Source organism: Streptomyces sp. NPDC107517, from assembly GCF_055582645.1.
In genome coordinates this window covers 1-41778 of sequence record NZ_JBVJPM010000041.1, presented here as the reverse complement: position 1 = coordinate 41778, position 41778 = coordinate 1, and the positions used below count along the sequence as shown (strand labels likewise).

Sequence of the window (41778 nt, the reverse complement as noted above, 5' to 3'; positions counted from 1 at the left end):
TGAGACCGCCCCCGCACGATCGAAGTCCCGCTACACTCCCGCCACCCGGCGAAAAGACCAGGTCAGACAGCGAAATCCTGCTGGAGTACTAGGACTTGTCGTCAAATGATGATCTTGAGTGGTGGATCATGGTCGGTTGATACGTCGTCATGAACTATCCGATGCCGAGTGGGAGTTCGTCCGTCCGTTGCTGCCAGCGTCCTTGCGGGGCCGCAAGCGGTTGGACGACCGAAGGGGCCTCAACCCGATCATGTGGAAGTTCCGCAGCGGCACGGCCTGGCGGCGGGATGTGCCGCTGCGGTACGGATCGGTCGAACAGGACGCCCCTGTGACTGCCCCGGCCTTCGAAGAGGTCACGTACAAGCCGCCCACGTGCCGGGCCTCCTTCACCGGTCCCTGCGCGGGCCCGCGGTGCGAGAACACGACCCAGACATACGGGCCGGCCGCGTACGGCCGCCCGGCCAGCCCGCTGTGCAACGTCTGCCTGGCGAAGGTCGAGGCCGGGCGCATCAAGCCCGCGGGCTGAGTCTCGGAGCCGGACGGCCCCGTCCCAGGAGTTAGAGGTCGAGGACAGCGCGCAGCGCGGCGTCCACGCGGGTCATCACGGCGGGGGCGACGGCACCCTGGAGGGTGGCCTCGGTGAAGCGCGTCGAGCGGAGTTGCTGAAGGTTGACGGCGACGGCGGTGGACGGGACCGGGTCGTCGATGACGACCGACATCGCGGTATCGGGGTAGCGGCCCGGGGGGTGCAGCACGATCGCGAGGACGGCGCCGTACGCCTCGTCGAGGCCGGTCAGGGAGACGACCAGGACGTCGCGGCCGTCCGGCGCGGGCAGGGTCCAGATCTCGCCGCGCTTGAGCTCTGACGTCACAGAGCGTCGCCCTCGCCGGCCAGGTCCTGGCCGAGGCCGAGCGCGGCGAGCTGGTGACCGGCGTCGAGGGTCGCGGCGCGACGGGCGGCACGGACGATGTACGCGTTGGTGGACAGCCCGGCCGCCTTCGCCGCCTGCCTGATCGCGGGCGCGATCTCGTCGGGGACGCGGAGCGTCATCGAGGTAATCGACATGACACCAGACTAGACACCGAAAAGCGGTGGCGTCATGTGATGCTCAAGGCGCGCGTGCGGGCCAGGGGCAAAGCCGTAAGGGGTGGGTTGTAGGGTCTCGCCGCTCGTTGCCAAACGCACGTGCCCGTGACCTGCTGGTCTTGAAGCCGTATCCCGCTGTGGCCAAGCTGATCGGTCTCAGAACGGCGGCAGATCTCCGCTTCGGATGGCCCCGGACTCCTACCTCGGACACCAGGCGCAATGTAGGTGCGTCTTCGCTGGTCAGCGGTTCGGCCGACTGTGAGGGAGGAACACTGCCACCAGCTTCGTCGAGCCGGTGCACCGCCTCGACGGCGGCCCGCTCGCCCGAGTCAAGATCGGCGAGCGTCTTCTCGGCCGCGTCGCTGCACAAGGCGTGGGTGCGTACTCATGACTTCGTTGCATGCCGGCCGGGCCGGCCGAAGCCCGTGTGCGTCTGACTAGACGGGCGGTGAGGGCGGAGGATTGCCCGGAAGGGCCGGATTCTCCGGGTGGCGTACGTCGCCGCTGCCGAGCAGGACGCGGGCCCGGACCCGCATCGGCTCGTCGCCGCGCCGGGAGAGCACGACCAGCTCGTCGACCCGGGCCGTCATGGGGCCGAGGAGGGCCTCCACCTTGCGTGCCAGGAGGTGCGGGTCCGGGGTACGGCCGAGGGACAGGTGCGGGGTGAAGCCGTGCGAGCGCGATCCGCACAGAGGGAAGCGGAGCTCCAGAGACTCCCGCAGCCGCGCCCAGGGCTCGCGGTCGGCGGCTGCCGGGTCGAGCCAGACGGTGGCGTCCTCGCGGTGTCCGAACCAGTGGACGCCCGCCAGGCGGGCCAAGAACGGCGGCGTCTCGGCGAGCGCCGCGGCGACCAGCGGCAAGGCCCGGGCGAACTCGGCCTCAGGGACGAAACCGAAGAGCACATTGACGTGCGGCGGCCAGCGGCGGATCTGCCGGTCGTGTGCGCGGCGAATGTGCTGGATCGGTGGCCACAACTTTGCCGGCGGCAGCCAGGCGACGGCGGTGCGGTTCGTCGACGGGACGGCGAGGACGTCGCCGGGTGCCAGGTCCGGCACCGGACCGACCTGCCCGACGAGGGTCTCGTCAAGCCGGTCAATGCCGGAGGCGCGGTCCCAGACGACCTGGCCGTCCGCCTCGAAGAACACCACCCGGTGCCACGGGATCTCCCCGCCCGGCACGAAGTCGCCGAGCAGGACCCGCTTCGGAGGTGCGCCGCGCTCGGCGACCCCCATCACGAACCGCTCGGGGTCGAAGCGCGGGTCCCAGAGCACTCGGTGGTAGATCTCGTCGCTGGTATGCACGTCAGCACCTGCCCTCGACTCTCAGGGTGACGCGCGCCCGGTCGCCCCTGCAAATCAACGCCCGGCCCGCCCACCTCACTGCGGTTACGGCAAGAGAGCGAGAGACACCGGCGGTTTTCACCCCGGACTGAAGGAGACCGAGGCCGTGACGGCTTTCAGTGGGTCGGATCCGGGGATGGGGCGGGCTCATTTCCCGGCGCCGTATGCGGTGGGGGTCGGCCAGGCGTGGGGCGCGGCGATGCGGCCTCCGTCTTCCCGGCTGACCAGGTGTGTGCTCTACCAGATTCCGTCGATGACCTCTTCGAATACGAGGCTCCACTGAGAGTCCTGGACTGCGAACGGGAGCGGGTCGAACTCGGAGATCTGGGCCCGCAGTCCGTCGACGCGGTCTTCCACGTCGACGCCGTCGGCGGTCTCCAGCTCCTGGCGGAGTCCCGCGAACTTTGTCAGAGAGTAAACGAGGGATTCGACGTCGCGGTGGATCGGTGTGTAGACCAGCTCATCTTCTCCGTCGCCCAGCGCGTAGATCATCCCGGTGTCCGGGGCGAGCACAAGCGTGGTGTCGGCGAAGAGGCCTAGTACGAGCCAGTCGTGGCACTCCTTGGGGACCGTTCCCCGATTGCTGTACCACTGGGCAACGTTGATGGAGTCGGTGGCGGTAAGGCTGGCCTTGGACATGAACCACTCGGTGTCAGGAAGCCCGACGCTGCTGAGCAGGAGCGCAGTTCGGCTGTTCATCCGGTTGTGCGCCGCGTTGTAGCGAGGGAAGAAGACGACACCTGACAAGCCGAACACGGATCCTACCTCGTCCGGCGTCACGGCAAAGTTCATACTGGGACCTTTGTGTCGCTGGGTGATGGCGTCTGGTGGACGCTATCGTCCGTGGTGGCCCTGAGCTCGGACCGGGCAATGCTGGTCACGGCGTACTGGCGCACAAACTGACGTTGCGGCAGCTCGTCCTGCTGTTCGAGGTGTCCAAGTCCGCGGCGGACCTCGTGATTCACCATCTCGGGCCGATACTCGCGCTCCAGCCACGCAAGCCGTTCGCCCTCGGTGACCACACCGGGAGAGCTTCCGCCTGCCAGGCCGATTGCCAACTCCACGGCTCTCCTGTGCTCCCAGTGGCGGGACGGGTCACGGTCGATGGCCGAGGGATACGGTGTCCAGCGTCTCCATGACGATGCGGCTCCCGTTGAACTTATAGACGACGAGCTCGACATGACGGCATTCGACCTGCCCAAGGGCGAGGTCCCGGCGCTCGCCCACCCAATCCACGACGGCCTGCGGATTGGTCAATGGACGCGTGAAGTGCACCAGCGTTGAGTACCAGATGTTGCGGTCGAAGTCAGCCTCCAGCCAGCCGTCTTCGCCCAACGCGTCTTCGTAGGCGTCATACAGGCGCTCAATAGCGTTGCCCGACGGTTCAGCGCACAGCAAGATGCAGCCTGGTGTCAGGGTCAGCCCTTACAGAGTCAGCTGAACGGGGCCGACTGCCGTCGCCGCTGTCCGCAGCGCAGCCATTTGACGTGCATCCTCTCCCTGAAGGGAGGGGATTCTGGTCTTGCGGTCCGGTGCTGCCGTCCGGCCGCGTCCTTGATCACGGTGACGCTGGAGGGGGCGGAGGGCAGCGTGCGGGACCAGCGCACCGGGACCTTGCCGATGCCGGGCAGGACGAGGCGCCCCTTGTCGTCGATCTTGAATCGGGCATTCTTGGTGAAGCGGATGGACTGCCGGGCATCCTTGCGGGACTTGAACACCGGCGGGCCGGTCTTCGGGCCTTTGCGCTCGCCTTTCAGGCTCGCGAAAAACGCAGTGTAGGCCGCCGCCAGGTCCCGCAGGAACTGTTGCAGCACTACTGCCGAGACCTCGGCCAGCCAGGCCCGCTCCGGCGTCAGTTTGGCCTGGGTGATCCATGTGGCCGACAGCTCGGCCATCGACGGGACCTTGAGGCCTTGGGTCCGGGCGGCCTCGCGGGCCGCGAGTGCATCGTTGTACACCACCCGGCAGCACCCGAACGCGCGGGCCAGCGCGCCACGTTGGCCCGGCATGGGGGTGAGCCGGAAGGAGTACCGGAGCTGCATGAGCACCAACCTACACATTTGGGTTATGGCCGAAATGCAGAAGATCAGAACTGGTCGGCACTGCGCGTTCATGATGCACGTCCACTTGGTCTTCGTGACCAAGTTCCGGCACACGGTGTTCACGGATGCTCACCTGGTGCGGATGGAGGAGATCATGCGGTCGGTGTGCGCGGACTTCGAGTGCGAGCTGGTGGAGTTCAACGGCGAGGACAACCACGTGCACCTGCCGGTGAACTTCCCGCCCAAGGTCGCCGTCACCAAGCTGGTCAACTCCCTCAAGGGGGTCTCCTCGCGCCGGCTGCGCCAGGAGATTCCCGACCTGGTACGGCACTACTGGCGGGCCAACAAGCTGTGGTCGGGGTCGTACTTCGCCGGGAGCGTGGGCGGCGCACCACTGAGTGTGGTCAGGCAATACATCGAACAGCAGAACCGGCCGGCCTGAGCACTGCCCGGCTCCGCCGGGGCCGAGCTGTCACGGCGCTCGGCGCCGTGCGCGGTCATCTGATTCCCTTCACCCTCGGGCTGAAGCCCGGCTGAAGCCCGAGGCACTACGAATGAAGCCGGTAGCCGAAGAAGTGACACGCCGGGTCTCCGACCTGCAGTCACGTAATCGATCAACGCTGTGACCTGCTGCTGAACTGTCGGCAGTGGTCAGCGTTGGTCACCGTTGAGCGCCCTTCCACCACCCCGAGACGGCCCGGAGAGGGTGCTCCGTGGTGCGATGACTGCGCCTTGTCGCCTCAGTCTGACTCACGTGCCCACGCATAGGGCATCTGGTCGGTGGTGTCGATGACCCACGGGTCCGGGTAGCGGGCAGTGCATCCGGTGCAGCGTGCGACGAACGTCCCGACCTCCGGGTTCGTCAGAATGCTGTAGTGCGACGACGGTAGCGCGCGGACCATGTAGCCGTTGGCGGTCGTCTCGAGCGACGGCCAACGGGGCGAGCACGTACAGGGCGTTGCCCTGGCGAACGTCTCGTCCTTGGGCGCATGATGGGTGTTCTTGAACGTTCTGTAGAGCTTCTTCAATCCCCGCACAGTGCCCTCGCATTCTGTGATCGTCTGCCGTGGACGATCACTTAGCCCCTCCCTGGAGCGGATACCGTACATCGGGTCAACTCCACCGGGCCGGGCGTTTCCCTGTCCCCTCGGCCCACCACTCACCCCGGCTCCCATCCCGTCCGCCGTCAACCCACACACCGTAGTGCGGGCGTGGTTCGTGCAAGATCGGAATCCGCGACGCAAGCGCCCGTTGCGGTCGCATGATGCGCCGGACAGAACCTAGCTAAGGCTTGTCCCGCAATGATCTTCGGGTGAGTGTCGGCCGGTCACGGCGCGATGGCCGCCCTATCCGGAGAGGTTGAGGTTGTACAGGCGGGCGACGCCGAGCATGGCGTGGTGGACGCCGTCCCCTTTGAGGCGGCAGTCGCGGAGGATCTTCCAGGTCTTCATTCGGGCGAAGGTGTGCTCGACGCGGGCGCGGACCTGCTTGTGGGAGCGGTTGTGGTCCTGTTTCCAGTTGGACAGTTCCTCGCCGGCCCGGCGGCGGTGCGGCATCACGAGTCCGGTGCCTGGATAGCCGCCGTCGGCGATCGTCACGGTCTTGCCGACGGTGGCCTTCGCTCCCGATTCCTCCCAGGCTCTGCAGTCGTTGCGGTTGCCCGGCAGCGGCTGGCCGACCACGACGACGCGACGGGTGTCGGCGTCGATGACAACTTGGTGGTGGGTGGAGTACCGGTAATTCTTGGACTGCTCGGCGACTGCGTGGTCGCGGGTGGGCACCAGGGTGCCGTCCACGATAAGGACAGTGTTCTTCGCGAACCGCTGTCTGGGCTGAAGCGCGAGAAGCGGGCCGAGATGGCTGATGATCCGATCGGCCGCCGACTTCGAGACGCCGAACAGCGGGGCGAGTTGGCGCATCGTCAAGTTCGTGCGCCAATACGCCGTCACGAGCAGCACCCGGTTCTCCAGTGTCAGGCCCCACGGCCGGCCGCGCCGTACCGTTTCCGCGCCCTCGCGCCGCAGTGCGGTCGCCAACCTGTCGAAGCAGCGCGGGCTCAGCCCGGTGAAGGGGGTTATCCAGGACGGCTCGGACGCCGTGATCACACCAGCCACACCAAGATCATCACATCGTGGCCAGGTGAGACTGAACGCGAGACCTCACGTGGAAAGGCGGAGGTCTCCAGCCCAACTGTCGCAACGAACCCGGCCGGAGGCGAAGGTTACCTCGATGGCGATGCGGCCGGTCTTGGGCTCGAATTCTTCCCTCACCGCCAGGACGTCTTCTCCAAGGTGGGCGGCGAACGGCGTCCGATCACCAACCGGAGCCACCTCGACGCGCCCCCAGCTGCCCATGTCGTACCCCTCGTGCGGGCTCGAAGGCTCAACGATCAGGCACCAGTCCGAGCCGGTCGTGACGTGTACGGAACTGCCTTGGCTGTCGACCAACCACACATCCAGAGGGTCTTCGACTTCCTCGCCTTCGCTCCGATGCCACGCGGCGAAGACTTCCTCAAGCCGATACCCGACCAGGGCCTCAGGCCGTGCGCCGGACCCGTGCAAGGGACACTGATTCACCTTCTCGGACTCCACTCGGCGACCGTATCGTCAGTCAACGTCCCAGGTCACACGCTTATACGGGACAGCCCTTAGTAGGGGTTCCGCTGGCCGAAGGCCCCCGTGCCCCACGCCACAGCGATCACGCACACCAAGAGCCCGGCGAGAAGGATCCAACCCAAGAAGACCCCGTTTAGCTTCCCGCGTTCGAAGGGATCGTCATCGTCGCGGCGACTCCTGTCGACTCCACTTTGATCCGTCATGACCCCCCTGCCACGGCCCCTACTCGGGCCCGACCGCACTACAACCGCGCGGCTGATGTCTGCCGTAGATGTCGAAGCCCTCCAGAACCTGTGGCCTGATCCTAATCACGTCGATCACCCCCTGAAAGCTGGAGTGATCCAACCCTGGCGACGGAATTCCGACCGCTGGGGAGCCGCGCTCGTCCGATCTTGTCCGCGGCGGTTGATGTCAGCCGTTGGTGTCAGGAGGAACGACGTGCTTGACACGCAGCTGCTCATAGGCGCGTAGCAATCGACTGCACGGGACCTTCCTGCTACAGGCTGGGCGGCTTGGTAGTCGCTGGCGAAGATGTGGCATTCCCACGGCGCGGTCGCCCTCTCAGCGATCCGACTGTGGCTGCGAGGGTGACCCATCGGACAGTACGTAGTAGGTTTCCTGCCCCGCCCGACTCCCGGGGGCCGGGCAGGACTGTCCGAGTGGACACGACGAAAGAACCGGCTCGGTGGCGAGGATCAGAAGAATCCCCAAGGTGGTGCTGGCCGTCGCAGGACAGGCAGGGCTGGTGGCTATGCAGGTGGTGTTGCTCCAAAATCACGCGGCCATGACTGGCCCGTGGCTGACACTCCTGATCCCGCTGGCTCCCACGCTGTTCGCCCAGTACATGATTTGGCGGCTGTACCTGAACCCTTACGTATCGTTCGGGCAGGACCGCTTCCGCGTGAACAACGTGTTCACGCACTACCTTGTCCCCTACCACTTGATCACGACGCTGGAGGGGCGGACTGCCCTCACCCTCGTCGTATCTGGGTACGGCCGCCTGCCGGTGGCCGCACTCGATGCCGCTCTGACGAAGGCCAAACGGGACGCCGTCGCGAAGGAGCTGCTGCGCCGCCGCGACGCCGCCGTGCCAAGGGCCGGACATGGCTTCGAGAAGCGCAGCACGATCGGGCTCCCGGAGTGGCTGGGACCCGTCACTTGCCTCGCGTTCTTCCTTGCGGGCGGCTTCGCGTCGGTCTTCGGATAGCGCGGTCCGCGTTCCAGGGGCACTACAGGCACCCCTAGGCGTGTTTTAGAAGGAACTCGCTCGTATCCCGGCCGAGTTGGCCATCGGCCGGGTGCACGCCCGCCGACGACCGCGGTGCCTGACCGAGACGCTCCAGACGATCAGACCACCAGTGATGCGTGCAGCGCACTGAATGCCTCATGTAGTGCGAACGTGGCGATCGGATCGATCTCCATCTGCAGATGACACATGTCGTCGTCGCCGTTGGGAGTCAGGCGCACGAAAAAGGCGAAACCGTCTCCTACGGGCTCCGTCTTCAACGTCAGCGGATTGTTCCGACCGGGAGTCACTGCCAACGAAAAGCGTCCACCCGACGGCGCCCGCAGGTGAAACAGCATCCGCTCCGTAAAGTCCACGACCTCGGCGGCGCTGAGATCCGCGGTGAAGTCAGCCCGCAGCCACGCGCACCAATCTGCGGTGACCTGCCAGCAGTCGCCACCCGTCCGAGCCAGTTCCAGCCACACATCATCGCTGCCGAGGCGTATCCGCGGCTCTTCCATCGTCGCCTCCGACATCCGTGCCTGGGCTCAAGATCCTATGCGGGACGGATCTCCACTCCGTCACCGGAAGCCGTCGCACGTCATCCGCCCTCCCAACAGCCCGGCGAACTTTCGCGGTCAGAGCACTAGCCCCCACACCCCCGCCTGCGCGTTTGGCCCGGTGTCGCAAGTGTGAATCGCGCCGGGGCACAAGCGAAGAGGCCCCGGACCAATCATGGTCCGGGGCCTCACGTGGCACGCCTGCGAGCGGCGGGCACCGCGGCAGGCTCTCTTTGCTGGGTCAGCCGGCGCAGTTCGGGACGGGGATGTCGCCGCCCGTGCAGTTGGTGGGGAGGTTACCCCTGACTCGGGAAGCGGTCAGAGTGACGGAGCCACCGCTGTTGAGGATGCCGCCGGGGGCGAGGGCGGCCGTGTTGTTGTTGACGTTGCTGGCCGTGATGTTCGTGGTGCCGCCGCCGACGTTGGCGATGCCTCCGGCTCGCATCCCAAGGGCGTGGTTCCTGGTGACGTCAGTGCTGACGATTCGCAGCATGCCGTCGTTGGCCAAGCCACCTCCGACACCGCTGGTGGCCGTATTGTCGGTGATGCGGCCGTTGACGATGGTCATGCCTCCGTCGTTGGCGACGCCGCCGCCGTTCACGTTGGCGGTGTTGCCCGCGATGGAGCTGTTCACGATCCGGGTGACGGTCCCCGAACCGCCGCCGATTCCACCCGAGAAGTTGGCGTGGTTGCCGCGGATGTCGCTGCCGGTCACGGTCAGTTTGCCGTGGTTCGCGATGCCGCCGCCGAAGTCGAGCGCGTCGCCATTGGTGATGGTGGTGTTCGTGAGCGTGAGGTTCCCAACGGTATCGACGGAGAGAATACTGAAGACGCCTGCCCCGTCATCACGGGTGATGGTGGTGTTCCGGCCGACGATGGTGATCGTCGACTGGATGGGCGGCAACGCCGTGGGAGCGATTAGATACATCCCCGTGCCAGCTCCAGGGTTCCGCCCCCTGACATGTTGGCGTTACCGATGGCCATGGACAGGGCATTCGCACCGCACGGGACGACCGTCTGCGCCGATGCGGGAGTGGCCGAAGCGACGACCTTCGCGAGGGCGGCAACACACAGTGCCTGCGCGGCGAGTACCGACGGCTTACGGGTGAACATGGGCAGGTGGCTCCTTCGGAAGTCCGGGATCCGCGGGGTGCTCCCCGCACCGAAAATCGGCGACGCCGTATCTCGGGGAGCGGTGTTGATGGTGCCCCGTCGACGCGCGGCGGTTACGGGATGGAAAAGGACTTCCCCTCGGACGGTGTAGCCGCTTCCGTCCGACGGCCGACAGGAGGCATCCGGGACTCAGCCGTACAGCTCAACCCGTCACCCCCTCCTGTGACCTCCGCCGACGCCGGTCCCTCCGAAGAAGGCACGCTGAGCACACAGGTAGGCCGCTGACCTACAGGGGCACGACCCGGGGTCATGGCCACGAGGCGCGCCCCCAGCACCCACCAGCTCCTCAACGCTCGCCACAATGGGCCCGCGGCCGGGCCGCGGGCGTCGACAGTCTCGCCCCGCCCCCACCACCGGCCGGGCCGCGCCCTACCTGTCGTCTTCGTCCCGGCCATCCTCGAAGACAAAGAGCGGTTTGGCGCCATGTGCGGGTGCTTCAGCGAGTGCGATGGCTTCACTGAAGCGTTCGAGAGGGAACGGCTCGCCTTGGGGGATGCTCAGCACTTCATCAGCGACGAGACTGCGGACCTGGGACAGCGCGTGCAGCGCATCCTCAGATGAGGCAGTGCCGAACCAGCGGTTCAGCCAGAAGCCACGCACCGCTTTGGTCTCGTAGATTACCGAGCGTGCCTGCAGCGGGATCGTCAGCGCCGCCGGATCAGTCTGCCGATGGGTGGAGAGCGCGCCGTAGACCACGACCTCTCCTCCGGGAGCCAGTGCCTGGGATACCTGGGCGCCTACGGGACCCGCGACACAGTCGGTGGCCTTGCGAACGCCGGCCGGTCCTGCAATCTCGGCCACACGCTGCAACAGGTCCTCGTCCTCGGTGCAGATGACCTCGTCACCACCAAACGCTGTGATCTCCTCAACGGCACCACGTCGCCGCACGACATTGATCGTGCGAATACCCAGATGCCTGCACAACTGGATGACGAGTCGTCCGACGGTGGAGCCCGCGGCCGTCTGCAACAACCATTCACCGCGCTGTACGTCCAGTTCGCGAGTCACGAGGAGCAGCGCGGTCAACGGATTGACGGCGAGTTGACAGGCGGTGGAGTCGCTCAGACGGTCGGGGACCGGCAGGAGCCTTCGTGTATCGGCAACAAGGTATTCCTGCCAAGTTCCGGCCACATGGGGCCCGGGTACCGCCGGTACGGCAGCGACCACCACACGCTCGCCGACCTCTAGTCCCTCCGTCGCCGGACTCAGGGCCTCAATACGGCCCACGCATTCCATGTGACCCCCGACAGCGGGAAACTCGGGGGAGAAACCGTAGCGGCCGCGCACCACGTGCAGATCACTGGCGTGGATCGGAGTCGCCTTCACACGGATCAACGCCTGACCAGCTTCCGGCGTGGGAACAGGCCGGGATTCCAGCCGCAGGACATCGGTAGGCTCGCCGACCTTTCCGGCTACGAGCGCGCGCATGGATTGAGGCATGAGTGACCTTTCGTCTCTCAGCGCCCGACAAACTCGGCAGGTGTTTCGGGCAAAGGCCATGCCGATGCCGGCATCCTCGTCTGCGTCCAAGCTCCGGACCCTCCCTTTTCAAGGGAAGCGGCCCGTGCGCAAAGTGTCATCGACGTCGGGCCCCTCTAAGCCTTTACCAGCACGCTCAGCATGATCACGTAAGCGTTCTGGTTCCGACGGCCTCCTGAAGTCTGCGATCAGGACAGGTCGCCGCAGCCCGCGACTCTGATTCAGATTTTGAATCCGCCATTTCACGCTACGCCCGGCGCCGGAAAGATTCCCGGCGGCGGATGATGCAGCGTGGCGCGATTGCCTGCTGCTCCTCACCAGCCGACCGTCCACGAACGTGCACAACAAGTAGCAGCGATCGAATGCAATGCGGAAAGGTCGGTCAGGCGGGGAGGTCCAATGAAATTCCTCTGACAGACCCGGCCTCGAGGAGGTGCCCGATCCAGATCACGTGTGATCGTCGTCGGCGGCGAAGGTGGCGCGGCTGGCCGTGGCGAGCCGAGCGCAGCGCCGGGTCATGGCTTCGGGTGTCTGGTCGGGGTGGTTGATCCACCAGCGGATGAGGGCGGTGCACAGGCCGCGCCAGGCGTACTTGAGGGCGTCGGCGTCGAGGGGGTCGCCGGATCCGGCCGTGTGGAGGAGTTCGGCGGTGCCGGTGGCGGCGAGGTCGTCGATGGCGTCGCGGTAGTACGCGGCGCGGTGGGCGGCGTCACTGCCGGGCGGCAGCGAGGGGTCGTAGAGGACGAACCAAGCCTCGCGCCGGCCGTCGAGGGCGTCGAAGAGGGCGCGCAGCACGCGCAGGGGCGTGGGCGGTGCGCTGGTGCCGTGTTCGGCCATGGCGCTGCGGATGGCGTCCAGCAGCCGGTCGCCAACCGGATTGAGGCAGGCGAGGTAGAGGTCCTGCTTGCTGCCGAAGTACTGGTGCAGCAGCGGTTTGGTGACGCCGACGCGGGCGGCGATGGCGGCCACGGTGGTGGCCTCGTAGCCGCGGCGGCCGAACTCCTCAGTGGCCGCGGCCAGGACCTGCCGTTCGCGATCGGCCCTCGGCACGCCCTTAGTGCCTGCCCGGGAGGAGAGCGTTGTCATGGAACCAGATCTTACCCTAAGGTAATTTACCGTTGGGTAAATTCATCCGATCCCGCCTGGGAGCACCCCATGCCTGCCACCACGCCCGTCCCCCGTACCCGCTCCTGGTGGGGCTGGGGCTACGCCGACGCCCACCCCGACGACACCGAGAACGCCGCGATGGCGGCCCTGCTGCCGGGCACCCTGGCTCGCCCGCTGCCCATACCCCAGGTCGCCGACCTGTCCATCGCCCGCCCCGGCGCGACTCCGCCGCCGTCCCTGGCGCACCTGGTCACCGCCGATCCCGAAGCACGTGCCGCCCACGCGATGGGCAAGGCCTACCGCGACGTCGCCCGGGCGCTGCGCGGCCGGCCCGGCCGGATCCCCGACCTGGTCGCCCGTCCGACCGGCGACCAAGAAGTGGCCGACCTGCTGGACTGGGCCGCCGAGCACAACGTCGCCGTCATCCCCTTCGGCGGCGGCTCCTCAGTGGTCGGCGGCGTGGAGTACCGCGGCGATGCCCACCGCGCCGTACTGTCGCTGGACCTGACGGCGATGAACCGTGTCCTGGAGATCGACACCGTCAGCCGCTCGGCCCGGATCCAGGCCGGGGCCCTCGGCCCCGTCCTGGAGGACCAGCTGCGGCCCCACGGCCTGACCCTGCGCCACTTCCCACAGAGCTTCGAGTTCTCCACCCTGGGCGGCTGGCTGGCCACCCGCGCCGGCGGCCACTACGCCACTGGCCACACCCACATCGACGACTTCGTGCAGTCCCTGCGAGTGGTCACCCCCGCCGGCGTGAGCACCTCCTGGCGCCTGCCCGCGTCCGGCGCCGGACCCTCACCCGATCGGCTCTTCCTCGGCTCCGAGGGCACGCTCGGCGTCATCACCGAGGCGTGGATGCGCCTGCAGGAGCGCCCCCGGTTCAAGGCTTCGACGTCCGTGCCCTTCGCCAACTTCCACCGCGCCCTGGACGCCGTTCGGGCCATCGCCCAGTCCGACCTCACCCCGGCCAATTGCCGCCTGCTCGACCCCGGCGAGGCGCTGCTGTCGGGCGCATCCACCGACGGCTCCACCGTCCTGGTCCTGGGCTTCGAGTCCGCCACCGGCCCCGTCGACGACTGCCTAGCCGCCGCCGTGGACCTGGCCCGCGCCCACGGCGGACACGGCGAGACGCCCGCGGCGGACCGTGACGCCCCGGCCGACGCGGCCGTGAGCTCCTGGCGCAAGGCGTTCCTTCGCATGCCCTACCTGCGCGATGGCCTGGCCCGCATGGGCGCCGTCGTCGAAACCTTCGAGACCGCCGCCACCTGGGACCGGATCCCGGCCCTGATCGACGCCGTCCGCACCGAGGTCGGCGCCGCCGCTCTAAAGGCCACCGGACACACCGCAGCCATCAACTGCCGCCTCACCCATGTCTACCCCGACGGCGCAGCCCCCTACTTCACCGTCGCCGTCGCCGGCCGCCCCGGCGACGAGGTCCAGATCTGGGACGACATCAAGACCGTGGCGAACGAGGTCCTGCACCGCCACCACGCCACCATCACCCACCACCACGCCGTCGGCCGCGACCACCGCCCCGCCTACGACCGCCAGCGTCCGGAGCCCTTCGCCCTGGCCCTGCACGCCGCCAAGGACGCCCTCGACCCCCACCGCATCCTCAACCCCGGCGTCCTGATCGACTGACAAGACAGTCACCCGGGCGAGGGCTGTGGTCAGCAGTGCATCGCCCTCGCCCTCGGCCTTCTCCTGGTCATCGCCCTCGGTCCAGGTGTCGAACGGACCGGGCTGGCCATGGACTTCACCCCTTGCTGCGGTTCGACACCGAGATCCGCCGCATCGTCTGCACGACGAACGCGATTGAGTCGGTGAACGCCGGCATCCGCCGGGCAGTCAAGGCCCGCAGACATTGCCCCAGCGAGCAAACCGCGTTGAAGCGCATCTACATGGCCCTGATGAGCCTGGATCCGATCCGACCGGCAAGGGCCGACGCCGCGGGACGATGCAATGGAAGGCACCATTGAACGCCTTCCAGATCACCTTCGATGGCCGACTCACCCCAACCACCAACCACCAACCTCAACAGCCAGAATCAGCCTTCAACTTGACACACCCCCGCCTGACGGCAGGTCTTCAGACGATGATTGCCGCACGGCACGGTCACCGACACCCGAGCACGCTAATCACCGCCCGGCCTGGGACGAGGCCGGACGGTGATCGCGCCAGAATCTCGTCACTGGCTCTGGCGGGACAGGCTGGCCTACCCGGCGCCTTCCGGCGGCTCACCGCGGCCAATTGTCATTGACCAGCGCACCGTTGATGGTGCTAAGACCGAGACCGTGCCCTTCTTCTCCACTCCGGTAACGCCGACCTGGTTGTAGGTGGTGGTGACTTCACCATCGACACACGTCAGCGGAAAGCCGACCTTCACCGGATTCAGGGAGACCTTGATCTCCCCCTTTCCCTGGCATCGCACGGCAACGATGAGGTCTTGCCCCTTCTGGCCCTTTCGGTACTCGAGGGTCCGCCCTCCACGAGTCCCGCCTTTGACGGCCGGCGACAGTTTCGGTCCCGTCCAACTCGGGCGGGGACTTCACCGACTCCGGGTCTGTACGGTGAGTGATGTAACTCCCGTTCAGAGAGCGACAGTTGATGACTGGCGTGACGAGTGACACCGAGACCGGCAACGCCGCCACGGAGCCTTCCGAGGCCGTCGACGAGGCCCTGCTGACTGAGCTGATGGAGCGGGCCCGGGCCGGCGGGGTAAGCCTGACCGGCGAGGGCGGGCTGCTCCAGCAGCTGACCAAGCGGGTGCTGGAGTCGGCACTGGAAGGCGAGCTCACCGCCCATCTGGGCCATGAAGCGGGCGAGCGGCCGGAGGGCGGCCGGGAGAACTACCGCAACGGCCGCCGCACGAAGACGGTGTCGACGGAGGTCGGGCCGGTGGACATCGAGGTGCCCCGGGACCGAGCGGGCAGCTTCGAGCCGCAGTTGGTCAAGAAGCGGCAGAAGCGGCCTGGTGGGGTCGACGAAGTGGTGCTCTCACTCTCGGCGAAGGGCCTCACCCATGGTGAGATCTCCGCGCACCTGGCCGAGGTCTACGGCACCGCGGTGTCGAAGTCGACGATCTCCACGATCACCGACAGCGTGCTCGCCGGCATGGTCGAGTGGCAGAACCGTCCCCTGGACACGGCTTGAGTTCTATCGGTGATTGCGAACGCCCCGGAAGGAGAGCGTTCGGATGCCGAAGCATGCCCCCAACAAGTTGCCGACCGCGGTGAAGAAGAAGTACTTCGAGCTGCTGCGCGAGGGATACAGAGAAGCTCAGCAGCCAGCTCCCGAACAGACCCTGTGTTCCTGGCACGCCGAGGAGTGCTGACGGGCGGTGCCGGAGGACACGATGCGACTTCACCACCGTTCATCGTGGCGGCGCGCCTCACCGCAAGTCAGCGCCGTGACCAGCACCCGTGCCACCCACCGCGCTCAACCGGCCAACTATGGCGCCCAATGGCCAGATAGGCCGCTCAGTCACTGTGACTGAGCGGCCTATCTGGCAGCGCTCGCCAAGTAGAGTGCTCGGCTATTGATCGACCTGATCAGTTCAGGAGGCAGGATCGTTCGTCATCGATGCCGCCTGCCCCCGCACCCACAGCTCGGCATCGGTCAGCCGGCGGCAGTGAGGGGCATGACCCTTCGGTACACGGGCACGGCGATGACCGCGACCGCGACGTGCATGACAAGGAGCGCGACCACGCCCATCGCTCCGCCGTCGCCGAACAGGAAGAGGTCAGGCACGAAAGACAGCACGACTACGGCCGGAACAAGCTTGCGCAGCAGCATCTCCGGGCTCCTGGACGTCTTGCGCACCACGGCCCAGCCGATGGCGCCAAAGATCACGCCTAGGGCAGTCAGGAAGATGTATGACCCGGGGTCGAGGGGGCCGAAGCTGTCAGGCTTGTCGGCGAGGGCTCGTGCGGTCAGGGCGAGAACGGCGTTGACCACGCTGGCGGCGACGATCGCGGCGAGCACGCCGCCCATGGCGGTCAGAGGTCTGCGTCGGGCAGGTGTGCAGGACAGGGACGTCATGAGGGCTCTCAGTTTCTGTTTGACGGGATTCACAGAGCACCGGATCAGCGGAGGCTGGCGCGGCGGCCGCATGCAGGCCGCGTCCCGGGACAACGGCGCACGGCCGGCGCGATGGACGCACCGTGTTTCGGTTCTCGCTCAGCAGGCGTGCGGGCCAAAGCGGCCCGAGGCAACGAAGGCGCCGAGCGTCAGCAGGACGACGTTGATGGTGATCATCTGGAACTCTCTGCGGCGGCCGTGCATGACGGCCTTGCCGATCATCAGTGCGATCAGGCCAGGGGCGGCGGCCGGGGCGAGGATCCTCGCGACGCCGACAAGCCAAGTCCCGAGGCAGCCAACTACTGCGGTATACGGCTGAGCTTCATCGTCCCGGCCATCAGGAACACGGCCGGCAGATGCGGGAGTGGGAATCAGTACGGGCCGAACTCCCAACGCCTCGGGGAGTTTCAGGTGGTGATGGCTCACCGTCCACGGCGGTCGACCGAGCAGGGAGACGCGTGGCAATAGCCGGTGGGGCCGCTGTAGCGATCCCTATGGCGTCATGTATGGCGGGCGGCGTGTTCGTTCGTGCGGCGTCAGGCGCCGGTGAGGGTGCGGGAGACCTTCATGACGTGTTCGGTGGTGGCGGCGTCGAGGGCGATGGGGGTGCGCTGCTCGAAGCGGCCGGGCTTGCCCCAATAGGTGGGTGCCTGCCAGTCGTCACGCAGGGTGGATTCCACGGGGTTGTGGGCGGCCTTCTCGATGGAGTCGAAGATGAGCGGTCCGAGGATCTTGGAGCCGATGCGCATCGAAGCGGGAGCGGCGCGCATGATGTCGGTCTTGGGCATGCCGGCGTTGACCACGGCTGCGGCCAGGCCGTTTTCGGTGCGGGCGAGGTGGGCGGCGTAGTGGTGGTTGCCGAGCTGGACCGGCTTTCGGTCGCGGCTGAAGTTGAACGACTCGAACGTCGGGAAGCGGGCGAAGTCGGCGCCTTCGGTGGGCTGGACGGCTGCGGTCATCATGACCACGTGCGGCTGTGGACTGCGGCGCAGGGCGGGCAGAAGGAGTTGGGTGAGGTGGTAGCGGCTGAGGTAGTTGATCGCGAAGAAGGGGTGCAGACCGTCCGGGGTACGGCTCTCTTCGGTGGTCAGGACGCCGGTGGTGTGCAGGACGGCGTCGAGCTGGTCGTGCGTGTCGAGTATCCGGCCGGCGGCTTCGCGGACGCCGTCGTGGGTGGACAGATCGGCGGCGAGAAACGAGGCCCGCTCGGCCGGCGCGCCGAGGGAGGTCAGAGTGGCTTCGCCCTTGGCCTGGCTACGGCCGAGCAGAATCACACGGTGGCCGCGGGCGAGGATGTCGTGTGCGGCCTGGCGGCCGATGCCGCTGTTGCCGCCGGCGATGAGGATGGTCTTCATGGCACTGCTCCGAGGGGAGAGGTGTGGGCGGCCGTCGGCCCGTTGACGGGCGCCGGTGGCCGCTCAGGGGCGGGTGTGGTGCGGTCAGGCGCCGATGAGGTGTTCGGCGGCCCGGCGCTCGGTGTGCAGGGTCCAGTAGTCGAGAGCGATCTCGTCGGGCGCGCGGTGCGGGACGCCTTCGGGGGCCTGGGCGCCGACCATGAGGTTGATGGCGATGTTGGCCACGTAAATGCCCTGATCGCCAAGGGTGTTGTGGAGGTTGAGGGCCCAGTTGCGCTGTCCGGCCTGCGCGATGTTGGCATCGGAGAGCATCGGGTACGGGTTGATGGCCCCGCCGCCAGTGGTGAACAGCAGGGTGCCGGAGCCGGCCTCGAGCATGCCGGGCAGCACGGCCTGCACGGCGGCGACGGCACCGTACAGGAGGCTGTCGATCTGCGGGCGCAGCTTGTCCAGGGTGACGTCCTTGGGCGAGGTCATGGTCAGTCCCGCGTGCGGGGAGAACTCCAGGACGTCGATCTTCCCGAACCGCGCGATCGCGCTCTCCAGCGCGCCGGTGAGCTGGGCGGGGTCGGCGACGTCGGCGCGGAAGCCCTCGGCGGTGATCCCGTCCTCGGCGAGCTCGGCAACCAGGGCGTCGAGCTTGTCCTTCGTACGGGAGATCAGGGCGACGTCGAAGCCGTGGCCGCCGAAGACCTTGGCGACGGACAGGCCGAGGCCCGGGCCGGCTCCGACAATGGCGATCGTGGACATGGGAGTACTCCTCAGTGGGTGGGGTGAGCTGATCCCGGCCGACAGACCGGGGTAGTGGGCGGTGCCGCGGGGTTCAGTCCCGGCCAGGCGCCTCGGTGGCGCCGGGCGGTGGCGCGGGGTTCAGTCCCGGCCGGGCGCCTCGGTGGCGCCGGGCGGCGCCCAACTGGTGGGGCACGGCGCCTCGAGGGCGCCGAGGATGCGCTGCGATACGGCGCCGAGCTGGCGCTGCTGCGTCTTGGTCAACGGGTCGAAGACCAGACGTCGCACGGCATCGACATGATGGGGGGCCGCTTCGGTGACCTTTGCCATGCCGTCGTCGGTGAGGGTCGCCAGGGTGGCGCGCCCGTCAGCAGGGTCCGGCCGGCGCTGCACCCAGCCGCGCTTCTCCAGGCGGATGATCACGTTGGACAGGCGGGAGAGTGTGCTGCCGGCGTACTGGGCGAGCTCGCTCATCCGCAGCGTGCGCTCCGGCGCCATCGACAGGGCGGACAGCACCACGTACTCGAAGTGGGCGATTCCCGCGTCGTGCTGCATGCGCGACTCGAGGGCGGCGGGCAGCTGGGTCAGCACGTACGCGAAGGCGTACCACTGCTGCTGCTCATCGGGGGCGAGCCAGCGTGGCTCCATGCTGTCCGGTGCGTCTTCCATGCCTTCAACGTACTCCAAGCGTGAAGCAAATGCCACTCCAGTCAGTTTCAGCTTGAAGTGAATCTGCGGTACGGTCACTCCATGCTTGAAGTTCTTGATAGGAGCGGAGAGGACAAATGAACATCTTCTTGTGGGTCGCCGCAGGCCTGCTGGCGGCCGTGTTTGCGCTGGCCGGGGTGATGAAACTGAGCCGTACGCCGCAGCAGCTGGCTGCCTCAGGGCTCGGTTGGGCCGAGGACTTTGGCGCCGGGCCGGTCAAGGCCATCGGCGCGGTCGAGGTCCTCGCCGCGCTCGGCCTGGTCCTGCCGCCGCTCGTCGGCGTCGCGGAGATCCTGACGCCTGCGGCCGCCGCGGGGCTTGTGGCACTGATGGTTGGCGCGGCCGTCACGCACGGCCGCCGCGGAGAGTTCCAGATGATCGCCGTCAATGCCGTCCTGCTGGCACTCGCCGTCGTCGTCGCCTGGGGCCGTTTCGGCCCGCACGCCTTCTGACACCGCAGGCCCGCCGCGCACGCGGGTCACGAACCCCGCCCCCCATCCCGAACCGAAGAAGGAAGCGCCATGTCCCCCGAGGAAAAGTCCAGCATCATCACGGCCGGCGACCAGGTCGCCGCGCTCCAGGCCATCCTGGCCGCCCACGCAGTCCCGCCGGAGGACGTCCTCAGCGGCGCCGACGCCGCGCGCGAGCCCGACGCGAGCAGCGCGTCCCCGCAGACGACCGAGGGCCCCTACTACGTGGCCGCCGACGACGCCCGTCGGCGCGCCGATATCGCGGACGGCCGGCCCGGCATCCCGCTGCGCCTGCGCATGAACGTACGCGACGCCGAGCAGGGCACACCGGTCGACGGAGCCGTGGTCGACGTGTGGCACTGCGACGCACTGGGCTACTACTCCGGGCACCTCGCCCACGACCCCGACACCCTGCCGACCATCGACAACGAGACCGGCCACGTCCCTCCGTCCGACGACTCACGCTTCCTGCGCGGTACGCAGAGCACCGGCGCCGATGGGGTTGCGGAGTTCGGCACCATCTACCCCGGCTGGTACTTCACCCGCAGCATCCACATCCACGTCAAGGTCCTCGTCGACGACCGGGAGGTGTATACAGGACAGCTGTACCTGCCCGAGGAGTACAACCAGGCCATCGAGGCCTTCGAGCCCTACAAGCAGCACACCACCCTGGAGCGGCTCCCCAACAAGGACGACCTCGTCTACCGCATGGCCGGCGGCGAGAACCTGCTCCTGAAAGTCCAGCCGGTCGACCCCGGCAGCCTTGAGCGTGGCTTCACCGCGTCGTTCACCCTGAGCGTCGCCCGCGGCTGATCGCCTACGCCGCCGGGGAAAGCCTCGCCGCCCCGGACATCCGGGTCGAGGCGGCGGAGCGCCTCTCCGCCGAGCGTGCCGCGCAACGAGGGCGATCCCGTCCACCGCGCCGACGGCGGAAAGCAGCCGGTGGTCACCATGCAGCCCATTGATCCGGGCTGATCGGGGGTCGCCCTCACCACCGACCCCCTTCGCGCCATCACACCCACGGCCAGACGAGCCACTCACCCTCGGCCCTCGTACCTCGTACCGATTGGAACCCGAATCCATGACCCCACGGATCACGACCCCGTTCACGGCCCAGTCCACCGCCGCCGAGGTGCTCTCCGGTGTCGACCTCTCCGGACGCCGCATCGTCGTCACCGGCGCGACCTCGGGCATAGGCCGGGAAACCGCACGCGCACTGGCCGCCGCAGGGGCCGACGTCACCCTGGCTGTACGTGACATCGCCGCAGGGGACAGCACTGCCCAGGACATCACCGCCGCGACCGGCAGCAAGAGCGTCCACGTCGCAGCGCTCGACCTCGCCGACCAGGACTCCGTCGCCGTATTCGTCGCCGACTGGACCGGGCCGCTCCACGCGCTGATCAACAACGCCGGCGTGATGGGTCCCCCGCTGACCCGCACCCGCGAGGGCTGGGAACTGCACTTCGCCACCAACCACTACGGCCACTTCGCCCTGGCCACCGGCCTGCACCCTGCCCTGGCCGCGGCCGGCGGCGCCCGCGTGGTGTCCGTCAGCTCCTCACAGCACCGGAATTCGCCCGTCGTCTTCGACGACCTCCACTTCGAGCGCCGCCCCTACGATCCGCAGTCGGCGTACGGGCAGTCCAAGACCGCCAATTCCCTGTTCGCGGTCGAGGCCGCCCGCCGCTGGGCCGCCGACGACATCACCGTCAACGCGGTCATGCCCGGAGTCGTCCGCAGCAACCTGATGCGCCACGTCGACCCCGTCCTGCTCGCCCGGTACGCCGAAAGTGGCGCCCCACAACTGCCGTGGAAGACGGCCGAACAGGGCGCGGCGACCTCGGTCCTCGCCGCCGCCTCACCCCTCCTCTCCAGCGTCACCGGCCGCTACCTCGAGGACTGCAACGAGGCCGAGCCCCTCCACCCCGACAACCACCACGGCGGCGTCGCCGACTACGCCCTGGATCCGGAGGCCGCCGCCCACCTGTGGGACGTCTCTACGCGGGCCGTCGGTCGGCAGTAGGTGAACGTCGGATCCGCTACGGAGCAATCTTGGCTCCGCAGCGGATCCTCGGGATTCCCGGTCGAACTTTGCAGCATGGCTGCGGGTGCGTCCGCCTCGGGCAGCTCCTGCGTGAGGTGCTTCAGGATCACCACCGGACTCGAAGGGATGGCGTCCAGTCAGCCGCTCCGGCCGCAGCGAACATCGGCGCGACGACTCGGCGCCAAGCCGACGACATCACACGAGGGGCGCTCACCGGCTTGACTCCGGTTGGACGCGTCGGCCGCCAGGCACGCCGAAGTTTCAGGAACCGGACTCCGTCCCGGCGGCATAAGCGCGGAGCAGAGCGGTCACAGCGTGCACGCTGCCGTCCTCATCTTTGCTCCCCGTCAGGGGGCTGCCTCTCCGCACGTGTGATCTCCAGGTACGTGGGATTCGACGCCTGGGAATCAACGGGGTGGTCGAGGCCGGAGACGTACGGTTACCGGCGGTAAACAAATTCGCCTGGACATCCTCAGCCTTCGCAGCGAGGACGATCTGCCGCGCCGCGGTGAGCGGGATCTGGTGTCGCGCGTCGATGGGCAGCGTGCCGTCGCTCCCGTATCGCCGGGTAATCGCACCTGCGAAAATTGCGATCTTTTCGGGCTACGCGAGCATCGCTCGAGTTCGGCTTCGGGCACTCAGGCCAAAGCCGCCTCCCGCGAGACACTGCCCTCGGATGTGCGCCGACGCGTACCGGGGTCGGCGTCGGTGTGCAGGAACAGCGGAGTCAGCACCGTGCCGGCGAGGTAACGCGGGCGGTGGCGTCGTGGAGGGACACCGGCGGTTGCTCCGTTCGGCGGTATTGCAGTTACGGGCTGTGCGTTGGCGCGTTGAACTTGCATGAGCAGAAGTCGCAGGTTGCGGGAGCTTTCAGGCCCGGCGGCGTTCGACCAACTGCAGGCACAGTTGGCCCGTGCTGCCGCCGGAATGGCGAGGGGCAAGCCACCCCGCGGGAAGGCCGTTGAGGGGGCTGTTCACCCTCCGGGCGCAGAGCCGGATGACAGCCCCGGTGAGGCGGCGCCGCCCGGCTCGGGCTGAACCGCTCCTGGATCGGGCTCGTCGCGCAGGCAGGTATCGCGGCCTTCACCGAGCCTGGTCGCGGCGAGCAGGTCGGGAACCACAGGGCCGCCCACCACGGACCCACCGCGTACGGGCCGACCAGCGGCCTCGCGACCTGGATTACCTCGACGGCGCGATTGGGCTGGGAGACCGACCGCTCGCGGCTTCCGGTGCGTTGCCTTCTTCGCCGACCGGACGCCGGGTGCCGTCCACCACCCCGCCCTGGCGACCGCCTTCGCGCCGTTGAGCGGTCCGATGTTGGTCTCATAGGTGGTGATGAGCCCGTTCATCGCCTTGGGATCGATCAGGCCCCGCTCGGTGAGCAACTGCTCGAGCGCCTCGGTGCGCAGCGCCGGGGGAAGGCGCTCGGCCGATCCGGCGGTGGTAGTCATGAGGGGGTCTCCAGGTAGCTCTCGAACATGTCCACCGTGAGCTCGAAGGGCTCGGCGTCGGCGCCCCACATGTCATGAGAGTCGAAGCGCACCGAGTAGACGTACTGTGGGTTCTCGCCCAGGAAGTGCGCGTTGGAGTCCGGCAGCACGCCGGCGGGCTGAATGATGTCGACGACGCCGACCCGCCCTCGCACATAGCGCGGCAGCCTGGCGTGTCCGGCCGGCGACATGTCCCTGGCACGCACGCGCTCGCCGACGGCGAAGGCCGGCGCGGTGTCGAGGCAGCGCAGTGTGCCGTCGGCGGTCGGCGCGTAGTCGGGCTTGGCCGGCTCCGGGACCGGGGGCTCCTCCACGTGCTCGCCGCGGAGGTTGCGGGCGCGGGCGTCGACCGCACCAGGTGCCAGGACGGCGCTGTCGAGAAGTCTCAGCTCTCCGGCGTTGAGCCAGCGCCCGTAGTAGCCGTCGTCGATGTAGTGCGCCCGGTCCAGGCGCTCCAGCGCGTGCCGGAAGGAGTCCAGGTTTCCCCCGGACGCCCTGTTCGAGAGGATCGCGAGCGCGAATGCCCGGCCTTCCCAGGGCTCTGAGAAAACAGGCTCATCTTGTCTCGGCGGATGCACGGAGCCCCAGCCTGGGGCTCCTCCCATGCCGGCAATACCGTCCATGGCCGGACCTCATATTTGCCAGCAATAGCGGGCATAGCCAGATGAATTATTGTATTCGGGTGACGTCTCTGGCGTCACACTCTGGTCCATCCGCTGGTCGCGGCGCTGCCGCGGAGGTGCCGGGCTCATGGCCCCGCGTGCCAGGGAGAGACGGCGGACGAGGGAATGGACCAGCGGTCGGGGCTGCGGACGCATGCCGATCGCCTGACCTCCGCCGGGGCCGGACGTCACCCCGGTTTGCGCCCTGGTCGTACGGGCCGCAGGCTGCCCCCATGGACTCCAGTCCGGAAGCAGGCATGCGGCCCATCCTGGTGACCGGCGCTGCGGGCAGCGTCGGTGCCGTCGGCAGAACCGTGGTCCAAGGGCTGCGGCGCCGGGGCTTCCAGGTGCGCGCTCTGGTGCGCCAGGATGACGACCGTGCCCAGGCGCTGCGCGCCACGGGTGCCGAAGTCGTGGTCGGAGATCTGACGCATGCCCGTGACGTCGCCGACGCCCTCGACGGCTGCGGCCGGATGTATTTCGGCATGGCCGTGTCGGCCCAGTATCTGCTGGCCGCCGTGACCACAGCGGCCGTCGCGCGTGCCTACGGACGCCTGGAGGCGGTCGTCAACATGTCGCAGCTGACCGTCTCCGAGATGGACGCCACCAGCGGCTCCGACTCGCATCAGCATCGTCAGCAGTGGCTGGTCGAGCAGGTTCTCGGCTGGTCAGGCCTGCCCGTGGTCCAGGTCAGGCCCACCGTCTTCATGGAGAACCCGCTCTTCCAGACCGTGTTTGCCTCGATCGCCAAGGACGGCGTGATCAGATGGCCCTTCGGCGAGGCGAGAACCTCCCCGATCGCGGCCGGTGACGTTGCCGCGGTCGTCGAGGAGATTCTGGCCGATCCGGCCGGGCGCATCGGCCGGACCTATGAGCTGACCGGTCCCCGATCACAGGACGTCGCCGCTCTGGCCGCGGACATTTCCGATGCTCTTCACCGCACGGTCGGCTACACCGACGTCCCGTTGCAGGAATGGCTCGACAATGATCTCGCGGCGCTGGGACTGCCGGCCCATGTGCTCCAGCACATCTCCACCATGGCTCGCCTGCACGTGGCCGGGCGCTATGACCGCCAGGCAGAGGGCATGGAGGAGATCACCGGGCGGTCCGCCGAAGGAGTATCCGGGTTCGTCCGCAAGAACCCCGAGCTGTTCTCTCGCTGACGCCGACAGCCGCCGTGAGGAACCACGCACCACGCTGCGACGGCCGCGCCCAGCCGTATCCGAGGACGAGGCGGCGCTCACCGTGCGCAGCACGACCATCACCGTACTCACAGGAGCGGTCGCGTTGCGGTGCGGCATACCTAGATCCCTCCGCCCCAAACGGCGGATTGCCGGGCAGGTTGACTCGGCGCAGCCGTGACGAGCCCAAGAGCGGCCCGTGCCGCGTTGCCTGCCGCTGCGGCAGGCAACGCGGCATCTGCATGGCGCGTATTCATCGGGTGATCGGCGTGGCGCCGGTCACGGCGACAGACAGGCCCCAGAGCCGGGCGGCCTCCTCGGGGTCGATGGCGTAGGCGCGGACGCCGCCGTCATCCATGGGGGTGCCGGGGGCGGAAACGCGGGCGACATCGCAGTCCTCCAGGTAGAGCCCGCCTCGGCCGTCGAGGAGCGGTGACGTAGCGGCCCACAGGCCGGTGGCTGCCCCCTGGGAGGGGGTCTTGAAGTCTGCGCCGACCACGTTGCCGCGCTCGTCCACCCACCCGCGGTCGATCTGCTCCTGGAGCGTCATCTCCCGCTGGAGACCGGTGATGATCTTGCCGGGGTGGAGGGTGAACGCCCGGACGCCGTCGCCTTGCCCGAGGGCATCGAGGTGCACGGTGAACAGGGCGTTGGCGGTCTTGGCCTGGCCGTAGGCCAGCCACTGGTCGTAGCCGGTGCGGAAGTGCGGATCGTGCCAACGGATGCCGGTCAGGGTGTGTCCGGCGGAGCTGTTCACCACGACGCGCGCGCCGCCTGCGGCGGCCAGGAGCGGGTAGAGCCCGCAGGCGAGGGCGAAGTGTCCGAAGTGGTTGGCGGTGAGCTGGCCTTCCCAGCCGGGCCCAACGCGTCGTTCCGGGGTGGCCATGATGCCGGCGACGGCCATCATGAGGTCGAGCCGGTCGATACGGTCGCTGATGTGCGCGGAGGCTGAGTGAACGCTGTCGAGGTCGGCCAGGTCCATGGGGACGACCTCGCTGCCCCTCACCTCCTGGAGAGCGGCACGGGCGACGTGGGGGCGGCGGGCGGGAACGATGACCCGGGCCCCGGCAGCCGCCAGAGCCCGGGTGGTTTCCAGGCCGAGCCCGGAGTAGCCCCCGGTCACCACAGCGGTCATGCCGGAAAGGTCATGGCCGGCCACGATGTCCTCTGCGGTGGTGGCAGCGGAGAAGGGCGAGCCGAGCGGCTGCTGATCAGTAACAGTCATGCCGTGGACGCTACGATCTAGAGCAAGGTCTAGATCAAGTCCAGGGGTGAGCGGCATGACGACCACCGAGGCGGCCGTGCCGTCGCTGAGCATCGGCGAGGTGGCCGAGCGGACCGGACTGAGCGTGCACGCCCTGCGCTTCTACGAGCGCGAGGGCCTGCTCGTCGGCCCGGTCCAGCGCACGTCGGGCGGACGACGGCGCTACACATCCTTCGATGTCGACTGGCTGCTGATCTGCGTCAAGCTCCGCGAATCCGGTATGCCGCTCGCCGACCTCAAGCACTTCGCCGAGCTGGTACGCCACGGATCGGGCAACGAGGCGGAACGCCTGCGCCTGCTCGACGCCCATCGGCAGCGCGTCGACGCGCAGATCCAGGCACTGGAGGAGTGCCGTTCCGTCATCGCTTGGAAGGTCGGCGTCTACGCCGAGCACCTCGCGCGCGGCGAAGCCGGCGGGCTCTGGGACCCGACAGCCTGAGGCAAGCGCGGACAGCCGCGTCGTGTCTCCTGTTCCAGCAAGCGCTCCGCGCTCAAGCGTCTGCCTTGCCGAAACCGTCAGCAACGTCCTGTCCCGCAACATCTAGTCGTCGCCTCAGTGTCCGTCGCGGACCATCGCTAACCCGCCGACCCGGGTCGTGATGCCCGCCGGCCCGCGTCGGGCCGAAGCAAGCACGCTGGCCGGTCGACCGAGAGTGTCGCCCTGCTCCATCTCGATCGCGACCGTCTGCGCACCTGTCGTGTCGAGCAGGTGAGCGGCCAGGCAGCCGGTGCTGTTGGCGTTGGCGACATCCTCGTCGACACCGATCGCCGGCGCGAACATCCGCGCCGCACCCGGTCGGTCGCCCACCGGCGGTACGTACACGAAACAGCCGAGGAGCCCGAACCGCTGGCACGCCGCTGTCAGTCTGCCGAGATAGGGGTGGACTCGGAGCAGCGCCGACCGGTCGTGGACCGGTACCAGCATGCGTGGTGCGCCGGGCGTGGCGATCCGTGGCGCCCGCCGGTGTGTTGGCGGTCGTTCAGCTCGCCCAGCGCGGTGCGGGTCAACCGGACGGCCTGCGCGGCAACGGTGCCGTGGCCGCAGCCGGACAGTTCGGCGGTGGCGGTGAAGAACCGGACCGGCCAGCCACCGTCCGATGTCCGCCGCGGGCCGAGGAACGCCGCGTGCGAGGTGCCGGCCGCAGCAGCGACCGCACGCCGGTCCGCGTCCGTCGTCGTCGGTGACAGCCGTGGGGCTACCGCCCCGGCCGTCGCGCCGCACGCACGCATCAACCACCGTGACATCCGACCAGGACATCGGCCCACCTTTGACGCTCAACGAATCGGCAACCGCGAACGGCGTCCGCCGATGGCCGGACCTGGCCGCCACGGCCGACCGAACGCGTCCCGGAGCGGACCAACCTGCCTCAGCCGGTGCCGTCCTGCACCGGATAGTGGATGATGACCGCACCGCCCGTGGCGTAGTCGGCGACATCGGCGGCCACCCACTGGCCTTGCGGCGACGCCCGCGCCGCGGCCATGGCGGCGGCGTCAGCGAAGTCGCCTTCGAAGACCGCGTCGCACCGATCGCCGCTCCAACGACGGCCGCGATTCCCGCGTCCATGACATGGCCGTACAACGCACCCACCAAGCGTTGCACCAGAGGACATCCGCGGTGCAGTCGGGGCCAGCCGGCCGCTCTCAGCCCTTGCGCGAAGGGCGCTCAAGGCCGAGCCGACGAAGATCAGCCGCGTGCACCCCGTCTGATCTGTGTGGACGCCCCCGGGCCGCGCCTCGTCACCCGTCCCGTCCACATGTCGCCCAAGAAGCCCTCATGAAAGGACCGTTCCTAGTCGCCTGCGACGCTCGGACAGCACACGCCTGAGGTGCACGACAGTCGTTACGACGGTCGCGATCAGCGACCCTGCGACGATGACGGCCAGACAGGCGAGCGTGGGATTCATCCAGCCTGGAATGAGGTCGTACGAGTCGTTGCACATATTGTGCAGGGGGAAGGGGCCGGACGGCTGCTGCCCATACTCCCGGCTGTACTCTCCGTCGAAGGGCTGGCCCTCCCCGAGGATGCACGTCTCTTCCATATCAAGGCCGCCGGAGAACGCCCCCCACAGCCAGATGGGGACCAGCACTATGCCCGCCACGATCGAAGAGCCGAACCAGAAGCCCGGGTTCCACCAAAGACGGTCCTTGCCGACGACCTTGCTCACCTTGCTCTCCCCCCATCGATAGCGGGTGTGGTTACAGACCCTGGGCTCAGACTTCTCCGAGCTCCTCGAGGTGAGCCGCTTTACACGTGCGTCGATCACCGTTACGCGTCCGAGGGCAGCCGCGGCCGTCTGTGCCCGCATGCTCTCAGGAGACATCAGTCGTGCCCGGACAGCGCCTAGTCCGCAGCAGCGGTCTCGGCGTGCCGGGCCTCCATCGCGGCGATCACCCGCTGCCGGCCCAGTCGCCGGGCCTGCTTGAGCTTCGAGTCGGCCAACAGGAGGGGCACGAACCAGATCCAGCCCCACACACTGAAGGAAACGGTCCCGCTCAGAACCAGTGCCCTGTTGGTGGCGAAGACCAGCACGAAGGTGGCGGCGTACGCGACCGGCCGGTGGCGCACCAAGAGCCGCAGCGGGGCCCGCCACGGACCGGCGAGCAACTCCAACGCAGCCACCACCTCAGTCGCCCGCAGGTCCTCGGGATGCGCGGGTGCCTGGCCGCCCTGTTCCAGCGCTTCGGCGACATCGGTGCTGTGGGACGTGGCAGTCGCCCGCTCGGCCCGCGCCGCGGCCGTCCTCTCCCGCAGGTCCTGCCAGTAGCCCCGGCCGGCCCAGCCGAGCGCGTCCTCCACCCGTGCCGCCTCGGGCGACCCCGCCGGAGCCAGCACAGCGATCCGCTCCTTGAGCAGGACCGCTCGACCACTGCGGGCGGGGTAGGTCCACTCGTCGGCCCGCAGGCACAGCTCCAGGTAGGAGACGAGCAGTCCGAGGTCGTCCGGCCACTGTGTGAGCCCTTTCTCGTAGGCCTTCTCCGCCTCTGCATCGTGGTCGTCCTCGTCCTCCGCCGCGTGTCCGAGGCCGAGCCACCGGTAGAGCACCGGATCGGGCCCGAGTTCCTGCAGGCCGGACTCGGCCAGCTTCCGAACCTGAGAAAATCCGCCCACCGCGAAGAGCTCCTCGCAGTGATCGGCGTATTCGTCGTGTGTCATGCTCCCCACCCCAGTCGATCAACAGGGCCACTCTCAGCCACGCGAACCTGCAGGTCAATGCATACCGCCGGAAGGGAGCCCGGGGCTCAGGCCTCACCCCGCTCGGTCGCCGGCTGGATCCTCCGGCGCCCCGAATCCCTCTCCGCAGGCAAACAGCTCCGAATGAAGGCCGTCGTGACCCACTGCCCCGAACTGGAAGCCCTCACCAGACACGTCCGTTCGTTCGCTCAGATCCTCACCGAGCGACAGGGCCAACGGCTGCCCGAGTGGCTCGATGCCGTCCGCCAAGACGACCTGCCCGCTCTCCACACCCACGCCGCGGGCATCGACCGCGACCGTGACGCCGTCGTCGCCGGTCTTACCCTGCCCTGGAACTCCGGAGTCGTGGAAGGACACGTCAACCGCATCAAGATGCTCAAGCGCCAGATGTTCGGCCGCGCCGGCTTCGACCTCCTCCGGAAGCGCGTTCTCTTGGCGTGACGAACCCCGGGAGAAATTGCTAGGCGGGCTGGACCGCCCGAGGCGAGAATGACGCCGTGTTGATCCTGAATGCCGTCCTGGAGACCCCAGACACCGTTGACTTCTCTTTCTGGCCGGTGGCTGACCTGCCTCCGTACCAGCTCATGACTCTGTCGGGCAGTATGCGCTTCCCCTCCTCGGGGACACAGTGGGGTGACGCGGCTGCCGCTCGCAGCGTCTCGGCCTCGGGGTCATCGCCCGCCGACCCAGTTGTCTGAAGCGGTGACTCTCACTCTGGAGACTTTGGGCAGAATTCGAACACCTGATCTACTTGATTCCTGGTGCACAGCGGACTTTCCCCCGACATCGTGCAGTCTCAGCGCGAATGGGACCGCACCTACAGGGCGCTCGCCGAGGGCCCGGCAGGCAGCAATACGCGACTGCGGCGGCGCCTGATCGATCTGTCCCGACAACTCGCCCAGGACGTCCCGCGGGAACAGCTTGCCGACCTTCGGCGCCGGGCCGGGCAGGTGGAGTCATGACTCGGGTCCGGCGGTCCTGGGATGTCACCGAGCGGCAGCGGTCGGTGCTGGCCACGATACGCACCCACATCGCTGATCAGGGCGAGACCCCGACGGTCCGGGAGATCGCCGCGGCGGTGGGCCTGTCCAGCCCGTCATCGGTGCTGTACCAGCTGCGCCGTCTGGAAGAGGCGGGCATCCTTCGGCGCGCTCAAGGCGCTGGCTCGCGGGAGTACCGGCTCAGCTGATGCCGGACGAGATCCAACAGCATGACGCGCTCAAGTTCTTGGAGCGGGTACAGGTGCGCGATCTTGCGCGTACACGCAGGTGGATCGTGGACGCGGAACAGCGCGAGGGCGGAGAGGCTGCGTGGTGAGCGGGCGCGGCCGCCAGCCCCGGACTGGCTGATAGCCGTCTTCAGAAACCTGGTGGTCTCATCTCAAGGGATCTGGTCCGATTCACCTTGAGTCCCAGGTGACCTGGTCCGCCCTGTCCGTCCGGCGTTCATCCTCTCGCACTGGCGACTCCCAAGCCGTCCATGTAATCGCGGACCCGCGTGATCAGCCCGCTGTGGACGTGGAGTACAAGGAGACCTGGGACGGCGAAGGTGATGCGTCTGGTCGGCAGCGTTCCTACCACAACATGCTCAGCGATGATCACTTCTGGATCGGCGGTCTCGTAGGCTGCGGTCTTTTTGACCTCCTCCACCTGGATGGGGCTTGCACCCCAGGCCGCCCGGTATCCCGCACGCACTGCCTCGCGCCCCACGTAATGCGGAGGAAAGCCAGGAGAGGTGAACGGGAACTCGTGCACCGCGTCCACGGCATACAGATCGGCGAGATCGTCAGCGGACTTGTCGAGCATGGCCTGGTAATAGCAGGCCAGCACCTCGCGAGGGGTGCGGACAACTGGCGTCTCCAGGTCCGGCACAGGGATCACTCCATTCACTCAACACACGTTGACCCAACCAACCGTAGGAGTCGACCGAGGGTTCGGTCAACGGCTGTAGAGTGAATTAGTGCCCTCCCCTCACCGGTCCCGCGCCGACCGCCGCCGAGCCACCGAACTGCGCATCCTCAACAGCGCCCGAGAGCTGTTCGCCGAGAAAGGATTCGATCGCACCACCATCCGCGCCGTGGCGACCGCAGCAGGCGTCGACCCGGCTCTCGTTATGCAGTACTTCGGCTCGAAGCGCGAGCTTTTCACCCAAGCAGTGCAGGCGTTGCCCGAACTGCCGGAAATCACCGACACCGACGCGCTCGTCGATCAGCTACTGACCACGCTCGATCTCAAGCTCGGCGGCCTCCCCGAGGGCACACTGGTGATGTTGCGCTCCATGCTCACCGACCCGACAGCAGCCGATCACGTCCGCGTCACCCTCGACCGGCAGATCGACAGCGTCAGCTCCGCCCTGCCCGCTGCCGAGGACCGCGAGCTGCGCGCCGCACTGGTTATCACCACCTTGCTCGGCGTCACCATCGGCCACCAGTTCCTCGGCCTGGCCGCGCTTCATGACACCCCAGCCGACCGCATCGCCAGGCTGCTCCGCCCGGCGTTCAAGTCCCTTGCAGAACCGCCGGGCTGAAATGAAGGACCACACTCGTGGCTGACGGTCCAGGCGTGGCAGCCGCTCAAAGCAGCAGAGTCGGACCGATTGTGAACGACGGCGATGTTCCTCCGGCTCAAGGACACGTAAATCCCCAGGTGAACCGTTCCGGGTTCGACCCGGCATCGCCGTGATGTATCAACTTGCCTTTCTGGTAGGGGTGTTGGTCGCGGTCGCGCTGCCACAGGGCCATCTCGAGAGCATCCAGGACGAGCCGGGTTTCCTTCGATGTGGCTGCTGACCAGCCGACGATGCGGCGGGAGAAGGTGTCCACGACGAAGACGACGTAGACGACGCCGGCGAACGTGGCGACGTGGGTGAAGTCGGCGACCCAGCAACGGTTCGGCGCCGGGGCGACAAAGTCGCGGTCCCCAGGTCCGGTGCTCGCTCCGCACACGCGTCGGGGATCGTGGTGATCACCTTCTTGCCGCGGACCGCGCCGGCGATCCCGAGGTCGCGCATGAGACGTTCGACGGTGCAGCGGGCCACCGCGACATCCTGCCGGTTCAGGTGGCGCCAGATCTTCCGGGCCCCGTAGACACGGTAGTTGGCGTCGTACGCCTCTTTGATCAGGGTTTTCATCTCGGCGTCGCGCACGGTCCGGACCGCGGGTGCGGCCTGGCGTTTGTGATGGGCGTAGTAGGTGGAAGGGGCGATCTTGCAGTCGTCGTCGGTGAGGACCCGGCAGATCGGCTCGACGCCGCCGAAGCGATCCTTGTGCTCGTCGATGAACGCTACGAGCGTGTGTGGCCGGTCGAGCTCGGCGATGCTTCTATGTCAAGCGGCCTGCGGGTCGAGCACCATGCCGTCGGGCCGGGCAATGGTCACCACCCCGCGGCGGCGCGCGGTGGGAGGGGCGCCAAGCGCCTCAGTCTCGCCTGTCGCAAGGCAGCTGCTGATGGGCACATCGTCGCTTCCGTGTTCTCCGTCATCGTTCCCACTGACATGCCCTGGGGTCCGCTGCGGCGTGAAGTGGCCTGGTGGCCGAGCTGGTCTGCGCGAGCAGGGCGTCCGCCGGAGCGGACACCTGTGACGGCTGACTCAGGACGAGCTGACCGGCGCCTCGCTCTTGTTGTCCGCGACGCCGATGTCCAGGAGCGCGCTCTCGGTCGTTCCGAGGTAGGCGAAGCTCGACGAGTCGAAGACCCAGGTGGAACCCTCAGGGGCGCCCTCGAACGTGAGGCCGATACCGGGCCGCCCCGCGGCGTCCTCGACGTGGTTTATTACGTGCGCGCCCGGGAGCTTGGCCATGACACGGTAGAGCCCGGCGCTCAGTTCGGGCAGCAGGGTGGCGTTGTCGATGATGACTCCGATGTTCTCAAGTGTGATTTCCACGCGGCGGCTTGGTCCCACCCTCTTGGTGTCGTCATAGAGCCTCTTCAGCAGCGCGTCGGGATCGGTGGGCAGCGCCTGAAGCTCCCGGAAGGTCAGGTAGCCAGTGCCTCCGTACATGGCCATGGTCATCTTCTTGGAGGGGTCGCCCACCGCGACTCCCTTCCTCAGCCCCGCCCGCTTGCCGTCCACCGAATCCCACTGCTCCCTTTGAACGTCCCCTTTGTACTGCTCCACCTTGAGGTCCCCCTTGTGCTTCGCGAGCTCCGCCGGATCGAAGAAATCGACGCCCAACTCATCTGCCGATCCCTGGGACTTGGTGTAGATGTACTGGTCGTCGCGCACCGTTACCGCCGGACGGTCAGCCGCCGCCAGGGCGATCCGGTCCAGCAACTGCGTGGCATTCCCGTTGTAGCCCGCAGTGGCATCCGGGGCAGCGGTGGCGGACTTGTCGTCGTGTGCGCTGTCGACTGCCACCACGCCCAGGCTCACGGCGGCCGCCAGTGCCAGCGGCGCCGCGACGAGAAGGAGGCGCTGCCTGGGGTACCGGCGTGCGGGGGGCACAGGGGACATGCTGGTCGCGCCCGACTGCTCGTGGGCGGCCTGGTCGGCGAGGTGTTCCATCAAGGACTCCCTCAGGACGCGGTGGCGGTCCTGCGCGAGTACCGGGCGCCCCGGCGCGGGCAGCAACTCGGCCAGGTCCTGATAGCCGGCCGGCTGGTCGCGTCGTCGCGGGTTGGTGTTCATCGCTTCTTCTCCTGCGTGGACCGAGCCGCCTGGTGGCGGCTACCCGGCATCTGTCCGTCCGCGGCCAGGTGCTGCGTTCCGTGCTGCCTGGTGCCGCCTTCCGTGCCGCCGACGAGTTCGAGCTCAGTGAGCTCGCGCAGGCGTTTCCTCGCTCGCGAGAGCCGGGCCCGTACGGTGCCGACGGCGACACCCAGGGCCTCAGCCACCGTGGCGGCGTCCAGGCCCTCCCATACGCACAGCGTGAACACCTCGCGCTCCCCACGGCGCATCGTGCTCAACGCCTTCTGCGCTGCGGCCAGTTCTTCGGTGTCGGCGAGTCGCTGTGCCACCTCTTCGGCGACATCCGGCACAGGGTCGGGAGGCGGGACTCTGATCAACGCCGCCTGGTGTCTTCGCGCCGCCCGCGCCGTGTTGCGCGTGACGTTCGTCGCGATGCCCAGCAGCCACGGGCGCAGGCTGCCGTCACCCGGAAGCACCCGCTCGCGCAGCCGCCATGCCTCCAGAAAGGTCAGCGACACAACATCGTCGGCCATGGCCCAGTTGCCGGTCATCCGGACGGCGTGCCGGTAGACCACCGAAGCGTGCTCGTCGAAGAGTTGCCTGAACGCATCCGGATCCCCGGCCCGCACACGGGCGCGTAGTGAAATCTCCACACTCCCCCCTGTCCGCAGCCCGGACGACGTTGCGGTGATCCGGGTCACACCATGCCCAAACCGACCTCGCCACCGCCCCACCATCGACCCGGCCACATCAACACGCTCACGAGCGGCGAGCGGATCAAAATCGGGCAGCCGCTCTGTCTGAGCGGCGGCTCCGGCAACGGGCCAGGCCGACACGCTCATCGAGCCCGGGACAGGAGGCCACGATGGATGGCTTCCCCTGCTCCTGAGTGGCGTCGTTTCTCTTGAATCCTCCCCTCCCTGAAGGGAGGGGGATTCCTCACCCTCCAGGGCTGATGTGGGGATTTCTAGCTCACGCTGCCAGACCAGGCAGCGCCTGGTCTGGTCTTCCACGATCACCACTAGCCGGGTGGAAGACCAGCCCGGACCAGCATCACGCGTGCGGAGTTCTTATCCCTGGGGGATACGGCTCCGCATGCGGTGCAGGCATACGTTCGCATCGAAAGAGGTAGTGCGTGCTTGGTTCTCGCTCCGCACTGCGCACAGTCCATCGTGGTGTGAGCGGGGTGTACCAGGTGCACGGCACGTCCGTGCTTGCGGCCCAACTCGACCAGGGCCTGCTTCGTCGCGCTGATAGCCGCGTCGGCGGCCTTCTTGGCCATGGTGGACTTCGCGAGGAACTTCGGTCGGAAGTCCTCCACCGCCAGGGCGTCATGGTCGCGGACGACCTTCTTGGCCCACTTGCGGGCGGTGTCCTGACGCTGGAGTGCGACCTTCTTGTGCACCTTCGCCGTCTGCCACTTCGCCTCGCGGTAGCCCTTCGATCCGGCGTGTCCACGCTGCGGCTTACGCCGGGACATCATCCGCTGGTACCGGGCCAGCTTCGCCGCCGACTTCTTGCCGTGCTCGGCGTGGGAAAGGTCGTGGGTGTCGGATGTGGTGGTCGCGGTCTCCTTCACGCCCCAGTCGACGCCGATCACGGCCCCGGTTTCGGGCAGCGGCTGGACTTCTGCGGGGACGACGAACGAGCAGTACCAATGTCCGACGCTGTCTTGATAGACACGCACGCTGGACGGGTCGGCGGGCAGGTCCCGCGACCACACGACGGTCAGCACAATGCCGCCTGCCAGGTGCAGACGCTTGCCCTTGAGACGGAAACCGCGCTTGGTGTAGTTCAGGCTCGGCAGCGCCTCGCGCTTCTTCTTGTACTTTGGCATCCCTGCGCGCTGCCGCATCGGCAGGCGTTCTTTGATGTCCTTCTGTGCCTTGGCGCGGGACTTGCCGAAGTCGCGTATCAACTGTTGCTGCGGGACCGAACTGCCCTCACGAAGCCATCCGTTCGACCTGCGGGCCTCGGTCAGCATCTTGTCGAGCTGCGCCGGACCGCACGTCCGCTTGTCCGTGCTCTCGGGCCGGTTCTTGTTCCACAAGTGCGTTTGCTTCGACTTCGCGCAGCACTCGTTCCACACCCAGCGGCACCGGTCCCACTCCGCCCCAAGGGCGGCGCGGGCTGTGGACGACACACGCAGGCGGAACGTCCACCGGGCGTGCCCGGCGTCCTGCACCGCTGCTGCTGTCGTCATGCGCATCAACCTATCTGGGAAGACTGACAGTTGAGAGCTCTTGATCGTTGTGGACTGCCTCACCACCGGGGAACACGCCGGATCGCCCTGGCGGCGATCCGGCTTTCCCTGCCCTGCTCCGCAGGAGTCCGATTCCTCCCCGCCCTAAAGGACGGGGCATCCTCGGAGGAACCCGGTGAACATGCACGACGCCGACCCGGCGTGCTTGGCTTCCGCTGACCGTAGGACCCCAGGGGTGAAGTCCTGGCGCCTCGCGGTCGAGCCAGGGAGCGGCTCGCGCCGGCGCTGGCGTGTCTCGTCGGTGACGACCTTCCCGGTGGTCCCCGAGTCGGGTTTGGTCGGTGGAAAGACGAGAACCGCTGTCAGTGCCGGGTGATAGGAAGCTGGGATGACCCAGACACCTGCCTTCGAAGACCTGCTCTCCCTGGTCCAGGACCGCTCCGCCGTCCTTCGCGGCAGCGTCGCCGGCTTCCCCGATCTGGATGTCCGCGTCCCCAGCTGCCCCGACTGGTCGCTCCGTGACCTCGTCGAGCACGTAACCGAGGTCCACCGGTTCTGGGCGGCGGCGGTCGCGGCCGGTCCCAGCGAGAAGCCCCCGACCGTGGGTCCGGCCGATGACGCTCTGTCCGCCGACCTCCTGGCCCGTTCCGCCGCAGCCACCGAGGAGCTGATCGTTGCCCTGCGAGCTGCAGGTCCCGCGGCAGGCTGCTGGACCTGGTGGGGCGACTGCGACGTCCCGATGACGAGCGGTGCCGTGGCGCGTCATCAGGTTCAAGAGGCCGCTGTCCACGCTTTCGACGCCCAGCTGGCCATCGGAACGCCCCAGCCCGTCCCGACGGTTGTCGCACTCGACGGCATCGCCGAGTTCATCGACGTCAGTCATGGCACCGCCCGCCCCTGGCCGCACGAGCCAGTCCGGATCGGCCTGCACGCCGCCGAGGGCGCGTCATGGCTGATCGACCTGACAGGGTCGGGCTCACGCCTCATCGAGGGTCACCACGAGACGGACGCCAGCCTCCACGGATCGGCTAGCAACCTGTTGCTCACCCTGCACGGCCGTCTCCCCCTGGACAATCTGCGAGGCGAGGGTGACCGCAGCATTCTGGAGAACCTCCTGAACTGGCCAGACCTGGGCTGACCCCCCGTCCCGAGAGGCCCTCAGCGGGACGAGGTCGAGATCTCCAGCTGGAGTTCTATTGGCGGATCGCGGAGATGAGTCCGCCGGGTTGTTCCTCGTGTTGTGGTGGGGTGTGGGTCGGGCGGCCGTAGGCGGCGGCGCGTTCGTGGAGGGTGTGGCTGGTGGCGTTCCAGCCGTGTCCGGCGAGCCAGCCCACCGGGTCGTCGGGCATTTCCGAGACCCACAGGGACGCCGGTTTTCCCGGTGCGGCGTCGGCGGCGAAGCGCTCGATGACGCCGCGTGAGCCCAGCGTCAGTCCCATCCGGCTGCCTGGCGCCGACTGTGTGCTGATCCGGGCGAGGAGCAGTTCCACCGCGTCCTGGGGGAGATAGATCAGCAGTCCTTCGACGATCCACACGGTCGGTACGGTCGGGTCGTGGCCTGCGGCGGTCAGCGCGGCTGGCCAGTCCTCACGGAGGTCGACCGCGACGGTGATCCGCTCGCAGCGTGCGAGGGCCCGTTCCTGGTCCAGTACCGATGCCTTGAAGTCCAGTGGCGCGGCGGTGTCGACCTCGAACAGCCGGGTGCCCTCGGGCCAGTTGATCCGGAAGGCCCGGCTGTCCATGCCGGCGCCGAGGAGCACGACCTGCCGGACCCCGGACGCGGAGGCCTGCTGCAACAGATCGTCGAGGAACTTCGTCCTGATGACGATGGAGAACGCCACGGCCAGCCGGCGGCGTCGCGCGGCCTCGTCACCGGGCGGCGGGGAGGAGGGCCACAGGCCGCCGGCGGCGGCGAAGGCCCGTGCCAGGGGGTCGCGGAACAGCGCGTTCTCCCGCTCGGTCTCCAGCGCCCGCACCCTGGCCACCCCCACGCCCGTGGCCCACACCCCCGACGGCTGCACCCGCTCCTGTTCATCAGTCACCGTGCCAGCCTAGAGAATCGAATCCCAAGGGGCCTGATGAGGGTGGAGTGGAGCCGGGTCCCACGCGCGGCCGACCCCAACAAGCGCGCACTTGCCGGCGATCTTCGCTTGCACCGTCTCCAGGTCGTTGTCCCGTCGGGCTGCGCGCAGCGCAGTCAGGTAGATCGTGGTGTCTCGTCCGCCCTCGCCGTTGGCCTTGCAGGGGCCTGGGGCCTCGGCGTCAAGCCCCTGATCGCCGCCGCGGCACCGAGCACGGTTTCCGGCCTCGGCAGGCAATGCTGGGTCGTGGAACGCGCGTGCGCCCACCTGCACTTGTCGGCGTACAAGGTCATGCGGCGAGGGCGAGGTTGTGCATGCGGGCGACGGCCTGGACCGCGTGGTGGAGGCCGTTGCCGCGCCGGCGGCAGTCGCGGAGGATCTTGTAATGCTTCATCCGGTCGAAGGCGTGCTCGAGCGGGCCCGGACCTTCCGGTGTTCGGCGTTGTCTTCCTCTTCGCCGGGAAGGAGGGCTCGTCCTTGGCGTTTGCGGTGCGGGACTACGAAACCGGTGTTGATGTACGCGCCGTCGGCCAGCACGGTCACGCCTTCGCACGCATCAGCCAGGCCGGAGTCCCGCACTACCTCGCCTACGCGTCGATCGCGAAGCGGTAGACCGTGGACTGCCTGACCTGGAAGCCGAGACGCTCATACAGCCGGTTCGCCGCCGCACGATCCGGTCGGGAAGTGAGGTCAACCGTCCGGGCACCCGCTTCCCGCGCGAGGCGCAGGGCCTCCTGAGTGAGGAGGCCCGCGACTCCCTGCCCTCGCGCCCCGCTGTCAACGACCACGTCTTCGACGCGGGCCCGCAAGCCGGATGGCAAGGGCAACAGCACCAGCGTCAGGGTGCCGACGATCGCGTCAGGAGTGCGGGCAACAAGCACTGTGTTGGCATCACAAGTCACCATCCGGTCAAGCGCTTCGTGGTCGAGGGGCTTGGCGGTCGACGACAACTGCGGAAGCAACCTGCCGAAAGCGTCGACGAGCTCCTGACTCGCCGCCCGGATGATCTCTACACGGATGTCCATGCCAGGAGCCTATCCGTCAGCCAACAATGCACAGTCACTCCAGCAGGACGGGCAGCTGCCGACCACTCACCCCCAACAAGTATCCGTCTGGCTTCGTTCACTTCAAGCAGCAGCGTTTGTCCATCGGTTTGGGCACCGATGGACGGTCTGCGGGGCCGTGAATGTTCGCGAGAAATGACATCACTTCATGGGGCGGCCCGCCGCCCGTGAGCGTGAGGGTGGCGGGCCGTCGAGGCGGGCCTGCAGGTGTCAGAACCCGTCATTGAACCTTTGATCAGGGCGAATCAGCTGAACGGCTGGTCCTCGTCGAGTGCTTGGCCAGCCCTTTCAGCCGGCCCGGAGTGGGCCCATGCGTCACCTCCGCCAGAACAGGTGGTGCGTCACGCCGCTCGGGCTGGGCACGATCTCCAGGTGGAACCGGTCGAGCAGCTCATCGGGGGATTCCCAGAGCCGCAGTCCGGACCCGAGCTTCTCAGGCGAAACCGCCACATGCATGGTGTCGACAAGGCCGGCGTCGAGGAACTGCCGGATGATGGTGACCCCGCCACCGAGTCGGACGTCCTTGCCCTGCGCCGCTTCCCGCGCCCGTTCGAGGACCGCGGCCGGGTCGCTGTCGACGAAGTGGAACGTGGTGTCGCAGAGCGTGAACGACGGACGCGTGTGGTGGGTCATGACGAACACCGGGGTGCGGAAGGGGGGCTCCTGGCCCCACCAGCCGCGCCACTCATGGTCCAGCCAGGGTCCGCGCTGGGGCCCGAACTTGTTGCGGCCCATGATCTCGGCACCGATGTTGCGTGCGAAGTCTCGAGTGAAGTAGTCGTCGAGACCCCGGCTCCCGCCGGGATCCGTGCGCATGGGCCAGCTCGCCGTGGCGCCGGCCCAGGCGAACAGCCTCTCGGGATGGTCGTAGCCGAACGGACTCTCGAGACTCTGATGCTCGCCGGCACCGATTCCGTCACTCGAGACGTTGAAGTTCATCACTCTCAGCAGTTGATCCACGTGTTTCCTCGTCAGGTCCTGTCGCGTCATTGTGCGGCGAGGCGCCGCACATCATGACGTCGAATGGGACGCGGCCGGATCGACAGCTGCCCGCAACTTTTTCCAAGGCGCGTCAGGAAGCAGCCCCACTGCCTTCAAAACTCGTGAACATCCCCGACCGTCGACGACGTCATCGACGACGGGGCCACTCTCACCGTCCGGCTGGGAGAGCCCGCCGTCCCCGCTTCCGGAACCCGTCGCTGACCTCATGCGGGCATACGTCCAGTCCCGCCAGCACCTGCCCTACGCAAGCAGCAGAAGCTCTCAGTGGCTCTTCCCCGGACGCCAGCCCGGACACCCCATGAACCCGGTCAGCCTCCAAGTCCACCTGCGAAAGGTCGCGTCCCGCCGCAACGCGGCAGGACTTCCGCGATCCGCCAACTCGTACTCCAAGCCCCGGCCTCCGTCATCGCGAAGGCACTCGGCTACCACGACAAGACAGCCACCCGCCTCCTCACCGACGCCGGAGGAACCTGGAGCCGATACGCCCCTGGCGACCACTCACGGTGACGACCGGATTGACCTCACTGCCTCCAGTTGTGGAAGCGCGCCCGCTTGGGACCGCACGCGCCGTCGGCGAGGGCCTTGTCGTAAGCCCGCTGTGCGGCGGCGTCGGTTTCGGCCTTCGGCGCATTCATGGGGATGTAGGCCCCGGAGTAGACGACGCACGACGAGTCGTAGACCGGCCACAGCGCCCACGACCCGAACGCGACGACGGCGGCTGTCACTGTGAGCACGGCTGTGACTCGGAGGCGCGGCGTGGAGAGAAGACGGGATGTCACCAGCGGATGCTACCGGGATTCATTCGCAGTGCTCCGGCCTTCAGGCCGGGGGGAAGCGAATCCTATGGTTGCGACGCGGAGCGTCGCGGTGCCGTTCCGGCGGAGCCGGACCCTGCTTCGCGACGGTGATGGATCGCTCGTATGTTCCCGGTGACGACGTGGGTTCGACTTGCCTAGTGTGATCGTCATGCAGCTCCGGTACGCCTTCAGGTTGTA

Annotated in this window: 49 protein-coding genes and 8 pseudogenes; 19 read left to right on the top strand and 38 right to left on the bottom strand. The window is 67.8% G+C overall.

Annotated elements, in window-relative coordinates; genetic code table 11:
• The first annotated feature begins 118 nt into the window (after positions 1-118).
• The gene (locus ACZ67T_RS42105; protein WP_469991831.1) at positions 119-526 is read left to right on the top strand and encodes a transposase; all 408 of its coding nucleotides are present in this window, start codon (positions 119-121) and stop codon (positions 524-526) included.
• Positions 527-557: 31 nt separating this feature from the next.
• On the opposite strand, the gene ACZ67T_RS42100 is transcribed toward ACZ67T_RS42105, so the two are convergent.
• From ACZ67T_RS42100 to ACZ67T_RS42085, 4 genes and pseudogenes are all read right to left on the bottom strand, one after another.
• The gene (locus tag ACZ67T_RS42100; RefSeq protein ID WP_469991829.1) at positions 558-872 is read right to left on the bottom strand and encodes a hypothetical protein; all 315 of its coding nucleotides are present in this window, start codon (positions 870-872) and stop codon (positions 558-560) included.
• The gene (locus ACZ67T_RS42095; protein WP_469991828.1) at positions 869-1066 is read right to left on the bottom strand and encodes a YlcI/YnfO family protein; all 198 of its coding nucleotides are present in this window, start codon (positions 1064-1066) and stop codon (positions 869-871) included. Before ACZ67T_RS42095 ends, ACZ67T_RS42100 begins: the two co-directional genes overlap by 4 nt.
• Positions 1067-1578: 512 nt before the next feature.
• Positions 1579-2388 (bottom strand): annotated as a pseudogene (locus tag ACZ67T_RS42090) (RNA repair domain-containing protein); the annotation flags it as partial.
• 276 nt (positions 2389-2664) lie between these two features.
• Complete coding sequence (locus ACZ67T_RS42085) at positions 2665-3207, bottom strand: SUKH-4 family immunity protein (RefSeq protein ID WP_469991827.1); 543 nt, start codon at positions 3205-3207, stop codon at positions 2665-2667.
• 81 nt (positions 3208-3288) lie between these two features.
• Here ACZ67T_RS42085 and ACZ67T_RS42080 point away from each other — a divergent pair.
• Positions 3289-3437: pseudogene (locus tag ACZ67T_RS42080) on the top strand (transposase family protein); the annotation flags it as partial.
• Between the two features lie 85 nt (positions 3438-3522).
• Here ACZ67T_RS42080 and ACZ67T_RS42075 read toward each other — a convergent pair.
• Positions 3523-3825: a hypothetical protein gene (locus tag ACZ67T_RS42075; protein ID WP_469991825.1), complete on the bottom strand. Its 303-nt coding sequence runs from the start codon at positions 3823-3825 to the stop codon at positions 3523-3525.
• Between the two features lie 140 nt (positions 3826-3965).
• Positions 3966-4469 (bottom strand): annotated as a pseudogene (locus ACZ67T_RS42070) (RNA-guided endonuclease InsQ/TnpB family protein); the annotation flags it as partial.
• A 25-nt stretch (positions 4470-4494) separates the two neighbouring features.
• Here ACZ67T_RS42070 and tnpA point away from each other — a divergent pair.
• Complete coding sequence (tnpA, locus tag ACZ67T_RS42065) at positions 4495-4911, top strand: IS200/IS605 family transposase (RefSeq protein WP_469991823.1); 417 nt, start codon at positions 4495-4497, stop codon at positions 4909-4911.
• A gap of 298 nt (positions 4912-5209) precedes the next feature.
• Here the strand turns inward: tnpA and ACZ67T_RS42060 are convergent, their stop codons facing one another.
• From ACZ67T_RS42060 to ACZ67T_RS42050, 3 genes are all read right to left on the bottom strand, one after another.
• Positions 5210-5497: a hypothetical protein gene (locus ACZ67T_RS42060; protein WP_469991822.1), complete on the bottom strand. Its 288-nt coding sequence runs from the start codon at positions 5495-5497 to the stop codon at positions 5210-5212.
• Between the two features lie 318 nt (positions 5498-5815).
• Positions 5816-6583: a transposase gene (locus ACZ67T_RS42055; RefSeq protein WP_469991820.1), complete on the bottom strand. Its 768-nt coding sequence runs from the start codon at positions 6581-6583 to the stop codon at positions 5816-5818.
• A 45-nt stretch (positions 6584-6628) separates the two neighbouring features.
• Positions 6629-7060 carry a hypothetical protein gene (locus tag ACZ67T_RS42050; protein WP_469991818.1) on the bottom strand — a complete coding sequence of 144 codons (432 nt, stop codon included), beginning with the start codon at positions 7058-7060 and terminating at the stop codon, positions 6629-6631.
• Positions 7061-7796: 736 nt separating this feature from the next.
• Here ACZ67T_RS42050 and ACZ67T_RS42045 point away from each other — a divergent pair.
• On the top strand, positions 7797-8291 hold the full coding sequence (locus tag ACZ67T_RS42045; protein WP_469991817.1) for a hypothetical protein: 495 nt from the start codon (positions 7797-7799) through the stop codon (positions 8289-8291).
• A 140-nt stretch (positions 8292-8431) separates the two neighbouring features.
• Here ACZ67T_RS42045 and ACZ67T_RS42040 read toward each other — a convergent pair whose 3' ends face one another.
• The 5 genes from ACZ67T_RS42040 to ACZ67T_RS42020 all read right to left on the bottom strand — a co-directional run bounded on the left by ACZ67T_RS42040 (position 8432) and on the right by ACZ67T_RS42020 (position 12607).
• On the bottom strand, positions 8432-8830 hold the full coding sequence (locus tag ACZ67T_RS42040) for a hypothetical protein (protein ID WP_469991815.1): 399 nt from the start codon (positions 8828-8830) through the stop codon (positions 8432-8434).
• A 280-nt stretch (positions 8831-9110) separates the two neighbouring features.
• Entirely contained in the window at positions 9111-9797 is a 687-nt protein-coding gene (locus ACZ67T_RS42035) for a hypothetical protein (RefSeq protein ID WP_469991814.1), read from the bottom strand.
• The gene (locus tag ACZ67T_RS42030; protein ID WP_469991812.1) at positions 9788-9982 is read right to left on the bottom strand and encodes a hypothetical protein; all 195 of its coding nucleotides are present in this window, start codon (positions 9980-9982) and stop codon (positions 9788-9790) included. Before ACZ67T_RS42030 ends, ACZ67T_RS42035 begins: the two co-directional genes overlap by 10 nt.
• A 429-nt stretch (positions 9983-10411) precedes the next feature.
• Positions 10412-11572 (bottom strand): zinc-dependent alcohol dehydrogenase family protein, encoded by a 1161-nt coding sequence (locus tag ACZ67T_RS42025; protein WP_469991810.1) that lies wholly within the window; start codon positions 11570-11572, stop codon positions 10412-10414.
• Between the two features lie 396 nt (positions 11573-11968).
• A complete protein-coding gene (locus ACZ67T_RS42020; protein WP_469991808.1) occupies positions 11969-12607 on the bottom strand; it encodes a TetR/AcrR family transcriptional regulator in 639 nt (212 codons plus the stop codon).
• 69 nt (positions 12608-12676) lie between these two features.
• On the opposite strand from ACZ67T_RS42020, the gene ACZ67T_RS42015 reads away from it, so the two are divergent.
• Together ACZ67T_RS42015 and ACZ67T_RS42010 are read left to right on the top strand one after the other, a co-directional pair.
• Positions 12677-14272: an FAD-binding oxidoreductase gene (locus tag ACZ67T_RS42015; protein WP_469991806.1), complete on the top strand. Its 1596-nt coding sequence runs from the start codon at positions 12677-12679 to the stop codon at positions 14270-14272.
• A 119-nt stretch (positions 14273-14391) separates the two neighbouring features.
• A pseudogene (locus ACZ67T_RS42010) lies at positions 14392-14645 on the top strand (transposase); the annotation flags it as partial.
• Positions 14646-14846: 201 nt separating this feature from the next.
• On the opposite strand, the gene ACZ67T_RS42005 reads toward ACZ67T_RS42010, so the two are convergent.
• Positions 14847-15017 carry a hypothetical protein gene (locus ACZ67T_RS42005; RefSeq protein WP_469991838.1) on the bottom strand — a complete coding sequence of 57 codons (171 nt, stop codon included), beginning with the start codon at positions 15015-15017 and terminating at the stop codon, positions 14847-14849.
• A gap of 221 nt (positions 15018-15238) precedes the next feature.
• On the opposite strand from ACZ67T_RS42005, the pseudogene ACZ67T_RS42000 reads away from it, so the two are divergent.
• Together ACZ67T_RS42000 and ACZ67T_RS41995 are read left to right on the top strand one after the other, a co-directional pair.
• Positions 15239-15775: pseudogene (locus ACZ67T_RS42000) on the top strand (transposase); the annotation flags it as partial.
• A gap of 52 nt (positions 15776-15827) precedes the next feature.
• A complete protein-coding gene (locus ACZ67T_RS41995; RefSeq protein WP_469991837.1) occupies positions 15828-15965 on the top strand; it encodes a hypothetical protein in 138 nt (45 codons plus the stop codon).
• Positions 15966-16249: 284 nt separating this feature from the next.
• Here the strand turns inward: ACZ67T_RS41995 and ACZ67T_RS41990 are convergent, their stop codons facing one another.
• The 5 genes from ACZ67T_RS41990 to ACZ67T_RS41970 all read right to left on the bottom strand — a co-directional run bounded on the left by ACZ67T_RS41990 (position 16250) and on the right by ACZ67T_RS41970 (position 19464).
• Complete coding sequence (locus ACZ67T_RS41990) at positions 16250-16672, bottom strand: DUF6069 family protein (protein ID WP_469991804.1); 423 nt, start codon at positions 16670-16672, stop codon at positions 16250-16252.
• 138 nt (positions 16673-16810) lie between these two features.
• Positions 16811-16933: a hypothetical protein gene (locus ACZ67T_RS41985; RefSeq protein ID WP_469991802.1), complete on the bottom strand. Its 123-nt coding sequence runs from the start codon at positions 16931-16933 to the stop codon at positions 16811-16813.
• Positions 16934-17247: 314 nt separating this feature from the next.
• The gene (locus ACZ67T_RS41980) at positions 17248-18066 is read right to left on the bottom strand and encodes an SDR family NAD(P)-dependent oxidoreductase (RefSeq protein WP_469991800.1); all 819 of its coding nucleotides are present in this window, start codon (positions 18064-18066) and stop codon (positions 17248-17250) included.
• An 84-nt stretch (positions 18067-18150) separates the two neighbouring features.
• Entirely contained in the window at positions 18151-18816 is a 666-nt protein-coding gene (locus ACZ67T_RS41975; RefSeq protein ID WP_469991798.1) for an SDR family NAD(P)-dependent oxidoreductase, read from the bottom strand.
• 120 nt (positions 18817-18936) lie between these two features.
• Complete coding sequence (locus ACZ67T_RS41970; RefSeq protein WP_469991797.1) at positions 18937-19464, bottom strand: MarR family winged helix-turn-helix transcriptional regulator; 528 nt, start codon at positions 19462-19464, stop codon at positions 18937-18939.
• Between the two features lie 116 nt (positions 19465-19580).
• Between ACZ67T_RS41970 and ACZ67T_RS41965 the strand changes: the two genes are divergently transcribed.
• From ACZ67T_RS41965 to ACZ67T_RS41955, 3 genes are all read left to right on the top strand, one after another.
• Entirely contained in the window at positions 19581-19955 is a 375-nt protein-coding gene (locus ACZ67T_RS41965) for a DoxX family protein (protein WP_469991795.1), read from the top strand.
• 69 nt (positions 19956-20024) lie between these two features.
• The gene (locus ACZ67T_RS41960) at positions 20025-20786 is read left to right on the top strand and encodes a dioxygenase family protein (RefSeq protein ID WP_469991794.1); all 762 of its coding nucleotides are present in this window, start codon (positions 20025-20027) and stop codon (positions 20784-20786) included.
• Between the two features lie 268 nt (positions 20787-21054).
• Positions 21055-21996: an SDR family NAD(P)-dependent oxidoreductase gene (locus ACZ67T_RS41955; protein WP_469991792.1), complete on the top strand. Its 942-nt coding sequence runs from the start codon at positions 21055-21057 to the stop codon at positions 21994-21996.
• Positions 21997-22991: 995 nt separating this feature from the next.
• Here the strand turns inward: ACZ67T_RS41955 and ACZ67T_RS41950 are convergent.
• Both ACZ67T_RS41950 and nthB read right to left on the bottom strand, forming a co-directional pair.
• Positions 22992-23468: a nitrile hydratase subunit alpha gene (locus ACZ67T_RS41950; RefSeq protein ID WP_469991790.1), complete on the bottom strand. Its 477-nt coding sequence runs from the start codon at positions 23466-23468 to the stop codon at positions 22992-22994.
• Entirely contained in the window at positions 23465-24130 is a 666-nt protein-coding gene (nthB, locus tag ACZ67T_RS41945) for a nitrile hydratase subunit beta (RefSeq protein ID WP_469991788.1), read from the bottom strand. The genes ACZ67T_RS41950 and nthB overlap by 4 nt, the downstream gene beginning before the upstream one ends.
• Before the next feature lie 272 nt (positions 24131-24402).
• Between nthB and ACZ67T_RS41940 the strand changes: the two genes are divergently transcribed.
• The gene (locus tag ACZ67T_RS41940; protein WP_469991787.1) at positions 24403-25332 is read left to right on the top strand and encodes an NmrA family NAD(P)-binding protein; all 930 of its coding nucleotides are present in this window, start codon (positions 24403-24405) and stop codon (positions 25330-25332) included.
• Positions 25333-25603: 271 nt separating this feature from the next.
• Here the strand turns inward: ACZ67T_RS41940 and ACZ67T_RS41935 are convergent, their stop codons facing one another.
• A complete protein-coding gene (locus tag ACZ67T_RS41935) occupies positions 25604-26575 on the bottom strand; it encodes an SDR family NAD(P)-dependent oxidoreductase (protein ID WP_469991785.1) in 972 nt (323 codons plus the stop codon).
• A 55-nt stretch (positions 26576-26630) separates the two neighbouring features.
• Here ACZ67T_RS41935 and ACZ67T_RS41930 point away from each other — a divergent pair, with 55 nt between their 5' ends.
• A complete protein-coding gene (locus ACZ67T_RS41930) occupies positions 26631-27053 on the top strand; it encodes a MerR family transcriptional regulator (RefSeq protein WP_469991783.1) in 423 nt (140 codons plus the stop codon).
• Between the two features lie 114 nt (positions 27054-27167).
• Here ACZ67T_RS41930 and ACZ67T_RS41925 read toward each other — a convergent pair whose 3' ends face one another.
• From ACZ67T_RS41925 to ACZ67T_RS41910, 4 genes are all read right to left on the bottom strand, one after another.
• Positions 27168-27539: a PhzF family phenazine biosynthesis protein gene (locus ACZ67T_RS41925; RefSeq protein ID WP_469991782.1), complete on the bottom strand. Its 372-nt coding sequence runs from the start codon at positions 27537-27539 to the stop codon at positions 27168-27170.
• On the bottom strand, positions 27476-27859 hold the full coding sequence (locus tag ACZ67T_RS41920) for a PhzF family phenazine biosynthesis protein (protein ID WP_469991780.1): 384 nt from the start codon (positions 27857-27859) through the stop codon (positions 27476-27478). Before ACZ67T_RS41920 ends, ACZ67T_RS41925 begins: the two co-directional genes overlap by 64 nt.
• 527 nt (positions 27860-28386) lie before the next feature.
• Positions 28387-28779, bottom strand: a complete 393-nt coding sequence (locus ACZ67T_RS41915) for a hypothetical protein (protein ID WP_469991779.1) — start codon at positions 28777-28779, stop codon at positions 28387-28389.
• A 176-nt stretch (positions 28780-28955) separates the two neighbouring features.
• A complete protein-coding gene (locus ACZ67T_RS41910) occupies positions 28956-29768 on the bottom strand; it encodes a hypothetical protein (RefSeq protein ID WP_469991777.1) in 813 nt (270 codons plus the stop codon).
• A 90-nt stretch (positions 29769-29858) separates the two neighbouring features.
• Between ACZ67T_RS41910 and ACZ67T_RS41905 the strand changes: the two are divergent.
• From ACZ67T_RS41905 to ACZ67T_RS41895, 3 genes and pseudogenes are all read left to right on the top strand, one after another.
• Positions 29859-30248: pseudogene (locus tag ACZ67T_RS41905) on the top strand (ISL3 family transposase); the annotation flags it as partial.
• A 320-nt stretch (positions 30249-30568) separates the two neighbouring features.
• Positions 30569-30769, top strand: coding sequence for a hypothetical protein (locus tag ACZ67T_RS41900; RefSeq protein WP_469991775.1), 201 nt, complete (start codon positions 30569-30571; stop codon positions 30767-30769).
• A complete protein-coding gene (locus ACZ67T_RS41895; RefSeq protein WP_469991773.1) occupies positions 30766-30996 on the top strand; it encodes a LexA family protein in 231 nt (76 codons plus the stop codon). The genes ACZ67T_RS41900 and ACZ67T_RS41895 overlap by 4 nt, the downstream gene beginning before the upstream one ends.
• Positions 30997-31252: 256 nt before the next feature.
• Here the strand turns inward: ACZ67T_RS41895 and ACZ67T_RS41890 are convergent, their stop codons facing one another.
• Complete coding sequence (locus tag ACZ67T_RS41890) at positions 31253-31678, bottom strand: nuclear transport factor 2 family protein (protein WP_469991772.1); 426 nt, start codon at positions 31676-31678, stop codon at positions 31253-31255.
• Positions 31679-31766: 88 nt separating this feature from the next.
• On the opposite strand from ACZ67T_RS41890, the gene ACZ67T_RS41885 reads away from it, so the two are divergent.
• Positions 31767-32333, top strand: a complete 567-nt coding sequence (locus ACZ67T_RS41885; protein ID WP_469991770.1) for a TetR/AcrR family transcriptional regulator — start codon at positions 31767-31769, stop codon at positions 32331-32333.
• Positions 32334-32430: 97 nt separating this feature from the next.
• Here the strand turns inward: ACZ67T_RS41885 and ACZ67T_RS41880 are convergent, their stop codons facing one another.
• The 5 genes and pseudogenes from ACZ67T_RS41880 to ACZ67T_RS41860 all read right to left on the bottom strand — a co-directional run bounded on the left by ACZ67T_RS41880 (position 32431) and on the right by ACZ67T_RS41860 (position 36636).
• On the bottom strand, positions 32431-32751 hold the full coding sequence (locus tag ACZ67T_RS41880; RefSeq protein ID WP_469991769.1) for a DDE-type integrase/transposase/recombinase: 321 nt from the start codon (positions 32749-32751) through the stop codon (positions 32431-32433).
• Between the two features lie 35 nt (positions 32752-32786).
• Positions 32787-32936, bottom strand: a pseudogene (locus ACZ67T_RS41875) (IS3 family transposase); the annotation flags it as partial.
• Positions 32937-33395: 459 nt separating this feature from the next.
• Positions 33396-34433, bottom strand: coding sequence for a CU044_5270 family protein (locus tag ACZ67T_RS41870; RefSeq protein ID WP_469991768.1), 1038 nt, complete (start codon positions 34431-34433; stop codon positions 33396-33398).
• A complete protein-coding gene (locus tag ACZ67T_RS41865; RefSeq protein ID WP_469991833.1) occupies positions 34430-35086 on the bottom strand; it encodes an RNA polymerase sigma factor in 657 nt (218 codons plus the stop codon). The genes ACZ67T_RS41870 and ACZ67T_RS41865 overlap by 4 nt, the downstream gene beginning before the upstream one ends.
• Positions 35087-35454: 368 nt before the next feature.
• Positions 35455-36636, bottom strand: a complete 1182-nt coding sequence (locus tag ACZ67T_RS41860; RefSeq protein ID WP_469991766.1) for an RNA-guided endonuclease InsQ/TnpB family protein — start codon at positions 36634-36636, stop codon at positions 35455-35457.
• 388 nt (positions 36637-37024) lie between these two features.
• Here ACZ67T_RS41860 and ACZ67T_RS41855 point away from each other — a divergent pair, with 388 nt between their 5' ends.
• Entirely contained in the window at positions 37025-37774 is a 750-nt protein-coding gene (locus ACZ67T_RS41855) for a maleylpyruvate isomerase family mycothiol-dependent enzyme (protein WP_469991764.1), read from the top strand.
• Positions 37775-37829: 55 nt separating this feature from the next.
• Here ACZ67T_RS41855 and ACZ67T_RS41850 read toward each other — a convergent pair whose 3' ends face one another.
• Positions 37830-38678: a class I SAM-dependent methyltransferase gene (locus ACZ67T_RS41850; RefSeq protein WP_469991762.1), complete on the bottom strand. Its 849-nt coding sequence runs from the start codon at positions 38676-38678 to the stop codon at positions 37830-37832.
• 328 nt (positions 38679-39006) lie between these two features.
• Positions 39007-39132 (bottom strand): annotated as a pseudogene (locus ACZ67T_RS41845) (IS5/IS1182 family transposase); the annotation flags it as partial.
• A 62-nt stretch (positions 39133-39194) separates the two neighbouring features.
• Here ACZ67T_RS41845 and ACZ67T_RS41840 point away from each other — a divergent pair.
• Positions 39195-39329, top strand: coding sequence for a hypothetical protein (locus ACZ67T_RS41840; protein ID WP_469991835.1), 135 nt, complete (start codon positions 39195-39197; stop codon positions 39327-39329).
• Here the strand turns inward: ACZ67T_RS41840 and ACZ67T_RS41835 are convergent.
• The 3 genes from ACZ67T_RS41835 to ACZ67T_RS41825 form a co-directional block, all read right to left on the bottom strand.
• Positions 39305-39742, bottom strand: coding sequence for a GNAT family N-acetyltransferase (locus tag ACZ67T_RS41835; protein ID WP_469991760.1), 438 nt, complete (start codon positions 39740-39742; stop codon positions 39305-39307). The genes ACZ67T_RS41840 and ACZ67T_RS41835 overlap by 25 nt on opposite strands.
• A 354-nt stretch (positions 39743-40096) precedes the next feature.
• Positions 40097-40741 carry a dihydrofolate reductase family protein gene (locus tag ACZ67T_RS41830; RefSeq protein WP_469991758.1) on the bottom strand — a complete coding sequence of 215 codons (645 nt, stop codon included), beginning with the start codon at positions 40739-40741 and terminating at the stop codon, positions 40097-40099.
• A gap of 563 nt (positions 40742-41304) precedes the next feature.
• On the bottom strand, positions 41305-41517 hold the full coding sequence (locus ACZ67T_RS41825; RefSeq protein ID WP_469991756.1) for a hypothetical protein: 213 nt from the start codon (positions 41515-41517) through the stop codon (positions 41305-41307).
• Positions 41518-41778 lie beyond the last annotated feature (261 nt).

Bases quoted from the DNA above. Each gene is read 5' to 3' on its own strand.
- ACZ67T_RS42030 (WP_469991812.1), bottom strand. From the start codon at position 9,982: ATGTTCACCCGTAAGCCGTCGGTACTCGCCGCGCAGGCACTGTGTGTT.
- ACZ67T_RS41930 (WP_469991783.1), top strand. From the start codon at position 26,631: ATGACGACCACCGAGGCGGCCGTGCCGTCGCTGAGCATCGGCGAGGTG.
- nthB (WP_469991788.1), bottom strand. From the start codon at position 24,130: ATGGACGGTATTGCCGGCATGGGAGGAGCCCCAGGCTGGGGCTCCGTG.
- ACZ67T_RS41990 (WP_469991804.1), bottom strand. From the start codon at position 16,672: ATGACGTCCCTGTCCTGCACACCTGCCCGACGCAGACCTCTGACCGCC.
- ACZ67T_RS41995 (WP_469991837.1), top strand. From the start codon at position 15,828: ATGCCGAAGCATGCCCCCAACAAGTTGCCGACCGCGGTGAAGAAGAAG.
- ACZ67T_RS41935 (WP_469991785.1), bottom strand. From the start codon at position 26,575: ATGACTGTTACTGATCAGCAGCCGCTCGGCTCGCCCTTCTCCGCTGCC.
- tnpA (WP_469991823.1), top strand. From the start codon at position 4,495: ATGGCCGAAATGCAGAAGATCAGAACTGGTCGGCACTGCGCGTTCATG.
- ACZ67T_RS41925 (WP_469991782.1), bottom strand. From the start codon at position 27,539: ATGCTGGTACCGGTCCACGACCGGTCGGCGCTGCTCCGAGTCCACCCC.
- ACZ67T_RS41960 (WP_469991794.1), top strand. From the start codon at position 20,025: ATGTCCCCCGAGGAAAAGTCCAGCATCATCACGGCCGGCGACCAGGTC.
- ACZ67T_RS41895 (WP_469991773.1), top strand. From the start codon at position 30,766: ATGACTCGGGTCCGGCGGTCCTGGGATGTCACCGAGCGGCAGCGGTCG.
- ACZ67T_RS41870 (WP_469991768.1), bottom strand. From the start codon at position 34,433: ATGAACACCAACCCGCGACGACGCGACCAGCCGGCCGGCTATCAGGAC.
- ACZ67T_RS41965 (WP_469991795.1), top strand. From the start codon at position 19,581: ATGAACATCTTCTTGTGGGTCGCCGCAGGCCTGCTGGCGGCCGTGTTT.
- ACZ67T_RS41955 (WP_469991792.1), top strand. From the start codon at position 21,055: ATGACCCCACGGATCACGACCCCGTTCACGGCCCAGTCCACCGCCGCC.
- ACZ67T_RS41950 (WP_469991790.1), bottom strand. From the start codon at position 23,468: ATGACTACCACCGCCGGATCGGCCGAGCGCCTTCCCCCGGCGCTGCGC.
- ACZ67T_RS41970 (WP_469991797.1), bottom strand. From the start codon at position 19,464: ATGGAAGACGCACCGGACAGCATGGAGCCACGCTGGCTCGCCCCCGAT.
- ACZ67T_RS42095 (WP_469991828.1), bottom strand. From the start codon at position 1,066: ATGTCGATTACCTCGATGACGCTCCGCGTCCCCGACGAGATCGCGCCC.
- ACZ67T_RS41975 (WP_469991798.1), bottom strand. From the start codon at position 18,816: ATGTCCACGATCGCCATTGTCGGAGCCGGCCCGGGCCTCGGCCTGTCC.
- ACZ67T_RS42015 (WP_469991806.1), top strand. From the start codon at position 12,677: ATGCCTGCCACCACGCCCGTCCCCCGTACCCGCTCCTGGTGGGGCTGG.
- ACZ67T_RS42020 (WP_469991808.1), bottom strand. From the start codon at position 12,607: ATGACAACGCTCTCCTCCCGGGCAGGCACTAAGGGCGTGCCGAGGGCC.
- ACZ67T_RS42035 (WP_469991814.1), bottom strand. From the start codon at position 9,797: ATGTATCTAATCGCTCCCACGGCGTTGCCGCCCATCCAGTCGACGATC.
- ACZ67T_RS41985 (WP_469991802.1), bottom strand. From the start codon at position 16,933: ATGATCGGCAAGGCCGTCATGCACGGCCGCCGCAGAGAGTTCCAGATG.
- ACZ67T_RS41980 (WP_469991800.1), bottom strand. From the start codon at position 18,066: ATGAAGACCATCCTCATCGCCGGCGGCAACAGCGGCATCGGCCGCCAG.
- ACZ67T_RS42040 (WP_469991815.1), bottom strand. From the start codon at position 8,830: ATGGAAGAGCCGCGGATACGCCTCGGCAGCGATGATGTGTGGCTGGAA.
- ACZ67T_RS41940 (WP_469991787.1), top strand. From the start codon at position 24,403: ATGGACTCCAGTCCGGAAGCAGGCATGCGGCCCATCCTGGTGACCGGC.
- ACZ67T_RS41835 (WP_469991760.1), bottom strand. From the start codon at position 39,742: ATGGACATCCGTGTAGAGATCATCCGGGCGGCGAGTCAGGAGCTCGTC.
- ACZ67T_RS41910 (WP_469991777.1), bottom strand. From the start codon at position 29,768: ATGACACACGACGAATACGCCGATCACTGCGAGGAGCTCTTCGCGGTG.
- ACZ67T_RS41855 (WP_469991764.1), top strand. From the start codon at position 37,025: ATGACCCAGACACCTGCCTTCGAAGACCTGCTCTCCCTGGTCCAGGAC.
- ACZ67T_RS41920 (WP_469991780.1), bottom strand. From the start codon at position 27,859: ATGTCACGGTGGTTGATGCGTGCGTGCGGCGCGACGGCCGGGGCGGTA.
- ACZ67T_RS41860 (WP_469991766.1), bottom strand. From the start codon at position 36,636: ATGACGACAGCAGCAGCGGTGCAGGACGCCGGGCACGCCCGGTGGACG.